This is a genomic window from Sphingopyxis microcysteis (genome assembly GCF_012274265.1).
Lineage (GTDB): Bacteria > Pseudomonadota > Alphaproteobacteria > Sphingomonadales > Sphingomonadaceae > Sphingopyxis > Sphingopyxis microcysteis.
Genome location: NZ_JAANYY010000003.1, coordinates 609,873 through 667,384, shown reverse-complemented (window position 1 = coordinate 667,384; position 57,512 = coordinate 609,873). Strand labels below are relative to the sequence as shown.

Here is a 57,512-nt window from a genome sequence, read left to right as displayed (position 1 = left end):
TTCGGCGGTCGGGGCAAAGCGATGCTCGTCATTCTCCACGGCTTTCGACGGGCGGAACACGGTCTGCGAAAACAGCGACCCGCTGCGCCCCTCGCCCATCAGATCGCCCATCAGTTCGGCGGTCGAAACCAGCCCGCCGCCGTTGTAGCGGAAATCGATGATGATGTCGGTCACCCCCTGATTGCGGAAGTTCAGGAAGGCGGTGCGCAGCTGCGGGTTCGCCGACGAGATGAAGCTGCGGAGGTTCAGATAACCGTAATTGCGCCCGCTCTCGCTGATGATCTTGGCGCCATAACGATCCGAAATCGGGTCGAGCGAATATTCGGCCTTGGCGACGGTGACGTCGCGGGTGCCGGCGCTGTCCTGAATGCGCAGGATGCGGGTGACGCCGGGGTCGCTGGGGCCGAGGGCGTTGGTGATCCCCTGCGTGCCTTCGGCCGCGACGATGTTCGCGATCGTGCGCATGTTGCTGGCCGTGGTGCCGATCGCCACGATGCGCGTGCCGCGGTCGATGCCCGCGGCGATCGCGGGCGCGCCTTCATAGGCTTCGGCGATGACGACGACATTGGCGCTCGGGTCATAGGTCAGGCGGACGCCGAACCCCGCGCTCGATCCGCTGGCAAAGAACGCATTCTCTTCGGCGATCGAGGTGATGTAGGTAAAGAAACGATCCTTGCCGAGCGCGCGCGCCGGCGCGACCAGCGCGTCGATATAGGCGTCGACATTGCCGAAGCTCGCGGGATTGACCCCGGTCGCGACGTCGCCGGGGAACAGATACCATTCGTCGATCACCGCCTTGGCAAAGCCCTGCCGCGCGGCAAGGCCGCAGCCTCCGGTCGGGGCCGGGGTCGGCGAGGGGGTCGGGGTAACGGTCACCGGCCCGCCATTGCTCCCCGTACTCGAACCGCCGCCGCCCCCGCACGATGCCAGTACAAAGGCGGAAAGGGTAAGCAGGGCAATGGATTTGCGCGACCGATGCGTCATGGATCGTCCTTGGGAATGGCTATGCGACCGGCGCCGGATCCCGAATGATCCGATCGCCATCATCGTATCTATGCGCGATTGAATGACCCGGCAATGAACTTGGCGCAAGGCGCGCTCAGTCGTCTTGCTCGCCCGGGTTTTCTGCCGTTTTCGGATCGCCGCGGCCTTTGAACCCCTGCGCGATCACATAAAGCTCGGGCGATCCCTTGCGGCTCGCCGGAGGCTTGGCGTGCTTGACCGTGGTGAAATGCTTCTTGAGCAAGCTCAGCAGCGTGTGATCGGCGCCCCCGGCAAACACCTTGGCCACGAACGCACCGCCGGGCAGCAGGTTCTGCACCGCGAAATCAGCGGCGGTTTCGGCCAGCGCGATCGTGCGCAGATGGTCGGTTTGCTGGTGGCCGACGGTGTTCGCCGCCATGTCCGAAATCACCAGGTCGGGCGCGCTGCCCAGCGCTTCGATCAGCGCGTCGGGGGCGGCATCGTCCATGAAGTCCATCTCGAGGATCGCGACGCCCTCGATCGGCTCGCACGCCAGCAGGTCGATGCCCGCAACGCGCGCCCGCGGGTTTGCCTTGCGCACGACCTGCGACCAGCCGCCCGGGGTAATGCCCAGATCGACGACGGCGCGGGCTTTCTTGATGAAGCCGAATTTGTCGTCGAGTTCGATCAGCTTGTAGGCGGCGCGCGACCGATAGCCCTCGGCCTGCGCGCGGCGGACATAGGGATCGTTAAGCTGGCGCTGCAGCCAGCGCGTCGACGACGTGCTGCGCCTTTTCGCGGTCTTGACGCGGACGTGCAGCCCGCCGCGACCGCTCGAACCCTTGGCGCCGCCGCCGCTCTTGCCGCTGCCGCCGCTCATTTGCGATACTCGCGGCGGGTCACCGGGACGTCGCGTCCCTGCATCGCCAGCGTCCGCAAAATTCCCTCGCGGATGCCGCGGTCGGCGACCCCGACGCGGGCTGCGGGCCACAGGTCGATGATGCTTTCCAGGATCGCGCAGCCGGCAACGACCAGGTCGGCGCGCTCGCGGCCGATGCAGGCAATCTCGGCGCGGTCGGCGATGCTGGCGTCGGCCAGGCGGCGGCTGATGCCGCGCATTGCATCGGCCGGCACGACCAACCCGTCGACCGCGCGGCGATCATATCGCGGCAGGTTCAGGAACACGCTGGCCAGCGTCGTCACCGTCCCGCTGGTGCCCAGCAAGCGCAGCTTTTGCCCCGCGAACTGTTCGGCGCGCCCGGCAAAGGCGGCAAAGGCGGTGCGCGTCACCTCGCGCATATGCGCATAGGCGGCCTGACGGCCCGCCAAGCTGTCATCGGGCAGCGGCGCATGTTCGGTCAGCGACACCACCCCCCATGGCACGCTGATCCAGTCGCGAATTTTGACGTCATTGTCGGATACGTCGACGCGCATCAGCTCGGTCGAGCCGCCGCCAATGTCGAATATCAGCGCCGGACCGTCGCCGGGTTCCATCAGGTTGTGACAGCCGAGCACTGCGAGTCGCGCTTCTTCCGCGGCGGAAATAATGTCGAGGACGATGCCCGTTTCGCGCCGCACCCGCTCTGCCAGTTCGGCGCCGTTCGCCGCGCGGCGGCACGCTTCGGTGGCGACCGCGCGCGACAGCGACACATGGCGGCGGCGGAGCTTGTCGGCGCAGATCGCCAGCGCCGCGACGGTGCGATCCATCGCCGCATCGCTGATCCGCCCGCTGCCGTGCAACCCTTCGCCCAGCCGGACGATGCGCGAAAAAGCGTCGATGACGACCAGCTCGCCGTCCTGCGGGCGGGCGATCAGCAACCGGCAATTGTTGGTGCCAAGGTCGATCGCGGCATAGCTGCGCGGTCGTACGAAATTCGCGGGACGCGTGGCGGCTTCCGCCTTGGTTCGCGTCTTTGCCGTCGGCCCCGTCCTCGAACTTGGCCGCGGCGGTCGCCCGGATGGCGCTGCCATTTGCCGCATGGCTAGTATTACCTGTCTCTACTCACGCATCCGTCACCTGCGGATGTGCACTTGGATGAGAACCTAGGCTTTGGCGGCGTTCAAGGCAACCCCGCCCCCTTTGCGCGCCGATCGGACAAAGAAAACCCCGCCCGGCGGTGGCCGGACGGGGTAAAGGAGGGAAGGAAATTTATTGGAGGTCGGGACTACCCTTAACGGCAGCCGTCATTCCCCTTGTCGATGGCGCGGCCAGCGATGGCGCCGACAGCGCCGCCGATGATCGTGCCGACGGTGCGGTCGCCGCGGCCGGCGATTTCATGGCCGGCGAGGCCACCGGCGATCGCGCCGATGATCGTGCCGCCGGTGCCATTGTCGCACTGGCGATAATTGCGGTTGTTGTACCGCTGGTTGTAATAGCGGCGGTCCTGGCGGTAGTCGCGGCGGTCGGCGCGGCGATCGTAACGACGGTCATAGCGGCGGTCGTCGCGGTCGTAGCCGCTGTAATAGCTCGAATAGCCGTCACGGTCATAATAACCGTTCTGTGCTGCGGCGGGAGCCGCCATCCCCAGCGTCGCGGTGGACATCAGGGCGGCGATCGAGAGGGTCACCATCTTTTTCATCGTCGTTCTCCTTCTTTCGTCGTTGGGCCCTTCTGGGCGTTGTCGATGGAGGGGTTATGCGCGATTCGCATTGAGCCGACCCTGAACGCGCCTGTTGGCTGGCGTTCAGCTTCGCCGCCCGTAATGCTTCCCTTTCGCGCGCCGCCCCCCTAACCCGCGCCGATGCGCCGCCTGATTTACGCCGCCCTGATCTTTGTTGCGCTCGGCCCGGTGCCGGGAACGGTGCAGCGCTTTCCCGTCGACAACCTCACCCAGCGCGCCGCTGCGCACCCGCTGGAACTGGCGGCAGAGACGCGCGGCACCATGCGCTTCGTGCGCGGCTGGCATCTCGTCAGCCCGCACAGCTATTTCGGCGGATTTTCAGGTCTCGCGCGGACCGGCCCCGGCACGTTCAGGCTGATCGGGGATAATGGCTATACGACGCGGCTCGTTATGGGCGCCCGTGGCGGCATCACCGCGGTCGACATCCGTCCGCTCCCGACCCCCGACGGTCGCCGCGCGAGCAAGGCGATGGCGGATACCGAGGCGCTGTTTGTCGATCCGGTGAACGGCAAGGCGTGGATCGCGCTCGAAGGGATCAACCAGATCTGGCGGCTGAACGCCGACCTGACCGCCATCGAATCGCGCCGCCGGTTGCCCGAACCGCGCTGGCCCGCGAATCGCGGTGCCGAGGCGATGGCGCGCCTCGGCGATGGGCGGACGGTGATTTTCTCCGAAGATGCCGACGACGACCCGCGCGGGACCGAGGCGCTATTGTACACGAGCGATCCTGCGGTGCCCGGGCCGCCACCGATTCGCTTCTTTTACGATTCGCGCGGCAAGGGGCTGGTCAGCGATGCCGTTGCCCTGCCCGACGGTCGCATCCTGCTTGTCCATCGTCGGCTTGGCTTCAATCCCGTGTTTACGACGGTCGTGGCGGTGCTTGATCCGGCGCCGATCGCCAAGGACGCCGTCCTGCGTTCGCGGACGATCGGAATCGTGCCGCGCCGTCTCGCCGAAAATTACGAAGGCGCCGCGGTGACGGTCGAAGGCGACCGCACCTGGCTCTGGCTCGTCTCCGACAATAATTTCAATCGCTGGCAGCGCAGCCTGCTGCTGCAATTCGAGCTGGTGGACCTGCCGTCCACCCCGACGCTGGACAGCAAAAAGGCGGCTCGGTAAACCCGGCCGCCTTTTGGCGTCAGCGATGGAAATGCGCTTAAGCGGCCTTTTCGGCCAGCTTCTTCGCGATTTCCTTCTTCACCTTGCGCGCGCCGACCGACAGCTGGTCGTCGCCGGCCTTCAGCAGCCAGTTGTCGAGACCGCCATTATGCTCGACGGTGCGCAGGCCGTGGGTCGACACGCGCAGCTTCACGCCCTTGCCCAGCGCATCCGACAGCAACGTCACATTCTGCAGGTTGGGCAGAAAGGTCCGCTTGGTCTTGTTGTTGGCGTGGCTGACATTGTTGCCAACCATACGACCCTTGCCGGTCAGTTCGCAGATGCGCGACATGCTGTTTGTCCTCGTACAAAATTTCGGTTCGGCGTCCGGATGCGTCCCGCAAAATCGGGGGCGGCAGGACCGGAGTGAGCCGGGAAAGGCGCGCGCTTATCGGCTTGCCGCAGATTCGTCAAGGGACTAGCGGGAAAAGCGATGCCACAATTTCCGCTCCCCGAACCTATGCGCGCCGCGCTGAATCTCGCGAAAAGCGCCGCCGCGGCGGGCGAAGTGCCGGTTGGGGCGGTCGTCGTCAAGGACGGGATGATCGTCGGCGAAGGTCATAATGCGCCGCGCACCGTGCATGATCCCACCGCGCACGCCGAAATCGTCGCGATTCGCGCCGCGGCGCGGGCGCTGGGCAATGAACGGCTCGACGGCTGCGATCTTTATGTCACGCTCGAACCCTGCGCGATGTGCGCTGGGGCGATCGCCCACGCCCGCATCGCGCGGCTTTATTACGGCGCCGACGATCCGAAAGGCGGCGCGGTCGTCCACGGCCCGCGCGTGTTTGCCCAGCCCACGGTGCATCACCGGCCCGAGGTTTATGACGGCATCGGGGCAGGGGAGGCGGCGGCGCTGCTTCGCGAATTTTTTGCGGCGCGGCGGTGAAGAGGGGGGGGGGCGCTTTGGGGTGGATTCCCGACCGTCCCTTATTCGTCATCCCGGCGAAGGCCGGGATCTCGCCGGTGCGGAAAACCGATAGGGTGAGATCCCGGCCTTCGCCGGGATGACGATGGAACAAAGGTCCGCTTCCGGTCGTTTCCCGCCGCAGCTAACCCCCCAAAACCTCCTCCACCCATTCAGGCACCAGCCGCGTCGCCGGGCCGTGCCGCGCCTCGGCGAACCAGTAACTCCCCTGGCTCGGTTCCATATTGAGTTCCAGCGTCCGCGCCCCCGACTGGCGCGCCTCGCGCACGAATCCGGCCGCCGGATAGACCGCCCCCGAGGTGCCGATCGACACGAACAGGTCGGCGCGGTTCAGCGCATGGTATATCTCGTCCATCCGGTACGGCATCTCGCCGAACCACACGATGTCGGGGCGCAGCGTGCCTCCTGCGCCGCATGCCGGACAGGCGGGCCGGTCGAGCAGTGTCCCGGTCCACGGCATCCGCGCGTCGCACGCGGTGCACCAGGCGTTCAGATGCTCGCCATGCATATGGATCAGTCGCTTCGCCCCGGCGCGTTCGTGCAGGTCGTCGACGTTTTGCGTCACGATCAGCAATTCGCCGGGCCATTCGGCGTCGAGCCGCGCGAGTGCTTCGTGCGCGGGGTTCGGCACCTTGGTCTGGATCGCCTCGCGGCGCATGTCGTAAAAGCGCAGCACCAGATCGGGATCACGCGCAAAAGCTTCGGGCGTCGCGACATCCTCGACGCGGTGCTGTTCCCATAATCCGCCCGCATCGCGAAAGGTGTCGATGCCGCTTTCCGCCGAAACGCCGGCGCCGGTCAGGATGACGATGTTGTTCAATTGGCTCATCCGGCCTCTCTATCCAGCTGCATCGACACCTTCACCCCTTTTCGTCACCCCGGCGCAGGCCGGGGTCTCGCCGGTGAGATCCCGGCCTCCGCCGGGATGACGGGAATAAGCGCATCTCGACTTCGCGGGCCGCAAAGGGCTAAGGGGAGGCGCGCATCAGGGGACGGCATATGACCAGCATCGGCATTATCGGCAGCGAAGGACGGATGGGCGTCGCGCTCGCCGCGGCGATTTCCGAAGCCGGACAGCGGCGCTGCGGCATCGACAAGGGCGGCGATGTGGTGAAACTCGCCGCCGACGCCGACGTCCTCGTCGATTTCTCCTCGCCCGCGGCGCTCGAAGCCACCCTCGACGCCTGCGTCGCGGCCAAAAAGCCGATCGTCATCGGCACCACCGGGCTCGAGGAACGCCATCATTATCTGATCGACGATGCCGCCGCCGATATCGCGGTGCTCCAGACCGGCAATACGTCGCTCGGTGTCACCTTGCTCGCGCATCTGGTGCGCGAGGCGGCGGCGCGGCTCGACCCCGAATATGACATCGAGATTGTCGAAATGCACCACCGGATGAAGCTCGACGCGCCCAGCGGCACCGCGCTCCTGCTCGGACAGGCCGCCGCCGCCGGGCGCGGCATCGACCTCGCCAAATGTTCCGAACGCGGCCGCGACGGGCTGACCGGCGCGCGCGGCCATGGCAAGATCGGCTTCGCGTCCTTGCGCGGCGGCACCGTCGCGGGTGACCATGATGTGATCTTTGCCGGACCGGAGGAGATGATCACTTTGTCGCACCGCGCCGAAAACCGCATGATCTTCGCCCGCGGCGCGGTCCGCGCGGCGCTGTGGCTGATCCATCAGAAACCGGGACGCTACACGATGCCGCAGGTGCTGGGGCTTTGACGTTCGGGGCAGGCTGCGGACGGCGGACCGGTCCGGTTCGCCACCCGCAGCACGCTTATCCGATCATTTGAACTTCAACTCGCGCAGCAAAAAGCTGCCCAATACGGTGCGAAATTTCGCGCGGTCGCCCGATTCGGCAATCATTTGCGTGTCGGTGCGCTTCATGAAATCGCGATAGGCCTGATCGCGTTTTTCATCTTCGGCGGCGTCGGGAAAGCTCGGGAAGGTGACCGACAGATACAGGTCGGGCTCGCCCGGTCGCGAATTGACATTATTGAACACCGCGTAACTGACGATCCAGCCTTTCGATTTGGCGAATTCCTGCGCCTTGCGCCATTCGTTCGCCAGATAGGTCGCATATTGCATGCCGCCGCCGTCGGCGACGTCGATCATCGCGACTTCGGTATAATTGCCCGGGGCCAGCGGATAATTTTGCGTCGACGCGGGTACGGGAATGGCGCACGACAGGGTGACGGCCAAAGCGGCCGTTTTCAACAATTTGGACATGGTCAGATCCTCCAACGCCGGAACGAGAACCCCCCTGGCTCTCTTGTCCGGTCCCCGCTGTCGATGCCCCCCCACGCCAGTCGCAGCGCGACTCGGCATCGGGTGCGCGAAGGCTGCGCCTGTCGCCGGTTCGAGTCAAATTTCCCGGGTTGGAGTTGCCCCCGTGGCCGCGCTAGGGCAGGCGCCGCGCCGCATCGTTCGGGCGCGCTTTGGGGTCTATCGGATGAAACGCGCCGACATCTTCGAATTCTACCGTCGGCTTGCCGAATTGAACCCCAGTCCGGAAACCGAGCTCGAATTTGGCAACATCTACCAGCTGCTCGTCGCGGTCGTGCTGTCGGCGCAGGCGACCGACGTCGGGGTGAACAAGGCGACGCGCAAGCTCTTTCAGGAGGTGACGACGCCGCAGGCGATGATCGACCTCGGCGAGGAGGGGCTGAAGGAGCATATCAAGACGATCGGGCTGTTCAACGGCAAGGCGAAAAACGTCATCGCGCTCTCCGAAATCCTGGTCCGCGACCATGGCGGCGAAGTCCCCGCCGACCGCGACGTCTTGACCAGCTTGCCGGGGGTCGGACGCAAGACTGCCAATGTCGTGATGAACTGCGCATTCGGCGCCGAAACCTTTGCCGTCGACACCCATATCTTCCGCGTCGGCAACCGCACCGGGCTGGCGCCCGGCAAGACGGTGCTGGCGGTGGAAAAGACGCTGGAAAAGGGCACGCCCGCCCCCTTCCGCGTCGGCGCCCACCACTGGCTGATCCTCCACGGCCGCTACATCTGCAAAGCGCGGACGCCCGAATGCTGGCGCTGTCCCGTCACTGACCTGTGCCGGTTCAAGCCCAAGACGGCGGCGCCGAAGGGGTGGCAGGCGGGCTGATCTGTCCATGTTGCGCAGACGTCCACTTTGGGGTGGATTCCAGACGTCTCCTATTTCCGTTCGTGTCGAGCGAAGTCGAGACACGCCGAAGGCTCAGGCCAAGCCACGCGTATCTCGACTTCGCTCGATACGAACGGGGACTGGATTGACGGCCGCTACCGGTCGTCTAAGGACATTCGTCATCCCGGACTTGATCCGGGATCCACTGCGGCGCTGAAGTCGTGGACCCCGGATCAAGTCCGGGGTGACGATGATGGATGGGGCGGTTTCCGGCCGTATCTTGCCGTACGGCATCCGGTCGCGGTGCGGCACTGGCGATTGCCACTTGCCGTCTGCCCATGACCCGCCATAACCCGTTGCCATGCGCAACTTTACCGCCCCGCTCGCCCTCGCCGCCGCCCTGCTCGCCGCCGCGCCCGTCCACGCCAAACCTGCCGATGCCGACGCGGCCAAGCAGATCTTGAAGGACAGCATCGCGATTCCGACGGTCGAGGGACGCGGCAAGGTGCCCGAACTGGCGGCGTACTATGCCGGGGTGCTGAAGGCCGCGGGCTTTGCCGACAGCGACATCGAAATCACCCCGATGGGCGAAACCGCAACCCTCGCCGCGACGCTGACTGGCACGACAAAGAAGAAACCGATCCTGCTGCTCGGCCATATGGATGTTGTCGCGGCCGACCCAAAGGACTGGACGCGCGATCCCTTCGTGCCGGTCGAGGAAAATGGCTATATTTTCGGCCGCGGGTCGGAGGACAACAAGTTCGACATCGCGATGATGGTCGCGACGATGGCGCAGCTGAAAAAGGACGGCTTCAAGCCGCAGCGCTCGATCATCCTGTTGCTGACGGGCGACGAAGAAACCCAGATGGTGACGACGCGCGCGCTCGCCGCCAAATATAAGGACGCCGAATTTGCCCTGAACGGCGACGGCGGTGGCGGGACGCTCGGCGAGGATGGCAAGCCGCAATATTACGGGCTGCAGGCGGGCGAAAAAACCTATGCCGACTTCACGCTCGAGGTCACCAACCCCGGTGGCCACAGTTCGCGCCCGTCGCCGGTCAATGCGATCGTCCAGCTCGCTGCGGCGCTCGAAAAGGTCGGCGCCTATAAATTCGCGGCGCAGCAGAACGAGCTAACCAAAATCGGCATGCCGATCGTCGCCGACCAGGTCGGCGGTAATATGGGCGCCGCGCTGAAAGCCTTCGCCGCCAACCCGGAGGATGCGGACGCGATCACCAAGATTCGCGCCGACCCCGAATATGTCGGCCAGATCGGCACCACCTGCGTCCCGACGCTGGTCAAGGGCGGCCACGCCGAAAACGCGCTGCCCCAGCGCGCGACCGCCAACATCAACTGCCGCATCTTCCCCGGCGTGCCGGTCGAAACGGTGCGCGCCGAGCTCGAACGCGTAATTGCCGATCCCGCGGTCAAGGTGAACACCGATCCCGACGCCAGCGCCAGCGACGCCTCGCCGCTGCGCCCCGACGTCATGGCGGCGGTCAAGAAAGCGGTCCACGCCCGCGCGCCCGGCCTGCCGATCATCCCGTCGATGAGCGCGGGCGCGACCGACAGCTATCATTTCCGGATGCAGGGCGTGCCGAGCTATGGCGTCGCCGGACTGTTCTCGAAAGCCAGCGACAGCTTCGCGCATGGCCTCAACGAACGGGTGCCGGTCGACGCGATCGCCCCTGCGCTGGCGCATTGGGACAGTTTGCTCAGGGATTTGTCGAAGTAGGCCAAGCGCTACCCCCAAATCCGTTCGTGCTGAGCTTGTCGAAGCACCGTTCTTCTCTTTGACGCCGCAGGAAGAAAGAACGGCCCTTCGACAAGCTCAGGGCGAACGGCGCTTGGGAAGTTTTACACCAACGCCGCCACCGCCCGCTCGATCATCGCCACCGCCGCCTCGGCGCCAAAGCTGCCCGCGTCGAGCGACAGCTCGAGCCATAGCCCGTCGACCATCGCGGTCAGCATGATCGCCAGCCGCTCGGCATCGCGCGCGCCGCAAGCGGTCAGCAGCTCGCCCAGCCGCGCGCGGTACCCGGCGTAACTTTCCGCGTGAATTTCCGCCATCCGGGCATCGCTGCGCGCCAGCGCCCAGAAGGCCGTCCATGCCCCCAGCAGTTCGGGATCGGTCACCGGCGGGCGAAAGCTGGCGGTGAGGTACGCGGTCAGCCGGGCGCGCGGATCGGCACCAGCGCCCGTGACCGCGGCGGCGAAAATCGCGTCCATCCGGTCGCTCGTCGCCTGATAGGTCGCCGCGACCAGATCGTCGATCCCGCCGAAATAATGGCGCAGCAGCCCCGGCGACACCCCCGCTTTCGCGCAGATCGCCCGCACATTGGTTCCCGCCAGCCCATGCTCCGCCAACACCGCCGCGGTCGCCTCGATCAGATCAGTCCGGCGGGCATCGGCGCTTTCGCGCGTAAAGGCTTGGCGAGCGGGCTGCATCTTGTTATACGTTTGTACAACAAGGATCGATTCATGGCAACGCTGCGCGACACTTTGGACAACATCGACGAACTCGACGGCTGGTCGCTCCCGGCGTGGACCTACAGCGACCCCGATTTCTACGCCGCCGAAATGGCGCGAATCTTCCGCCCCAGCTGGCAGGTCGTGTGCCACGACAGCGACATTCCGAACGCGGGCGACTGGCACAGCATCGATTATTGCGGCGAAAGCGTGATCGTCGTGCGCGGTGCCGACCGCATCGTTCGCGCCTTCACCAACGTCTGCCGCCACCGCGGCTCGCGGCTGGTCGATGGCAGCGCTGGCTGCGCCAAAAAACTCGTCTGCCCCTATCACGCCTGGACCTACGACCTCGACGGGCGACTAACCGGGGTGCCCGACAGCGCGAGTTATCCGACGCTCGACAAGGCAAAGGCGTCGCTGGTGCCGGTCGGCCTCGAGCAATGGCGCGGTTTCTGGTTCGTGCGCCTGACCGACGATGGCGGCCCTACGGTCGCCACGATGATGGCGCCCTATGAGGAGCAGGTCGCGCCCTATCGCTTCGAGGACCTCGGCGCGCTCGGCCGTGTCACGCTCCGCCCGCGCGACGTGAACTGGAAAAATGTCGGCGACAATTATTCCGACGGCCTCCACATCCCCGTCGCCCATCCCGGCCTCACCCGGCTGTTCGGCAAAAGCTATGGCGTCGAGGCGACAGATTATGTTGATCGCATGTGGGGCGATCTGATCGACCGGCCGTCGGTGAATTGGTCGGAGCGCATGTATCAGCGGCTGCTGCCGCCGGTGCCGCATCTGCCGCAAGCGAACCAGCGCCACTGGCTCTATTTCAAGCTCTGGCCCAATGTCGCGTTCGACATCTATCCCGATCAGGTCGATTTCATGCAATGGCTGCCGACCGGCCCGACCAGCTGCCTGATCCGCGAAATTTCATACGTGCTTCCCGATGCGCGCCGCGAGATGCGCGCCGCGCGCTACCTCAACTGGCGCATCAACCGCCAGGTCAATGCCGAGGACACGTTGCTGATCACCCGCGTCCAGCAGGGGATGGCGTCGCAAAGTTTCACCATGGGGCCGCTCAGCGACAAGGAAGTGTGCCTCAAGCATTTCTGCGCGCGAATGCGCGACCTGATCCCCGAATCCCGCCTCGAACAAGCCCCGCGCGCGGGATGGAGCAAAGCATGACCAAGCACTATGACGCCCTGATCATCGGCGCCGGCCACAATGGCCTCGTGTGCGCCTTCTACCTCGCGCGGGCGGGGCTGAAGGTGCGGATTGTCGAGGCGCGCGACGTAGTCGGCGGCGCCGCGGTGACCGAAGAATTCGCGCCGGGGTTCCGCAATTCGGTCGCGAGCTACACGGTCAGCCTGCTTCAGCCCAAGGTGATCGCCGACATGAAGCTCGCCGATCATGGCTACCGCGTCATCGAGCGGCCGATCAGCAATTTCCTGCCGCAGGAGGATGGCGGTTATTTGAAGCTCGGCGGCGGGCTGGAGCGCACGCAAAAGGAATTCGCGCGTTTCTCGGCGCACGACGCGGCGCGGCTTCCCGAATATTATGACATGTTGGAGGGGGTTGCCGATGTCCTCCGCGACCTCGCGCTCAAATCGCCTCCCAATGTCGGCGACGGCTTCAAGACCCTGATCGATGCAGCGCGGCAGGGGCGCGGCCTCGCCAAACTCAGCCTGTCGCAGCAGCGCGACGTGCTCGAACTCTTCACCAAATCGGCGCGCACCTTCCTCGACAGCTGGTTCGAAAGCGAGGCGGTCAAGGCGGCGTTCGGCTTCGATGCCGTCGTCGGCAACTACGCCAGCCCCGACACGCCCGGCAGCGCCTATGTCCTGCTCCACCACGTCTTTGGCGAGGTGAATGGCAAAAAGGGCGCGTGGGGCCACAGCGTCGGTGGGATGGGCGCGATCACCCAGATGATGGCGAAGGTCTGCACCCAGCTGGGCGTCGAGATCAGCCTTGAATCGCCCGTATCGCGGGTGCTGGTCGATGGTGGCAAAGCGGTCGGCGTCAAGCTGGTCGGCGGCGAGGAAATCGCGGCGGCGCGCGTCATCGCCAATGTTGGCCCGAAACTGCTCTACGAACGCCTGTTCGACGAAGCCGACATCGCCCCCGAATTCCGCCGCCGGATCAAGGCGTTCAAGGCGGGCAGCGGGACGTTCCGGATGAATGTCGCGCTCAGCGAGCTACCCAGATTCACCTGTCTCCCTGAACCCGGCGAGCATCATCAGTCGGGGATCATCATCGCCCCGACGCTCGACTATATGGACAAGGCGTTCCTTGACGCGAAGGAACATGGCTGGTCGAAGAAACCGATCGTCGAAATGCTTATTCCTTCGACCGTCGACGACAGCCTCGCGCCGCCGGGGAGCCATGTCGCCAGCCTGTTCTGCCAGCAATTTGCGCCCGAGCTGCCCGATGGTCGCGATTGGGACGCCGAAGAGGATGCCGCCGCCGACTGCATCATCGACACCGTCGAAGCGCACGCCCCCGGCTTCCGCGCCTCGATCCTCGGTCGCCAGATCCTCAGCCCCAAGGGGCTCGAACGCAAGTTCGGCCTCGTCGGCGGCGACATCATGCACGGCAATATGAGCCTCGACCAGCTATGGTCGGCGCGCCCGGTACTCGGCAACGGCGCCTATCGCGGGCCGGTGAAGAACCTCTACATGTGCGGTGCGGGCACCCACCCCGGCGGCGGCGTCACCGGCGCGCCGGGGCACAATGCGGCAGCGGTGATCCTACGCGACCGGGGTTTCTTCGCGCCCAAATGGCACGTGTGACCCGAATCCCATCGGCTGCGGCAGCGCTGGACGGGCCGCGCGTTCGCGCCGCAGCCGGTCGACCAGCGCCCGATCGTCGATCACGCCGGTAAAGCGCAGCTGGCGCGCCACGACGGCGAAGTCGCCGAGCGTCAGACCGACCAGCGCGTCGAGCGCCGCTGGCGCCTCGCTTCCAAAGAAATGCGCGAACGCCCGCCGCGCGCGGGCCACGTCGAGCGCGCGCATCTCGACCTTGAACACGAAGCGCCGCGCCGAGGCGGGGTCGAGCTTTGCCGCATGGTTGGTCGCCGCCGCAAAGGGCAGCGGATGATCCTCCATCCATGTCAGCAGCTCGTTGACCTGGCTGATTTCCCAGCTTTGCGACGCGGTATGCCGGTCAGCAAGCAGCGAATCGACCTCGTCGAAGAACAGCATCGCGCCTTGTCGCCGCGCCTCGGCAAAGGCGCGCGCGATCGCTTTCTCGGTCTCGCCGACCCATTTCGACATCAGGTCCGACGCCCTCTTGATATGCAGCGGTCGTCCGAGCTGCCGCGCCAGCGCCTGCACCGCTTCGGTCTTGCCCGTCCCGGGCTCGCCGGTCAGCAGCAGCGAGAAATCGGCAGGGCCGTCCTGGCTTGCCAGGCTGGCGAACAGCGCCCGAAGGTCGGTGTCTGCGGCCAGCAAAGTCGCATCGAAAGCGCGTGACGTCCGCGGCTCGACCGTCTCACCGCGCATCGCGCCGAGAATCGAGCCGGCGAAGCGATTCGCGCTTTCGGCGTCCCCCGCCAGCGCGGCAGCCCGCGTCGCGATACGGAACAGCGAGGCGGCTTCAGGCGCATGTGCGGCGAGCGCCGCCAGCGCCGGATCGACGGCCACCTGCTCCTCCCGGCTGACTCGGTCGAGCATCGCCGGGCTGTGCGCGATACCCGGAAAGTCCATCCGGATCGACAGGCTGAACCGCCGCAGGATCGCTGGATCGATGTCGGCGATGCAGTTTGAGGTCCAGATCACCGGGACGACATTGTCTTCGAGCAGCCGGTTGACGAACAGCTTCGATCCCTGCCGATTGCGAATTCGGCCATCCGGTTCGACTTGCGCGCTGCCGAGCAGATCCTCCATTTCGTCGAACAGCAACAGCGCTCGCCCGCGCCTTTCGAGCGTCCGCAGCGCCAGCCGAAGAGCGGCGACGCGGTCGAACCGGCTGGGCTCATCGCCGTCGCTATCGGCTTCACCGACGCCGTGCAGCGGCTCGCCGAGTGCCGCGGCGAGCGTTCGGGCGAGCTCGGTCTTTCCTGTCCCCGGCGGACCGTGGATCAGGATGTTGATCCCGCGCGCGCCGCTTGTCATCGCTCCGCGCAGCAGCGCCAGCGCCAGTTCGGCGTCGCCCTGGTGCGCGGGAAAGTCGGCGATCGCGTGGCGCGCGACCTGGCGGCGACCGACCAGGCCATCGATCAGGCTGTCATGCTGTCCTGCCTTGGCGTCGAGCAGTCGCTCGAACGACCAGCAGAGGCCGAACTCGACTTTGCCCTCCTTGCTTGTCCAGCGTCCGACGAGATCGAGCCGCACCACTTCTGCTGTGCGAATGGCGTGCGGGGCGAGCCCCGTCAGCGCTCCCACCAACGCCTCGATGTCGAGCACTTCGGCGTCGATCAGTTTGGCAAGGCTGCGCGTTAGCTGCGCGCGCTCCATCGCAGTGACGAGCAGCAGCAGGGCACGCTCTTCGGCGGCGAGGTCGAGCGCGTCCGCCAGCCGGTTTGCCTGCAGCAGGCTTTCGTCCTCGCGCGCGTCGGGTGCCGGAGTTATCGGCCCGAGCAGCGCGGCGCGCGCGATGATATTATTTTCGAACCCGAGCGCAGCGGCACGCGCGCGGGCCCATCCGAGCAGAGCCCGGCCGGTCTTTGTCTTGCCGGGATGATCCGCGGCGACGGCGCGCGCGAGCGCGCGCGCCCAGTGGCTGTCGTGCAACATAAATATCTGCCTACGGCCCGCGGACGCACGGCGCCCGGTGGCTGAGTTTGACGTTGGTAGGTTGGAAGTTGCGGCAGCGCCCGAGCGCACCGCGTCAGGAAAAACGCGCTACGACAGCGGGCGGATGCCGCAGGGGTTCAAACCCTGACAAATTCGGCGATCCGACACATTACGTCTCCAAAAAAGCCCACATTCGGGCCAGCGGGATGGCGCCCTTAGGCGATTATGCGATTCGGGGCAAGGATCAGACTGCGGCAGGGCTGACACGCCGCATTGCAAGATAGATCGGCAATCCCGCTGCGGTCAGCCCGACGCTCCACAGCCCGGCGTTCCACCCGGCGCCGTAAAAGGCCCAGCAGCTGTAGAGGAAGCCGAGGATCGTCAGTATCGCAAAGACCGGCGAAACCTTGATCGCGCCTTCATATTCCAGTTTGAGCGCGGCGAGCGCGCCGACGATGTAAAAGATGATCGCGGTCGAGGTGGTCACCAGCACCATGAATTTGAACAATTCGGCCAGACCGCGCGAATAATTGGCATAGACGACAATGCTGGCGAGTGTGCTCGACACGATCTGCGTTACCCAAGGCACCGCGAAACGATTGTCCTTGGCAAATGCGGCGGGCAATAGGCCGCGATGCGCGAGGTCGCGCGGGATTTCGCCTTGCAGCAGCACGAAGCCATTGAGCGCTCCGAGCGCCGCAACCGCGGCGAACAGCGCGACGGCTTGCCCCGCCGACGGGCTGACGAGCGCACTGAAAAAGGTCGCATAGGCGGCGTTCGACCCCTCGAGCGTCGCGAGCGGCAACAGCAAGGTCACCGTCGTACATGACAGCAGATAAAGCAGCCCGGTCGCCGCCGCGGCGATCAGCGTTGCGCGCGGCACCGTTCGTTCGGGGTCGCGCACCCGGTCGCCAACGATGCAGGCGCTCTCGAAACCGAGCAGGGCGAACAGGGTCAGCGTTGCGGCGGTGCCGATATTGCCGAGATTGACTGGCTTTGTCCCGGTCATCGTCGGCGTCGCGGCGTCGCCGGTTCCCCACAGCCATAGCGCGACGAGTACCGCGCCGACGACGGGAATCAGCTTGAGTCCGAGGGTGAGCAATTGCGCGCTGCCCGCGCGGCGTACCCCCAACAGGTTGACGAGGGTGAAGAGCCAGATGAACGCGATTGCGATCACCGCCGTCCCCGCTCCGGCGTTGCCCAGCGATGGCATCAGGATCGACAAGTTGCTGATCGCTGCCACGGCGAGCGTGGCGACGACGGTCCAGCAACTGATCCAGTAACTCCAGGCGACGATGAACCCTGTGCCGGGGCCAAAGGCGGCGGCGGCATAGGTGTAAGTGGCGCAGCCCCGCGGCAGCCTTTTCGCGAGCCGCGCGAACGCGACCGCCAAGCAGAGCGTACCCGCAATCGACACCCCCCAGCCGATGACCGCGTTCCAGCCGAGCGGCGCCAGATCGCGGGGCAGGAGGAACACCCCCGCCCCGATCATATTGCCCATGCCGAGCGCGACGCACATCAAAAGGCCGAGCTTTTGGCCCGGCCTTTCGTCGTTGGTCACGCTGCCCGTCACCCGGTCAGAAATCCTTGCTGACCTTGATTCCGATCAGGCGCGGACGCACGATATTGTCGTAAAAGACGCCGCCAGTGCTGCTGACCCCGCCGGGGTCGCCGCAGATCGACTCGCCGCACTGCACCGCGCTGTTGATCACGCCGTTGCTGTTGAACAAGTTGGTCGCGAACAGCTCGGCATCCCAGCCCTCGCCCTTGACGCCGAAGCTGATGTCGGCGGTGGTATAGGCCTTGAAATTGCCGACGATGTCATTTTCGAACGGACGCAGGTCGGACCGGCGTTTGCCGATATGATTGACCGCGAACTGGAAATGCCCGTCCATGCCGCCGATCGGGAATTCGTAGCGCGCGATGGCATTACCCTTGAATTTGGCGGTAACGGGCAGGCGCGAACCGGCCGGGGCGAGCAGGGCGTTGGTCTGACCCGGCGGGTTGATCGTGCAATCGAACGTCGCATTGGCGATGCGGCAGAAATCGCGGCGGATCGTCGCGTCGTTGTAACTGGCGCCGAGGTTCAGCGTAAAGCCGCCGGCGCGATAGTTGAGGTCCGCTTCGATACCGCGGATCCGGGCGATGCCGGCGTTGCGGATTTCGGTGAGGCCGTTGGCGCCCAGGAACGACAGCTGGATGTTGTTCCAATCCTCCTGATACACGGCGCCGTTGAAACGGACCGGGCCGAACGACGTTTTCCAGCCGAATTCATAATTGTCGAGCGTGTCAGGCCCATAGGGATCGAGCGTCCCGCGGCGATTGATCCCGCCCGGGCGGAAACCGCGCGACCAGGTGCCGTACAGCATCACATCGTCGTTGACCTTGTAGTTCAGGCTCAGCTTGTGGATGAAGTCGGTGTCGCTGGTGCTCTTGTCGAGGTTGGTGCACGGCGACCCCGCGATGATCGTCGGGGCAAAGCACGCCGCTTCGCCGGTGCGGCTGCTGTACCCTGCCGAATAGCCGAAAAAGCCGACGAGGCTGTTATCGAACTTATAGACACGGCCGCCGCCGGTCAGCGTCAACTGGTCGGTGATGTCAAAGCTGATTTCGCCGAACGCGGCATAGTCACGGTCGATGCGCAGCTGTTTGGTCAGCCAGATATTGCTGTCGGTGCCGGTGACCGTGATCGCGTCGCCGATGTTGTCGATGATGTAATTCTGCTCGATATTGTGCGACTGGCGCTGCCAGAACAGGCCGCCGATAAAGCGGATGCGTGCATCGGCGGGAGACGCGACGCGGATTTCGGCGAAGCTGCGCTTATAGCGGTCGATGCCCTGAATATATTGGTTCGGGTTGACCGGATCGCCGTTATTGTCGGTGAAATAGGCGCCGTAGCCATAGAGCGCGTCATAGAAATAGGCATAGTCCGAATAGTCGCTTTCGGTCTCGGTCTTGCGGCGCATATGCCCGCCGGTGACGGTGAGGTCCCAGCTGCCGATCTTGCCCTCGATCGTCATCGCGGCCTGGATCCATTTGTCGTCGCCGCGCTCGGGATTATATTGCACCGTCTGCAACTTGCCGGTGACCGCGCTCGACCGCTCCTGCGCAAAGCTGCCGTTCGCCTTCTGGATCTGGCCCATCAGGTTCGGGCGGATCGTCCAGTCGTCGTCGAGTTCGATGCCCAGCGCCAGACGCGCGCCATAGGTATCGACGTCGTTATAGTCCTTTTCGACCAGATTGGCATTCGACTGGGTGATCCCGCTGGTCGCATAGGTGCGGCTGCCCGCGATATTGTCGATATAGCCCGCGTCATGGCGGTACCAGCCGACAAGGCGCAGCGCCGCCTTTTCGCTGAGCGCGGCGTTGACGAAGCCTTCGGCGACCCCGCCGATACCGCCCTTCGCCACCGTGTTGAGCTCAAGGCCCATCGAGCCGTAGGTGCCGCTGGTATCGGGCTGGTTGGTGATCAGGCGGATCGTGCCCGCCATCGAACTGGCGCCATAGAGCGTGCCCTGCGGCCCGGCGAGCGCCTCGACACGCGCCAGGTCATAGGCGTGGATGTCGAGCGCGCCCTGAATCGTGGTGATCGGCATTTCGTCGAGATAGGTGCCGACCGTCGGCAGCGACGCCGAGTGGTTGGCGTTCTCGCCCGAGGCGACGCCGCGGAAATAGACCTGCGCAAAACCCGGGCCCGCGGTCTGGATGGTCACCGACGGCAGGAATTTGACGACATCCTGGAATTCCTTGACCTGCAGCTCGTCGAGCCGCTCGGTGCCGATCGCGGTGATCGCCAGCGGCACATCCTGCAGATTCTGCTCGCGTTTCGACGCGGTGACGACAATGTCGCGATCGTCGTCTATTGCCGCTTCCTGCGCCAGCGCCGCGCCCGACGTGCACAGGATGGTCCCGGCGAGCAGCAGCGCGCTGCTCCGTACCAGACCGGCTGAGAACTTGACCATGAGACCCCCCTCAAATGACAGCTGTATGACGCGAACATGACGCAGCGCAGCAAGAGCGCAAGCCTTGTTCGCTGACCCGGTGCGTCGTTGGTCGAAAATGTCGTCTGCTGTTGCCAAAAGGCAACGAATTTGCTTGCGCGCTCAGTCGAAGCCGAGCGGCGGAGCCGGATAGGCGCCGAGGACCGGCCCGAGGGCGGCCTTGAGCGGGGCGAGCCAGCCGTCATAGGGGCGCCACTGATCGACCCCGTCGCGATTGATCGGGCGGCGAACCTGCTCGCTCGATGCGGTGCGCACCGCGCGCGCATTGGCGTGGAACGCCATGCACGCCTCCTCGAACGGCAGGCCGAGATAGCCCAGCATCGCGCGGACTTCGGCCTCCGGGTCGTCGAGCAACGCTTCGTGGATGACGCGGTGGACACAGCCCGGCTGCACCGCGTCGATATGCGCCATCAGCCGGACATAATCGCGGTAATAGGCGCCCATGTCGGCGAGGTCGTAACTGAACGCCTGTCCCTTGGCATAATGCTGGCGGAAATTGGACCAGCAACAGTCGAGCGGATGCCGCCGCGCATCGATGATCTTTGCACGCGGCAGGATCAGGCGGATCAGCGGGACATAGCGCCAGTTGTTCGGCAATTTGTCGATATAGAAGGGCTTGCCGGTCTTGCGCTGCACCGCGGTGCGGCGAAGGAAGGCCGCGCCCATTTCGGCCAGCCGCTCGGGCGGCGCGTCGGCGAGCGCGGCAACCCAATGCCGTCCTTCGCCCTGCGTCTCGCGCCCCAGCCCCAGCGCCAGCGCGGGAATGTCGGGCAACTCCATCGTGCCCTCGATCGCCGAATGGCTGGCCAATATCTGTTCGATCAGCGTCGATCCGGCGCGCGGCATCCCGAGGATGAAGATCGGGTCGGGCGCGGGATCGCCCATATCGGCGCGGGCGGCGAAAAAATCGGCGGTGCAGGTCGCGATCGCGGCATCGACGATCGCGCTGGTGTCGGCGGCGTCATAGCCCAGCTGGGCGGCGCGGATCGCATTGCCCGCGGCATAGTGGCGAAATGCGGGTTCCGCCTCGCCCGCGTCGTCATAGGCTTTGCCGAGCGCGAAGTGCAGGTGCAGCCGGTCGTCGTCGCGCCCGGCGTCGCGCGTATCGATCGCGGCGAGCGCCGCCTCCATCGCGGTCCGATCATCGGCGCCGAAGCGGATCGTCTTGAGATTGGCGAGGCTCCACCAGAGCTCGCCCAGCCCCGGATCGATCGCCAGTGCGTGACGATAGGCGGCGATGCTGTCGTCCTGCCGCCCGACGGTCTTGAGCATATGGCCATAGCTCATCCACAGCTTGGCATGATCCGGAAAGCGCCGGGTCAGTTGTTCGTAAAGTGCGATCGCTTCGTCATAGCCGCCGATCCGGCCCAGCGCCGCGGCCTTCAGATTGACGTGTGCCGGATTGTCGGGATCCTCGCCCAGCACCGCATCGAGCGTTTCCGCCGCTTCGGCATAGCGGTTCTGCTTGTAATAGACGGTGGCGAGATTGGCGCGCGCGGCGCCGAAACCCGGTGCCAGCTCGAGCGCCCGGTTGAGCAATTTTTCGGCATCGCCATAGCGCCCGATCCGCCCCGCGACCTCGGCCAGCATCCGGATTGCGGCGACATCGGTCGCATCCTCGCGCAGCCGCTGGCGCAGCGCCGCCTCGGCATCGGGCAGGCGATTTTCGGCCAGCGCGAGCGCCGCATCGACCATCGCTTCATCGTGGATCGTGGCGCCGACCGCCGCAAGCGACGCGGCTTGGGCTTCGCTGACGCGGTTCAGCGCGCGCAGCGCCTGGGCGGCCAGCCGGTGCGCGGCCGCGGATGTCGGCACCGCCTCGATGATCGCCTGCGCCTGCGCCAGCGCGCTTGCGGGTTCGGCGACCAGCAGACGGCGCGCATTGGCGAGCGCGGCATCATGGGTGACCGTCGCCATGCCCGTCGTCGTCAGCTCTGGGCCGCGCGGGCCTTGGCGACCGCCTGCTTCAATGCGTCATAGCCGATCTGCCCCTGGAACAGCTGGTCGCCGACGATCCACGTCGGGGTGGCGTTCAGTTGCAGCTGGGTGGCGATCGCAAGGTTGCTGTCGATCTCGCGCTGGAACAAAGCCTCGTTTGCGGTCGCGTCGGCGGTGCCGTCGGTAACGACCCCGACCTTGGCGGCGGCGGCGGCAATCGCGGCCTTGTCGAGCGAGCTCGCCGCAAACATCGCGTGGTGGAAGGCGTCATATTTGCCCTGGCGCGCCGCGGCGAGCGCCATGATCGCGGCATCGCGGCTCTGCGGCGCGATGATCGGCAGTTCACGGAACACGACTTTCAGCCTTTTGTCTTCGCGGATCAGCCGGTCGACGTCGGGCACGCTCGCACGGCAGAAACCGCAGGCATAATCGGTGAACACGACCAGCGTCACATCGCCGTCGGCATTGCCCGCCCACGCCCCGGCATAGGGTTTTTCCAGCGCCGGACGGACGGCGTCGATCGCCTTGGCGATTTCGCTGTTGCGCTGTGCTTCCAACGCCTCGGGAATGATCTGCGGGTTCGCCTTGATATAATCGGCGACTACGCCCTCGACCTCGCTCTTGCTCATCCCGCCGCCAAAGCGGCCGCCGAGCCAGAATGTGGCGACAAGCAGTAACAGCCCGCCAAGCGCGATGCCCCAGATCCGTGTCGATCCGCCGTCCATCCCCATCCCCCCGATTTGTGGCAAGCGCGGCGCGGCCATCGGTCTGGTCGCCGTCGGCTTCCTTGCTGGCGGCGCGACCATTGGCGATCGATCGTCGCCTTCGGCCATCGCCGTCGCCACCGATACGGGCGCGCGTGCCGCTTCGCCCGCGAACAGCGGCAGGTCGGGTGCCGACTGGTCTTTGGCGCGCGCCGCGGCTTCCTCGCGGGCGAGCAATTGCTCCAGGCCCGAGGGCGGCGGCGTCATCTCTTCGCGCGGGCTCGGGCGCAGCTTTGTCGCGGCTTCGCCGATGCTGCCCCGGATGCTTTCGCTTCCCGCCTTGGCGATCTGGCCGACGCCGGCCTTCGTCCGGTCCGCGACCTCGCCGAGCCCGCGGCCCGCGTCGCTCGACAGCTTCCGGGCCTTGTCGCCGAGCGCCATCTTGTCCCACGCCGCGCCGCTGGCCCGCGCCGTGGCGCGGCCCGCCTGCGCCGACCCGCGCCCGATCGCGCGCGCCGCCCTGGCCGTCAGCGCGGCGGTCCTGGCGGTGAGGTCGCGCGTGCGCCGGGGAATCTCCATCGCCTCGACGCGCGCCGGAATGTCGGCGCGGTCGCCGACGCGGATCGTCCAGTCGGCAAAGGCGTCGGCTCCGTCGCGCAGCGCCTGCCAGACACCTGCGGCACCGGCCTTGACCTGGGCCGAGGTAACGACGGGTTTGCGCGGGGCGGGTGCGTCGGCGGCGTAGCGCGACAGGTCGATGCCGACCGGCGGGATGTCGCGCGGCTTCGCCAGCCCGTCGTCTGCGCCGACCGGCGGCCGCGGTGCGGCCGTCGGGGTCGGCTCCGCATCGCGCAGCCACGGCTGGTAATATTCGTCTTTATTGTCAGTCACTTGTTGCCCTTATGCATCGATTTTGGCGATGCGTCCCCGCAAATTGCTGGCGAATCTAGCGTCGTTTGCGCTCTTGTTCCACCTCGGCGCGCGCAACCAGCGCAATATCCTGTGCACGGATCCAGTCGGGCGTATTCTGCGCCAGACCCTGCATCGCCATTTCGGCATTACGCAGCGCCAGCGACGCCTGTCCACCCTGCAACGTATAGCGTTCCGCCGAGGCGAGCGCGGCGCGCGCCTGATCGCCCTTGTTCGCGTAAACAATCCCCAGCTGATACCAGGCAAAGGGGTTCTGGTTATCGAGCGCGACCGCGGTTTTCAGCACCTGTTCGGCCTCGGCGAAATTGGCCGGGTCTTCGGTCGCGATCAACGCATGCCCCAGCGTGGCGCTGATCAGCGGCTGCGACCGCGACAGTGTCACTGCCTTGCGCAGCGCGGGAATGGCCTCCTTCGGACGCCCGGATTCGAGCAGTACCTGCCCTTCGAGTTCGAGGAAATAGGGGTCGTTCGGATCGCTCTTGAGCAATGCGTCGACCTCCGACAGCGCCTTTTGCGGATAGGCGCTGCGGTGCCAGGCATAGGCGCGGGCATAACGCGCGGGGATGCTGCTGTTGGTTTCGGGGAATTTGCGCAGCGTCCGGTCGGGGTCGGTCATATAGCCCGACAGCTTGGCCTTGATGCGCTGGAACCGTTTTTCGATCACCGGGTCGGCGGGCTTCGCCCACGCCGGATCGATGACATAGACCTCGCGCAGCGTCTGGATGCGGTCGCCCGACATCGGGTGGGTGCGGCCATAGGCCTGATCGTCGTCCTGCTTGACCGCATAGCGGAATTCCAGATTCTGCAATTTCTTGAAGAATGCCAGACTGCCGCGCCCGCTGATCCCCGCCTTGGACAGATATTGCGCGCCGGCGGCGTCGGCGGTCGATTCCTGGACGCGGCTGAACGCCAGGAACTTGCCGAGCGCGGCCTGCTGCCCCGCCATCATCACCCCCATGCCGGCCTCGCCCGCGCCCGCCGCGATCGCCGCGGCGCCGAGCAGCAGGCTGAGCAGCGAAATCCCGGTTGCGGCCTTTGCGCCTTCGTTGACGCGAATCGCATGGCCGCCGATGACATGGCCAAGCTCGTGCGCGAGCACGCCCTGCACCTCTTCGGCGGTGTCGGCGGCCTCGATCAACCCGGCAAAGACATAAACGTCCTGGCTTCCCGCAACGAAGGCGTTGATGCTGCGATCACCGAGCAGGTGGACGCGCACCTGCCCCGGTTGCAGCCCTGCTGCGACGAGCAGCGGGTCCATCATGTCCTGAAACAGCGCCTCGGTTTCGGCGTCGCGCAGGATCGACTGCGCCATCGCCGGGCGCATCGCGACCGCCAGCATCGCGAGCAGGGTCAGGATGATGCGGAAAAGCGGGCGCGATCGATGCGCCCGCAGCGCGGTTCGCGGCGGGGAGACTGTCATCGCCGACTGTCTTGCGTTGTACGCCTGAACCGCAACTGAAGCCATGCGATGACTATTGGGGGGCAGCGCGCGAGATGCAAGCTGCATGGCGTTTAATCGTCATCCCGGCAGGTACCGGGATGACGATCTCATGAGATGCGTTGGCGCAATCAGTTGCCGAAGGTGCGCTGCCACCAGCCGCGGCGCGGTTCGCCGTCGGGGCCGACACCATTGTCTTCGGCATCGGCCGCGACCGGTTCAGCCTCGCGCGTTGCGGACGCCTCGGGCGCCGCTTCGGCGGCAACCGCCTTTTTCGCGCGGCTGGCGCGCTTTTTCGGCGCGGGCTTGGCGGGTTCGGCTTCGGTTTCAGTTTCGGCGACAGGCTCCGGTTCAACCGCTTCGGGCGCCGCTTCGGCAGCCTCGGCGGCCTCCGCGGCTGCGGCGGCCTTGGTCTTGCGCGGTGCGCGCTTGCGCTTCGGCTTTTCCTCGGCTGCCGGCGCTTCCTCGGCGACCGGTTCGGTTACCTCGGCTTCGACCGGCGCAGCGGGTTCGTCCGCAACTGCCGCTTCGTCGGCGGCATCGACCGCGTCGGCCTTTTTGCGTCCGCGTCCGCCCCGGCGGCGGCGCGGCTTGGCGTCGGCCGTGTCGGCGTCGGTTTCGGCGGTCGCCTCTGCGGGTGCCGCGTCGCTCTCGCTCTCGGCTTCACCATTGTCCTCGCCCTCGGCGTCGCCATCACGGGCTTCGCCGTCGTCGCTGCCGTCGGCAATTTCATTGCCTTCCTCGTCGCGGCGACCGCGGCGGCCACGGCGACGCCGACGGCGACGCTTGCGGCCTTCACCGTCGCCTTCGCCTTCCTCGCGATCGCGCGAGCGCGCGGGGCGTTCGTCGGCGGCCTCGTCCTCGATCTCGTCATCCTCGTCCTCCGGGATGTCGTCGTCGTCATCCTCGATTGGCGCGATCGGGGCAAAGCTGCGGCGGGCGACCGGCGGCGGGCCGCTGACCTCGACCGCCATCCGCGCACCCTCGGTCTCGCCGTCGGGCAGGATTTCGACGGTGACGCCGTAAAGTTCTTCGATGTCGCGCAGTTCGCGGCGCTTTTCGTTGAGCAGGTAGAAGGTCGCTTCCTGGCTGGCGCGCAGGGTGATGCGGCTGCCCTTGCCGCGCGCGGCCTCCTCTTCGATCAGGCGCAGCGCGCTGAGGCCCGCCGACGAGGCGGTGCGAACGAGGCCGGTGCCTTCGCAATGCGGGCAGGGGCGCGTCGATGCTTCGAGCACGCCGGTGCGCAGTCGCTGGCGGCTCATTTCCATCAGGCCGAAACCCGAAATACGTCCGACCTGGATGCGCGCGCGATCGTTTTTCAGCGCGTCCTTCATCGCGCGCTCGACCTTGCGGACGTTCGAGCCATGATCCATGTCGATGAAGTCGATCACGACGAGCCCGGCCATGTCGCGCAGGCGCAGCTGGCGGGCGATTTCATGCGCGGCTTCGAGGTTGGTGTTGAGCGCGGTCTGCTCGATATTATGCTCGCGCGTCGACCGGCCCGAGTTGATGTCGATCGACACCAGCGCCTCGGTCGGGTTGATCACCAGGTAACCGCCGGATTTCAGCTGCACGACGGGATTGAGCATCCCCGCGAGCTGATCCTCGACGCCGTAACGCTGATAGAGCGACACCGGGTCGGCATATTGTTTCACGCGCCGCGCGTGGCTCGGCATCAGCAGCTTCATGAACTGCTTGGCGGCCTTATAGCCCTCGTCGCCTTCGACGAGCACTTCCTCGATGTCCTTGTGATAGATGTCGCGGATCGCGCGCTTGACGAGGTCGCTGTCCGAATGGACGAGCGCCGGGGCGCTCGACGCCAGCGTCTTTTCGCGAATTTCGTCCCACAGGCGGGCGAGATAATCAAAGTCGCGCTTGATCTCGACCTTGGTGCGGCTCATCCCGGCGGTGCGGACGATGCAGCCCATCGTCGGCGGCAGGTTGAGCTCGTCGATCATCGCCTTCAGCTTGCGGCGATCGGCGCCGTTCGAAATCTTGCGGCTGATCCCACCGCCGTGCATCGTGTTCGGCATCAGCACGCAATAGCGGCCGGCGAGCGACAAATAGGTGGTGAGCGCGGCTCCCTTGTTGCCGCGTTCTTCCTTGACGACCTGCACCAGCATCACCTGACGGCGACGGATGACGTCCTGGATCTTGTAGCGGCGGCGCAGCGACATCCGGCTTTCGCCTTCCTCGTCGTCGTTGCGGCGGCTGCGCCCGCGGCCGCGGCCGCCCTTGCGCCCGTCGCGCCCACGGCGCTTGCGGTCGCCGCGGCCGTCCTTGCCCTCGGTGTCGTCTGCGGCATCGCCGCCTTCGTCGCCCTCTTCGCCGTCGCCATTTTCCGCGCCGTCGTCGCTATCGTCATCGGCCCCTTCGCCGATGGTTTCCGGCGCGGGGGCGTCGCCATTTTCGTCGTCATGATATTCGACGTCGGCAACATCGCCTTCCAGCTCATCGAGGTCGTCCTCGGCGCGCTGCGCGGCGGCGGCGGCATGCTCGGCCTCTTCGCGCAGCAGCGCGTCGCGGTCTTCCTTCGGAATCTGGTAATAGTCGGGGTGGATTTCGCTGAACGCCAGAAAGCCGTGGCGATTGCCGCCATATTCGACGAACGCCGCCTGCAGCGACGGTTCGACACGGGTTACCTTGGCCAGATAGATATTGCCCTTGAGCTGCTTGTGCTCGGCGGACTCGAAATCAAACTCCTCGATGCGGTTTCCCTTGGTGACGGCGACCCGGGTTTCTTCCCGGTGCCGCGCGTCGATCAACATGCGCGTGGTCATTAGTTACACTCCAAGCGCGCCTCGGCGCGCCATCAAAAATTCCCGCGGCCCTCCTCGAGGGACGGTCGCGGCGGAAAAGGGTGGAAAGACAAAAGACGTTATTGCTGCGCGTGGCCTGCGTCCGATCGTGGACGCGCATGCAGTCGTTCCATCCGGCGACGACCGGGGCGCAAAGGCCCGCGTCGGGATAGAAAGAGGGCATGGCAAGCCTCATGCGGCATCAACCTGTTTACGGTGTTGAGCGGGCGGGCAGGGCGTGCGTGTGGCGATCGCCCCGACTGTCCGGTCAACCGGGTGGACTGACGGCAGGTCGCCGATCCCCGCATATCCGGCGCCAAGGCGGCCATGTTCCGCAGTTTTTGCGGAGCAGGCCTTCCCCTCAAAAGGCCGGACGGCACCGGGAACGACACCGTCAGTGGCGCTGTGCTAGCATCGGCACGGGCCGACGGCAACAGCGGCCGGGCAGAAAGATGGGACGCCGGCGCGCGCGTGCAAGTCCCGCGCAGGCCCAACATATGCTGAATTGCCGGTTAACCCTGCCGGTTGACGGGGGTTTGACCCCCAATGGCTAATGCCGGGTTCACGACATTCCACGGCTGGGGGCCACATGTTTTCGAATAAGCACTGGACCAGCGCGCGCGGGCGGCGGCATAAAAGCGTCATGAGCCTGCTGTTCGTCCTGATCGCGGTGATGATGAACCCGGCAGCGGCGCTGGCGGGGTCGGTCGGTGCGGTTGAAATCGGCGATTCGGACGTGACGCTGCGCTTCGACGATCTGGTGGCGGGTGCCTCGACCTTTCTGCTGGCCGGTCCCGACCGCATCGCGCTCGACATCGCGGGCGCGCAGCCGGGTCGTTCGACGCAAGGCGCGGGGCTGGTCCGCGCGGTGCGACAGGGCCAGAAGGACGCCGGGACCGCCCGCATCGTGCTCGACCTTGCGCGTCCCGCGGTGGTGACGGGCGCGCGCTTCGCTGCCGACGGCCGCAGCCTGACCTTTCACCTCCGCCCGGTGTCCGCCGACGAATTTGCACGCGTATCGCGCGGCCCGCGCACCGAATTGCAACCGCCGGCCGGATTTCGCGCCAAGCCACCTGAAAAGCGCTACAGCGTCAGCGTCCCGATCGGCAAACCCAAACCCAGCGTGGCGTTGCCGCGGATCGAGGGGCCGAATAACAGCCGCCTACCACTGGTGGTGATTGACGCCGGTCATGGCGGACATGACCCCGGCGCGATCAGCCCGCACAGCGGCAAGCGCGAAAAGGACATCACGCTGGCGCTGGCGCGCGCGATCCGTGACGATCTGCTCGCTTCGGGCCGCGTTCGCGTGGCGCTGACGCGCGGCGACGACCGGTATCTGGTGCTCGAGGAACGCTTTGGTATTGCGCGGCGGTTGAAAGCCGATCTGTTCATCTCGATCCACGCCGATGCCGCCGAAAATCAGGCTGCCAATGGCGCGTCAATCTACACCTTGTCCGAAGTCGCGTCCGACCGCGAAGCCGCGCGGCTGGCGGCGCGCGAGAACAAGGCGAATGTCATCAACGGCGTCGATCTTGGCGCGCACAGCGGCGATGTGTCGTCGATCCTGATCGACCTGACCCAGCGCGAGACGATGAATGTCGCCTCCGATTTTGCCCGCCTGCTCCAGCGCGAAGCGGGCGAAGCGATCAAATTTCGCACCAACGCGCACCGCTTCGCCTCGTTCGTGGTGCTGAAGGCGCCCGACACGCCGTCGGTGCTGTTCGAAACCGGCTTCATCTCGAACAAGGAGGACGCCGAGTTTCTGGCGTCGGCGGCGGGACAGAAGAAGGTCGCGCGCGGGGTGCGCGATGCGGTCCAGATCCATTTCGCGCGGCAGATCGCGGCGCGCTGAGGGTCGGACGTCGGGTTTGGGTCGGCGCGCGGGCCCGCGCGATCGTCCAAAGTTCAGGAAAGCCTTTTGCGGGTGGGGTCGGCTGGGGGTGGATTCCAGACGTCTCCTATTTCCGTTCGTGTCGAGCGAAGTCGAGACACGCCGACCGCTTACGCCAAGCCACGCGTATCTCGACTTCGCTCGATACGAACGGGGACTGGATTGAGCGGCTGCTTCCGCTCGCAAGCCGCCGTCGGGCTGATAAATATAGTCTTGACTAACTTTTCTCCCGAATCCAGCTTCCATGCCGATGGCGGGAGAGAGTTATGGGCTGGAGCAACTGGTCGGGTAGCGTCACCGCGCCCGCGCAAATCGTCCGTCCGCAGAGCGAGGACGAACTGGCGGCGCTGGTCCGCAGCGCGCACAAGCTGCGCGTCACTGGGGCCGGGCACAGTTTCATGCCGCTTTGCGAATCGGGCGAACTGATTGTCAGTCTGGACGATATGGCGGGCGAGTTGCAGGTCGCAGCCGACCGCCAGACGGCGCGCATCCCGGCGGGCTGGAGCATCCGGCGCCTGACCGCGGCCTTGTGGGATGAAGGGCTGGCGCTCGCCAACCAGGGCGACGTCAATCCGCAGTCGCTCGCGGGGGCGATGGCGACCGGGACGCACGGGACCGGGGTCGAACTCGGCTCGCTCGCCACCTTTGCGCGCGGCTTCCGGCTGATCGGCGCCGATGGCGCGGCGCATTGGTGCGATGCGACCACCAATCCCGACCTCTTTCAGGCGCAGCGGCTGTCGCTCGGGCTGTTCGGGGTCGCGACCGAGATCGAGGTTGCGGTCGTCCCGGCCTTCCACCTTGCCGAACGGATCGAAAAGCGCCGTTGGGCCGAAATCCGCGAAAGCTACGACGATCTGGCGCAGCAACACCGCCACGTCGAATTCTGGTTCTTTCCGCACAGCGACGATGTGATCCTGAAAACGCTCGACCCGTGCGATCCATGCGAGCCGCCGCCGACAACGACCGATATGGAGGAGGCGAGTTTCCGCCGTATCCTGAACGTCGCGGCGCGGCTGCCCTTCCTGACCCCCTCGCTCCAGCGGTTGATGATGAAAAGCGGCATTTCGGGGCGCCGCCGCGGGCCCGCTCACCTTGTCTTTCCATCCGACCGCACCATCCGCTTCGAGGAAATGGAGTATGAAATGCCGCGCGCGGCGGGGCTCGACACCCTCTTTGAAGTCGTGGGGTGGATTCGCCGCAAGCGCCTGCCCGTCACCTTTCCGTTCGAATTTCGCACCGTCGCCGCCGATGACATCTGGATGAGCCCGATGAACGCGGGGCCGGTCGCGGCGATCTCGATGCATCAATATGCCAAAATGCCGTGGCGAAACCTGTTCGCCGAGGCCGAGACGATCTTTCGCGGCCATGGCGGGCGTCCTCATTGGGCCAAGCGCCACACGCTGGGCCGCGCCGATGTCGCGGCGCTCTATCCGATGGCGGGGCGCTATACCGCGGTCCGCCGCGCCGCCGACCCCGGCGGAAAATTCCTCAACCCGCATCTGGAAAGCCTGTTCGCATGACCACCGACCGCGATCTCCACGCGCATCTGATCGGCCAGCAAGGGTCGCGCGCCGACCTCAACACCCCGGTGCTGGTGCTCGATGCCGATGCGCTCGGCCGCAATATCGCGGCGATGGCGGCGCTGACCGCAGACAAGGGTGTCGCCTTGCGCCCCCATGCCAAGACCCACAAGAGCGTTGAAATCGCCAAGCGGCAGATCGGTGCGGGGGCGGTCGGCATCTGCTGCGCCAAGATCGGCGAGGCGGAGGCCTTGAGCGACGGCGGGGTGACGGGCATCCTCATCACCTCACCGGTTGCGGCGCCGCGCGCGATCGACCGGCTCGCGGCGCTCGCGTGCCGCGCCGAAGGGCTGATGGCGGTAGTCGACCATCCGGGTGTCGCGACGCGCATCGATGCCGCGCTCGCCGCGGCAGGCGCGCGGCTCGACGTGATCATCGACATCGACCCCGGCATCGCGCGCACCGGCGTCGCGTCGGCCGATGCCGCCGTCGCCCTGGCGCGGACCATCGCCGCCGCACCGAACCTCGCCTATCGCGGGGTACAATTTTACTGCGGGTCGCAGCAGCATATCGAAAGCTTTGCCGATCGCCGCGCCGCGATCGTCGAGCGCACCGCCTATCTGCAGACGGTGATCGCGGCCTTGACCGATGCGGGCTTTGCGCCAGCCATCGTCACCGGATCGGGGACGGGAACCCACCGCATCGACCTGGAACTCGGCGTCTTCACCGAACTTCAGGCGGGCAGCTATGTGTTTATGGACAAACAATATCTCGATTGTGACCTGACCGGTGCGGGCGGCGAATCGCCATTCGCGGTTTCGCTGTCGGTCGATGCCCGGGTGGTCAGCGCCAACCATGACGGGCTGGTGACCATCGATGCCGGGTATAAATCGCTTTCGACCGACGGCGGCGTTGCGGTGGTTCAGCGCGGCGCGCCCGAAACCGCCTTCTTTGCCTTCATGGGCGACGAGCATGCGGCGCTGATCGCGCCGGGCATCGGCGCTGAGCTCGCCCCCGGCGATCCGGTCAGCCTGACCGTGCCGCACTGCGATCCCACGGTGAATCTCTACGACAGCTATCATGTCGTCGCGGGCGATACACTGACCGACATCTGGCCGGTCAGCGCGCGCGGCCGGGCGCGATGATCGCTGCCCCGCCGCGACAGGATCGTGCGCATCTGACCCGCGCCCGCCTGCTCGACGTCGCGGGCGAATTGCTTGCCGAGGTCGGGATCGAACGGATTTCGACCAATATGATCGCCGCGCGCGCCGGGCTGACCCCGCCCGCGCTCTACCGCTATTTCAGCGATAAATATGCGGTGCTGGAGGCGCTCGGGCGACGCTTGATGGAGCGGCAGAACGCGGTGCTGGAGGCCTGGCTGGCGCGCCACGCGCCCGCCGGGATCGCGGCGATGGCTGACCATATCGGCGACCTGCTCGCGGAAAATGCCGCGGTGACGCGCGCCGAGCCGGGCGCGGTGTGGATCTTGCGCGCGCTCCACGCCTCGCCGCGGCTCGTCCATGTCCGGCTCGAATCGCACCGGCATGTGACCGACCGGCTGGCCGACGCCTGCGCCGCGCATCTGGCGGCGCCCGACCGACAGCTGCTGTGGTCGCGGCTCCGGCTGGCGGTCGAGCTCGGCTTTGCCGCCGACGAAATGCTCTATGAGGAAGACAAGGTTTCGGAGGACGCTGTAATGGCCGATGTCGCGGCGATGCTGCGCTTCGCCATGCTCGATTTGGCGAATTCCCCTCCCGCTTGCGGGAGGGGTTAGGGGTGGGCGCAAGTAACGCGAGCCCCCGGCATCGCCATCACCCACCCCGCTGCAACTAGCGAACAAGTTCGCAAGTTTAGCTGCCCCTCCCGCTTGCGGGAGGGGATCGTCGCACTCTACCGGCACCCGCTTTGCCACTCCGCCGCAAGCATGCTTCCCTTTCGGCGATCCACGCTTTAGAGGCTTGGCCCTATGGTCGCCGACAGCACGTCCCATTTCCGCTTGCGTCTTCGCCGCGATAGTAACGCGGTGATTGGCTGGTTTCGCGACATGTGGACGCGGCGCTGGTTCCGCTGGCTTGGCTATCTGGCGCTCGCCGGTTTGCTGGGGATCGCGCTGATCTGGGCGATCTTTGCGCGCGATCTGCCGTCGGTCGACCAGCTGCGCGACTATGAACCGGCGCTGCCGACGATGGTCCGCGACGGCGAAGGCAAGCCGGTGCATGCCTATGCCCGCGACCGGCGGGTCCAGCTGGAATATAGCGAATATCCGCAGCTTTTGGTGCGCTCCTTTCTGGCCGCCGAGGACAAGACCTTCTTCAGCCACGGCGGCATCGACTATCCGGGCATCGCCTCGGCGATCGTCACCAACCTCACCAACAGCGGTCGCCCGGTCGGCGCCTCGACGATCACCCAGCAGGTGGCGAAGAATCTGCTGCTCACCAACGAACTCAGCTATCGCCGCAAGGTGCGCGAAGCGATCCTCGCGATGCGGATCGAGGATGCGCTGACCAAGGAACAGATCCTCGAACTGTACCTCAACGAAATCCCGCTCGGTCGCCGCAGCTTCGGGGTGCAGGCGGCAAGCCGCGCCTATTTCGACAAGGATGTCGACCAGCTCCAGCTCCACGAGATGGCGTTCCTTGCCATCCTGCCCAAGGCGCCCGAAAAATATGGGCGCACCCGCTTCGAGCGCGAGGCGCTGGCGCGGCGCAATTTCGTGCTGGGGTCGATGGAGGACAATGGCTGGATCACCGCGGCGCAGCGCGACGCCGCGCGCGCGATGCCGCTGGGCCTGACCAACAGCGGCAACACCGCGATCGCGCAGGTCGGCGGCTATTATATGGAAGAGGTGCGGCGCCAGCTGATCGCTCAGTTCGGCGAAACCGCCGACGACGGCCCGCTCAGCGTCTATGCCGGCGGCCTCTGGGTCCGCACGCCTTATGACGGCAAGATGCAGGCAGGCGCCACGATGGCGCTGCGCAAGGGGCTTCAACGCTACGACGCGGGCAAGGGCTGGTCGGGGCCGATCGCCCGCATCGAGGCCGACGACCAGTGGCAGAGCCGCCTCGCGTCGAGCTTTATCGGGATCGATTACGACAATTGGCGCGTCGCGGCCGTGCTGTCGAAATCGGCGGCGGCGGCACAGATCGGCTTTGCCAATGGCGACACCGGCACGCTGCCCGCCAGCGCCGCGACCATGGGCTATCGCAAGACGGGCGGCAGCGCTTTTTCGGCGATGCGCCCCGGCGACCTGATCGTCGTCAAATCGACCGGCGGGTCGAGCTACGCGCTGCGCAACATTCCCGAAGTGTCGGGCGGCATGATCGTCGAAAGCCCGCATTCGGGCCGCATCTATGCGATGCAGGGCGGTTTCGACGTCAAGCTGTCGCCGTTCAACCGGGCGACGCAGGCCGAACGCCAGCCGGGTTCGACGATCAAGCCGTTCGTCTATGCCGCCGCGCTCGACAATGGCATGACCCCCGCGACGATGATCGTCGACGGGCCCTTTTGCGTCTATCAGGGCGCGCGTTTCGGCAATAAATGCTTCCGCAACTTCGGCGGCTCGGGCGGCAGCGGCGAACATACGATGCGCTGGGGTCTGGAACAGTCGCGCAACCTGATGACGGTCAAGGCCGCGAGCCAGATCGGCATGGAGCCGATCGTCGAGACGATCCAGACGATGGGAATCGGCAAGCACGAACCCTATCTGTCGACCGCGCTCGGCGCCGGATCGACGACGGTGGAAAAAATCACCAACGCCTATGCGATGCTCGCCAACCATGGCCGCGAACTCAAGCCGCGCGTGATCGACTATGCGCAGGACCGCCGCGGCAAGGTGATTTTCCCGGCCAACTGGAAGCCGTGCGAAGGCTGTAACAAGAAGGATTGGGACGGGCGTCCGATGCCGCGCTTCGCCAAGTCGGGCAAGCAGCTGATGGACCCGATGACCGCCTATCAGGTCGTCCACATGCTCGAGGGCGTCGTCCAGCGCGGTACCGCGGTGCGGCTGCGCGACCTCAACGTGCCCTTGTTCGGCAAGACGGGCACGACGACGGGGCCGAACGACGTGTGGTTCGTCGGCGGCACCCCCGATGTGATCGCGGGCATGTATATCGGCTTTGACCAGCCGCGCAGCATGGGCGGCTATGCGCAGGGCGGCAGCTATGCGGCGCCGATCTTCAAGGATTTTGCACTCGCCGCTCTCGCCGACCGCCAGCCGATTCCGTTCGCCGCGCCCAAGGGCGTGCGGATGGTGCGCATCGATCGCCAGTCGGGTCGCCGCGTCTATGGCAGCTGGCCGGGCACCGACCCCAAGGCGTCGATCATCTGGGAAGCGTTCAAACCCGAAAGCGAACCGCGTCGGACGATCCGCGAAGAAGAAATCAAGCCGGCACGGACCCCGCGGCGTCAGGACGCGCCCGTCCAGCAGGGTAACGGCCGACGTAGCGACAGCGATTTTCTGGAGGATCGTGGCGGCATTATCTGACGCTGCGGGCCCGCTTCCCCTTCGACCTTTCAGGCCGTAAGGGCGAAACCAACATATTTCAGGAGCAAGGACATGCGCGCCGAAGCGCAGGATCATATCGACAAGATTGGCGCCGCATTGGCGCTGCTACGCCGTTTTCTCGACTGGGACCGCGCGGTGCGGCGGCTCGACGAACTCAATGCCAAGGTCGAGGACCCGACGCTGTGGAACGATGCCAAGGCCGCGCAGGATGTGATGCGCGAACGCCGCCGGCTCGACGAGGCGATCACCGCGACGCGGGCGATCGAGACCGAGTGCGCCGACACCGCCGAGCTGATCGAGCTTGCCGAGATGGAAGGCGACGAGGCGATGGTCGACGAGGCCGTCGCGTCGCTCGCCGCGCTCGCCGAACGGGCCGAGGAAGACAAGATCAAGGCGCTGCTCGCGGGCGAGGCCGACGGCAACGACTGCTATATCGAAGTCCATGCCGGCGCGGGCGGGACCGAAAGCCAGGACTGGGCCGAAATGCTCCAGCGCATGTACAGCCGCTGGGCCGAAAAGCGCCGGATGAAGGTCGAGCTCGTCGAATATCAGGCGGGCGAACAGGCGGGCATCAAATCGGCGACGATGCTGGTCAAGGGCGAGAATGCCTATGGCTATGCCAAGACCGAAAGCGGCGTCCACCGCCTCGTCCGCATTTCGCCCTACGACAGTTCGGCGCGGCGCCACACCAGCTTTTCGAGCGTGTGGGTCTATCCGGTGATCGACGACAATATCGACATCGAAATCGCCGAGAGCGACCTCAAGATCGACACCTACCGCGCCTCGGGCGCGGGCGGGCAGCACGTCAACACGACCGATTCGGCGGTGCGCATCACGCACATCCCGACGGGTATCGTCGTTGCGAGCCAGAACGACCGTTCGCAGCACAAGAACCGCGCGACCGCGATGGGGATGCTGAAAGCGCGGATGTATGAGGCCGAGCTGCAAAAGCGCGAGGCGGCGGCATCGGGCGAATATCAGGCGAAGACCGAAATCGGCTGGGGCCACCAGATCCGCTCCTACGTCCTCCAGCCGTATCAGCTGGTCAAGGATCTGCGCACCGGGGTCACCTCGACCGCGCCCGGCGACGTGCTCGACGGCGCGCTCGACCCGTTCATGGCCGCGGCGCTGTCGCAAAAAGTCACGGGCGAAAAGGTCGAGGTGGAGGACATCGATTGATCCGCCGCGCTGTCGTCCTGCTCGCATTCTTGCCGCTGCTCGGCGGCTGCGATGCGCCATGGGACGATAGCGGCGACCGCGCCATGACGGCGCGCGAATTTCCACCCGCCGACCGCCCGGTGGCACCGACCGTATCGACCAAATGGTCGACCGAGGAAGCGCGCGACCGCGTCAACGAAGCCGAGGACGTCATGGACTCGGCCGATGTCCGTCCCGGGATGACCGTCGCCGACATCGGCGCGGGCGACGGCTATTATACCGTGCGCCTCGCGCAGCGCGTCGGCGCGGGCGGTCGCGTGCTGGCGCAGGACATCATTCCCGACGTGATCGAACGGCTCGCCGACCGCGTCGCGCGCGAACGGCTCGACAATGTGTCGCTGAAACTCGGTGCGGTCGACGATCCGCGGCTGCCCGCGGCCAGTTTCGACCGCGTGTTCATGGTCCATATGTATCACGAGATCGGCGAGCCTTACGCCTTTCTGTGGCGGCTGCGTCCGGCGCTGCGCGCGGGCGGGCAGGTGATCGTCGTCGACGGCGACCGCCCGATCGCCGACCATGGCACGCCCTTCCGCCTGCTCGTCTGCGAGTTCGAGGCGGTCGGGTACAAGCTGGTGTCCTATGACGACAAGCAGCATGCGGGGGGCTATCTGGCGCGCTTTGTGCCCGAAGGGAAACGGCCCGAGCCCGATGCGATTACGGTGTGCGATAATCCGTGACCGCTTGATCCTCCCTGCGCCGAAGGCGTGGGGAGGTGGCAGCGCGAAGCGCTGACGGAGGGGCATTTGCGCTGTCGTTGCTGCCCCTCCACCACTTGCTTCGCAAGCGGTCCCCCTCCCCATGGCTTCGCCACAGGGAGGATCAAATATTCAATACACCACCAACCGGTCGCCATCGCCGACCTCGGCCATGAAGCTCACCAGCCCGCCGGCGCGCACCTGCGGCACCAGTTCACTCGCGGTCATGCCGGTCAGCGCCATGCCCGACTGACAGACGACCAGCCGCACGTCCATCGCCATCGCCTCGGCGATCAGCGACACCAGATCGGGCTGCCCCGCCGCGCGGCGCGGCGCATCGCCGGCAAAGGCGACGGGCGTGCGCAGCAGCGCCGCGGCTGGTCCTTGCAGGAAAATGCGCGCCGACCGTCCGAGCGCGGCCGCTGCCGTCGCTGCCTCGAGCGCGGCGTAAAAGCGCTCGCCATCGGCCGATGCGACGATGATGTTCAGCCCCGGCATATCGGACACTCCGGATCCTTGGGCACCGCCACCTCGCGCCAGCGCCGGTCGAGCATATCGATGATCGCCAGCCGCCCCGTCAAGGTCGAGCCCCAGCCGGTCAGCGCGCGCACTGCCTCCAGCGCCGCCATCGTCCCGATCATGCCCGCCAGCGCGCCCATAACCCCGGTTTCGGCGCAGTTGATCCCGGGCCGGTCGGGATCGTCGCCGACCAGGCAGGCGTAGCACGGGCTGTCCGCGCGCCAGCCCTGGTACAGCGCGACCTGCCCCTCGAACGCCCCGATCGCGGCGCTGAGCAGCGGAACCCGCAAGGCGACGGCGGCACGGTTGACCGCCAGCCGGGTCGCAAAATTGTCGCACCCGTCGAGGATCAGGTCGGCGTTCGTCAGCAGCGTGGAGGCGTTCGCCTCGTCCAACCGATTGGACACTGCGGCCGCCTCGACATGCGGGTTGATCCGCCGCGCCGCGTCCGCCGCCACATCGGCCTTGCCCGCGCCGATATCGTTATCGGTGAACAGCGGCTGGCGCTGGAGGTTCGACAATTCGACCACATCATCGTCGATGATCGTCAGCCTGCCGACCCCCGCCGCCGCGAGATAGGTGATCGCCGGACAGCCGATGCCGCCCGCGCCGATCACCGCGACATGCGCGGCCTTCAGCTTCGCCTGCCCCGCGCCGCCGAACGTGGGCAGGATGATCTGGCGCGCATAGCGGTCAAGTTCGGCGTCGGTCAGCAATTACTCGCTCGATCGGCGGGTCTTGATCCCCGACAGCGAGGCCAGCCCTGCAGCGTCGGCGGTTTCGTCGACGGGCTCGCTCTCGACCCCGGTCGATCCGAAACCGCCCGCGCCGCGCGCCGTTTCGTCGAGCGTCGTCACTTCGGCAAAGTTCGCGCGCTGGACGGGCGCCGGAACCAGCTGCGCGATGCGGTCGCCGCGCTTCACTTCGAAATTATCCTCACCCAAATTGGCGAGGATCACCTTGACCTCGCCGCGATAATCGCTGTCGATCGTGCCGGGCGTGTTGAGGCAGGTGATGCCATGTTTGAGCGCCAGGCCCGAGCGTGGGCGCACCTGCACTTCATAGCCGGGCGGGATCGCCATTGCGAACCCGGTCGCCACCGCATGGCGGGTGCCGGGGCGGATCGTCAGGCTTTCCGCCGCAACGACATCCATCCCCGCCGCGCCGCCCGAGGCATAGGCGGGCAGCGGCAGGCCGCCGCCATTGGGCAGCCGCTGGATGCGGATTTCAATCGGAGTGGCGGGGGCTACGCGCATCGAGCTCATCGGCGATCTTTTCCATCAATTTGCGGGCGACGGCGGCTTTCGGCAGTCGGTCCCAGCTGTCTATCCCGTTTTTGCTAACGATATGCACGCGGTTGCTTTCGCCGCCCATCGGGTCGGCGGCAACGTCGTTGGCGACGATCCAGTCGCACCCCTTTTTGGCCAGCTTCGCTTCGGCGTGCGCGATGACGTCGTTGGTCTCGGCGGCGAAGCCGATCAGCAGCGGCGGGCGGTCGGGCGATCGGGCGACCCCGGCAAGGATGTCGGGATTTTCGGCCAGCGCCAGCGGCGGCACCGCGCCGCTGCCGTCCTTCTTGATCTTTTGCGCCGATGTGTCGGCCGCCCGCCAGTCGGCGACGGCGGCGACCATGATCGCGGCATCGACCGGCAGTCCCTGCCGAACCTCTTCGGCCATTTCGACCGCGGTCTCGACATCGACGCGGATCACCCCCGGCGGGGTCGGTAGCGGCACCGGCCCCGCGATCAGCAGCACCTCGGCGCCCGCCTCGGCGGCGGCGGCGGCGATCGCAAAACCCTGTTTGCCGCTCGACCGGTTGGCGATGTAGCGCACCGGGTCGATCGGCTCGTGCGTCGGGCCTGCGGTAATCAGGATGCGGCGGCCAAAGAGCGGGCGGTGATTTTCAGGCGCGAAATCGGGTTGATGGTCCAAGCTTCCGTTCGTGTCGAGCGAAGTCGAGACACGTGAGGGCAGGGGCGGCGCCTCGACTGCGCTCGACGCGAGCGGATTCGAGAGGCGGCTCTCGATCGCCGCAAAAATCGCCGCCGGTTCGGGCAAGCGCCCCGGCCCATATTCGCCGCACGCCATCTCGCCCTCGTCCGGGTCCAGCACCGTCACCCCGTCGCCGCGCAAGGTCGCGACATTGCGCTGCGTCGCGGGATGCAACCACATCCGCACATTCATCGCGGGCGCCGCGAGCACCGGCTTGTCGGTGGCGAGCAGCAGCGTGGTGGCGAGGTCGTCGGCGATGCCCGCCGCCATCTTCGCCAGCAAATCAGCGGTCGCGGGCGCGACGACGACCAGATCGGCCTCACGGCTCAGCTGGATATGCCCCATCTCGACCTCGTCCTTGAGGTCGAACAAATTTGTGTAAACCTTGTTCTCGCTCAGCGCCGCGAGCGTCAGCGGCGTCACGAACTGCTCGCCCGCGCGGGTGATGACGCAGCGCACGGTCATGCCCGATTTGCGAAGCAGGCGGACAAGCTCGATGCTCTTGTAAGCAGCGATGCCGCCGCCGACGATGAGCAGGATGCGGGGTTTGGTCATAATCTCAATAGCCCGTGATCAGCATGTCGATCGCCGACATCACGAGATAATGCTGATCCGACAGAGATGTCACAAAATTCTTCAACTCGCTCACTGGCACCGTCAACGCAAATTGCGTGTAGAGCGCCATGGGTTCCCCATTGATGGAAAAGATCGGATTGAGCCGTTCGGCAAGCTTGGGGCCGTCGTCCGGACGGACGAGCGGGATCACGAATCGCGTGTTCAAATGGTCGAGCGTGTTCGACTGGAAGTCGAGCAGATATTCACCCTGATCGGTTTGGAACACATCTAGCTGCGCCACAAGCGATCCCGGTATCGCGCCAGCGGCAGGCCATGTTTGCGCACATATTCATTGGACGATTCCATGGCTTCCCGATTTTCGCGCTTCCATTCCTCGCCCAGCATTTTTCGAACTTGATCGACCAGTCCGGCTTCGCACGCCTGCGAAACATTGATGCCAAGCCGCTTTGCTTCGGACACGAGGTCGGCGGGCAGCGTGACGTTGGTCGGCTTTCGACTGGCAGTGAAACGATGGACCTTATTCATGCGCAAAAAATATGCGCATAGTGTCTGCGTGTCAACCGAGCCACTGGAGCACGCCCGCACCCGCCGCCGCTCCGACCACCGCGGTCAGCGCATAACGCCACCACACCCGCCGCTCACCTCGTTCCCACATCAGCGGAATGTCGGGCAGCGGCGGCGCGGGCGGCGCGGCGCCCTTGCGCGGCAATTGTTCGTCGAGGCGGCGGATGATGTCGGGGATCAGCGCCAGCGTCTTGCCCTGTTCGCGGAGGCCATCGGCGAGCGCCGCCTCGGGGCCGAGTTCGTCCCGGATCCATTCCTTCACAAACGGTCCCGACACGTCCCACATGTTGATCTGCGGGTTCAGCATCGTCGCGACGCCTTCGACCATCACCATCGTCTTTTGCAGCAGCAGCAGGTGCGGCTGCGTCTGCATGTCGAAATCGCGGGTGATCGCGAACAGGCCGTCGAGCATTTGCCCGACCGAAAGCTCGCTCACCGGCTTGCCGCGCATCGGTTCGCCGACCGCGCGCAGCGCCGTCGCGAATTCGTCGACATTGTGATAATCGGGGACGTACTGCGCCTCGAAATGGATCTCGGCGACGCGGCGGTAATTGCCCGTGGTCAGGCCGTAGAGGATCTCGGCGAGCCAGTAGCGTGCCTGCCGGTTGATCCGCCCCATGATGCCGAAATCGACCGCGGCGATCGTGCCGTCGGCCTTCACGAACAAATTGCCCTGATGCATGTCGGCGTGGAAAAAGCCCTCGGCGATCGCCTGGCGCAGGAAGGCGTGAACCAGGTTGCGCGCCAGCGCCTCCATGTCGTGACCCGCCGCGATCAGCGCATCGCGGCGCGAAATCTTGATGCCGTCGATCCAGCTCAGCGTCATCACGCGGCTGGTCGTGCGGTCCCAGTCGATCGCGGGGACTTCATAGGTCGGCACCCCGACCATCGCGTCGGCGAGCTCGGATGCCGAGGCGGCTTCGCGGCGCAGGTCGAGTTCGCGCAAGGTCCAGCGGCGGAAATTGGCGATCACCTGCCGCGGGCGCAGCCGCGATGCTTCGCCGCCCAGCGCCTCCAGATGCGCAGCCGCCCATTCATAGGTTTCGATGTCGCGCGCGAACTGCTTGTCGATGCCGGGGCGGCGCACCTTCACCGCGACCTGGCGACCGTCGGTGGTCACCGCGCGGTGCACCTGTGCGATCGACGCCGATCCCACCGGGTCGGGATCGAATTCGCGGTACAGGCTCTCCAGCGGCGCTTCGAACACGAACTCGATTTCTTGCCGGATGCGGTCGAACGGCACCGGCGCCAGCGCGTCCTGCAGGCTCAGCAGGTTGCGCGCGGCCTCCTCGCCGACCAGATCGGGGCGCGTCGCGAGCGTCTGGCCCAGCTTGACCGCGGCGGGGCCGATTGCCTGAAACGCGGCGGCATAGTCGGGGATTTTGGGCTGGCCGGTGCCGAAGCGCGCGATCCGGCACAGGCGCTTGACCCCCGGCGGCGTCTGCGGCGCGGTCTCGATCCCGCGCAGCGCCCCGTGGCGCGCGAGGATACGGCCCCATTTCAGCAGGCGCAGGATATGGGTGACGGGACGGGTCAAGCCTTCCACCCGCTGTGGATCGCCACCAGCCCGCCGAGGATCGGTTCGACCTTCACCGCGGTGAAGCCTGCTTCGCGGATCATCTTCGCGAACTCGGGCATCGGCGGGAAGCGGCGGATCGATTCGATCAGATAGCGATAGCTGTCCTCGTCGTCAGCGATCAGCTTGCCGAGCTTCGGCACCAGATGGTGCGAATAGGCGTCATAGGCCTGCGCGAAGCCCGGCCATTCGTTGGTCGAAAATTCCAGGCAGAAGAAGCGCCCGCCGTAGCGCAGCACGCGGTGCGCTTCCTTCAGCGCCGCCGGGATGTCGGTGACGTTGCGGATGCCGAAAGCGATCGTATAGGCGTCGAAAAACTGGTCGGGGAACGACAGCGTCTCGGCATTCTGCTCGGACCAGACCAGCGTGTCGATCCCGCGCCCCGCCGCGCGCTCCATCCCGACGCCCAGCATGTCGGGATTGATGTCGGCAACGGTGATGCTGGCGCCGAAGCGCTCCATGCGAAAGGCGATGTCGCCGGTGCCGCCCGCCATGTCGAGGATCGCCTCGCCTTCGCGCGGCTTCACCCGGCGCACGAAGCGGTCCTTCCACAGCCGGTGCATCCCGCCCGACATCGCGTCGTTCATAATGTCATATTTGCGCGCGACGCGGCTGAACACCTCACCGACCTTGGCGGTCTTTTCGGTCGCGGGAACCTGTTCATAGCCAAAGCTGACGGTATCGGGGGTGGTCATCGTGGCGGCGCCTTTGCGGGGGAGAAGCGAAGTCTGATCGGCCTTTAGCCAAGGGTTGAAGCGCAAGCAAATGGCGCGTAGCCCGATGCGCGATATGCCCGAACTTCCCGAGGTTGAAACCACCGTCCGCGGCCTCGCGCCGCACCTCAGCGGCCAGCAGCTGGTGCGCGTGTCGACGCTGCGTCCCGACCTGCGCCGTCCGTTCCCCGTCGATCTGGCGCAGCGGCTGACCGGATCGATCGTCACCGGCCTGTCGCGCCGCGCCAAATATGGCATCATCGCGACCGACCGCGGCGACCATATGATCTTTCACCTTGGCATGTCGGGGAGCTGGCGGATCGGCGCGGGGGAACCCGGCAAGCACGACCATCTGCTGATCGATACCGCCGCGGGGCAGCGGCTGATGCTCCACGATCCGCGGCGGTTCGGGTCGGTCGATCTGGTCGCCGGCGATCCGCTCACCGCTTTTCCCGCCTTCGTCACCCTCGGCCCCGAGCCGCTATCGGACAGTTTCGACGCCGCATATCTCGCGAAGGCGCTTGCGGGGCGGCGCGCGCCGATCAAGGCGATGCTGCTCGACCAGACGATCGTTGCGGGGCTCGGCAACATCTATGTGTGCGAGGCGCTCAACATGGCGCGCATCCACCCGGCAAAGCCTGCCGCCGACGTTTCGCGCGCCAAACTCGCGGTGCTGGTCCCCGCGATCAAGGCGGTGCTGGAGGCGTCGATCGCGGCGGGCGGGTCGACCCTGCGCGACTATAAACAGCCCGATGGCGAGCTTGGCTATTTCGCCAAGGACTGGCGCGTCTATGGCCGCGAGGGCGAAGGCTGCGAATGCGGCGGCACGATCGCGCGCTTCGTCCAGGGCGGGCGATCGACCTTCTACTGCCCCAAATGCCAGCGTTGATGCGGGAAATCCGTGCAATATGCATTGACCAAAGCGGCCTTGCTGGCTATGGGCGCACCCTTCGAGCAGGGTCCGGTGTTCCGGAACCGGCCGTATCCGGACATTGATTCGCACGTTACGCGCGATTCGGCTGCTCCGGTGACGCTGTGCTCCGACCGACTTAGACCGTTTGAAAACCGAGGAATTTATGGCCAATACGCCCCAGGCAAAAAAGCGCATCCGCCGCAACACCGCGCGCACCATCGTGAACAAGAATCGCGTTTCGCGCATTCGCACGCTGGTGAAGAAGGTCGAGAACGCGATCATCGCCGGTGACAAGGACGCCGCGGCGACCGCGCTGAAGGCGGCGCAGCCCGAAATGGCGCGCGGCGTTGCCAAGGGTGTGCTGCACAAGAACACCGTGGCGCGCAAATTCTCGCGCCTGACCAAGAGCGTCAACGCGATCGCCTGATTTCGCTGTCCCGAAAGGGAACAAAAAAGACCCGCCGGCATCGCGCCCGCGGGTCTTTTTTTGTGCCCGATATTGTGACCGGACGATGGCAAATGTGTTGCAGCGCGGTAAGTGACGGATTTACGGCGATTCGTTGATCTGCAACGCGAATGTCACATTTAAGTATCTGATAAATATATTAAAAATGCGACTTTGACGTGATTCTGGCGCCCCTGCCGAGTCAAGATTTTTATTTCAGTATTTTTACACCACCGCCCCTTGCTCGACTCGCTTTGCCCTGACTAGACAGGTGCGTCGTCGGCCTTCGCCGGTGGCCGCCACATCGACATGATTCGCACTTCTTCGGGCCTTCGGTCCCGGGCAGGATGCCTGCGTCATCGCGCGGGCGACGAATCGGCGTGTGAAGCGGCTCCGTGAAGCGCTGGGCGGCAGGGGGTTCAGCGGGGGCGGTGCGGGCGTGACAGACAGCGGGAATCGGGATGGCTATGATGCGAAGGACAGGGCGATGAGCGGCGATGCCGCAGCGCTGTGGCCGCGCGTTGCCGAAGGCTTGCGCCGCGACCTCGGCGTGCGCACCTTCGACCATTGGCTGAAACCCGTCCGCTTTGGCGATTATTGCGCGATGTCGGGGGTGGTGACGCTCGAAACCGTCAGCCGTTTTTCGGCCAATTGGATCAACGAACGCTTCGGCGACCGGCTCGAGCTTGCATGGCGTCAGCAACTGCCTGCGGTGCGCGGTGTCACCGTGCGGGGTGGTGCTGGGGCCAGCGAACGTGCTGCCATCCTCGCCAGCCCGCCGCTCCCGGCGTTCGACCCGCCGCCGCCCGCCGCCAATCCGGCGCTGCTCGGTTTCGACCCGCGGCTGTCGTTCGACCGTTTCGTCATTGCACGCAGCAACATTCTCGCCGCCAATGCCGCACGGCGCATGGCGATGGTCGAAGCACCGCAGTTCAACCCGCTCTACCTTTGCTCGGGTACCGGCCAGGGCAAGACCCACCTGCTCCAGGCGATCGCGCAGGATTATGCCGCGGCGCATCCGACCGCGGACATCATCCTGATGTCGGCGGAAAAATTCATGCTCGAATTTGTCGGCGCGATGCGCGGCGGCGACATGATGGCGTTCAAGGCGCGGCTCCGCGCCGCCGACCTGCTGCTGCTCGACGACCTCCAGTTCGTCATCGGCAAGAATTCGACGCAGGAAGAATTGCTCCACACGATCGACGATCTGATGACCGCGGGCAAGCGGCTGGTGGTCACCGCCGATCGCCCGCCGTCGATGCTCGAGGGGGTCGAGGCGCGGCTGCTGTCGCGCCTGTCGGGCGGGCTGGTCGCCGACATCGAGGCGCCCGAGGATGACCTGCGCGAACGCATCATCCGCCAGCGGCTCGCCGCGATGCCGATGGTCGAGGTGCCCGACGCGGTCGTCGCCTATCTGGTCAAGCATTTCACGCGCAATATCCGCGAGCTCGAAGGCGCGCTGAACAAGCTGCTCGCCTATGCCGCGCTCACCGGCATGACGATCGACCTCGCGCTTGCCGAGGATCGGCTCGCCGAAAATGTCCGCAGCGCGCGCCCGCGGATCACGATCGACGAGATCCAGCGCGCGGTGTGCGCGCATTACCGGCTCGACAAGAGTGAGATGGCGTCGAAACGCCGCGTCCGCGCGGTCGCGCGCCCGCGGCAGGTCGCGATGTATCTGGCCAAGGAGCTCACCCCGCGCTCCTATCCCGAGATCGGCCGCCGTTTCGGCGGACGCGATCATTCGACGGTGATCCACGCGGTGCGCACGGTCGAGGCGCTGCGCGTCGCCGACAGCGAACTCGACGCCGAAATCGCCGCGATCCGGCGCAGTTTGAACAGCTGATCCACAGGGTGATGCCGGGGTTATCCCCGGGATTGTCCACAGCGCTGGAGGCGGCGCGGGGTATCGACGGCTTTTTTTTGGGGGGGAGGGAGCGGACGTACCCATACCGTCGCCCCCGCGAAGGCGGGGGCGACGTCTTTCTTCCGTCGGTCGTTTCCACACCATCGTCATCCCGGACTTGATCCGGGATCCATTCTTCCGACGGTGCGTGAATGGATCCCGGATCAAGTCCGGGATGACGATGATTGCGCGGCAACTTCCGGTCGCAACCCGACATTGCTCCACACGCCAAAACAAAAAAGGCCCGCCTTTCATCCGAAAGGCGGGCCGTTTTTTTCAGCCGTGCAGCAATCTCACCCCTTTTCGGGCGGCGCCACGGTGATCCGCACCCGCTCGCCCGAATTGCCGGGGAAGCCGGTGAACATCGCCTCGACCAGATTGGGGACGATGGTTTGCAAATTGTTGTCGCGCGACTGCGCCTCGGCATGGCCTTCGAACAGGCGCGATCCGTCGGCGGCGCGGTTGATCTGCAGGTTCAGCCCGCTGGTATAGACCGTATAGCTGCTGACATCATTATAGCCGCCGAAGCCGGGTCCGAACCCGCCCCACAGGAAGGGGTCGCGATAGCCATAGACGTAGCGGCGCCCGCCGCGCCCGGTGACGATCACCGGGCGATAGAAGCCGCCGCCATAATAGCCGCGATAGCCGCCATACCAGGGGTCGCCGAAACCGGGGCTCGACACGACGCGTTCGCGCCCCTTGTCGACGCCATAGTCCATCCGCACGACCAGATCGGCGCGCTCGCCGGGTGCGGCGGGGCGATAACCGTATCGCGTCAGCTCGCCCGCGACCAGATTGGCATATTGGCCAAATTCGATGCCGCCGGCGAGCGCCGGGTTGTTCGCCTCGACGACAAAGCTCTGGCCCTGCGGCGCGGGCAATTGGGTCTGGAAACGCGCGACATCGGCCTTGAACGGCGTCGCGCAGCCGGCGAGCGCCAGCGCGGCGCCGGTCATCGCGGCGAGTCCCAAGCGGCGAAGGCCGAGGTGGCGAAGGGTCGAATTGCTCATCGTCTTGGCTCCGTGATTCGGGGGCGCACATCTCTGGCGCTTTATACCATGACTGCGCCGATGCGACTTAACCTTGGTTGAACCCGGCTCGTCGCATCATGGTTCCCTATCCGATATCGGGTGCCGCTGCCAATAAGCAAGCCCGGTCAGACGATTAGCGGCACAGCCCCAACGCCGCATAGGCGGCGTCGATCGTCGGCCGCGCGAGCGCCGCCGCGCGCGCCGCGCCATCCTCCAGCGCCGCATCGATCGCCGCCGGGTCGGCCTTGAGTTCGGTCAGCCGCGTGGCGATCGGGCGCAGGCTTTCGACGAGCAGTTCGCCCAAAGCAGGTTTGAACGCGCCGAACCCCTGTCCGGCGAAGCGCGCCAGCACGTCGTCGACGCTTTCATCGGCCATCGCGGCATAGATCGACACGAGGTTGCGTGCCTCGGCGCGCCCTTCCAGCCCCGCGACCTCCGACGGCAGCGGTTCGGCGTCGGTCTTGGCCTTGCGGATCTTGGCCATGATCGTGTCGGCATCATCGACCAGGTTGATGCGGCTCGCATCGCTCGGGTCCGATTTCGACATTTTGGCATTGCCGTCGCGCAGGCTCATAATCCGTGCCGCGGCCTTCGGAATCGTCGGTTCGGGGAGCGTGAACGTCTCGGTTCCCGTATCGAGGTTGAATTTTGTCGCGATGTCGCGCGCAAGCTCCAGATGCTGTTTCTGGTCGTCGCCGACGGGAACATGCGTCGTCTGATAGAGCAGGACGTCGGCGGCCTGCAGCACCGGATAGGCGTAAAGCCCGACGCTGGCGCCCTCGCGGTTCTTGCCCGATTTTTCCTTGAATTGCGTCATCCGGTTCAGCCAGCCGATCCGGGCGGTGCAGAACAGCAGCCAGCCGAGCTCGGCATGGGCGGGGACGCGCGCCTGGTTGAACAGGATCGCCTTGGCGGGGTCGATCCCTGCGGCCATCAGCGCCGCCGCCATCTCGCGCGTGTTCGCGGTCAGCTCGGCGGGGTCGTTGTGGACGGTGATCGCGTGCAGGTCGGCGAGGAAATAGAGCTTGTCGCCCGGCATCTCGTCCTGCATCCGCACCCAGTTGCGGATCGCGCCCAGATAATTGCCGAGGTGCAAGTTTCCGGTGGGCTGAATGCCCGATAACGTCCGCATCATATCTGTCCCATTAGAGTTTGCGTCGGCGCAGCTGGCCGATGGTGTCGCGATTGACCACGCCGAACAGCATGGCGCAACCAAAGAATATGAGCCCGCCCAGGGCCACGATCGCGCTCAGCGCAACGATCCGCTCGAACACCCCGCCGACAAAGGCGTCGCCCGCCAGCGGGATTGCCACCATCAGCGCCGCCGCCATCGCCGCCGCGGCAAGGATGATGCGCGCGATCCGCCCGGCGACCCGCCCGGTCAGCCGGAACAGGCCTTTGCGGTGCAGGATGGCATAGAGCATCGCGACATTGCACCACGCTGCGATCGATCCGGCGAGCGCCAGCCCGACGATGCCGAGCGATGGGATCAGCGCCAGGTTGAGGCCGATATTGATGAGCAAGGAGATCGCGGCGGTCCACACCGGGGTGCGGGTGTCCTTGCGCGCGAAGAAATTGGGAACCAGCACCTTGACCAGCACATAGGCGGGCAGGCCGACGACGAGCCCGCCGACCACCGCGCCGGTCGCGAGGCCGTCGGCGACGCTATACTGGCCGCCGACGTAAAAGGCGCTGGTGATCGAAGGACCGGCGACGAACAGCGCGACTGCCGCGGGCACGGTCAGCAGCATCGCCAGTTCGACCGCATTGCTTTGCAGGCGCGCCGCCCCGTCGCGGTCGTCGAGCGCCACGAAGCGCGACAGCGCGGGCAGGATCGCGGTCCCGAGCGCGATGCCGATGATGCCGAGCGGCAGCTGGTTGAGCCGATCGGCCATCGCCAGATAGGTGATGCTCTTGTCGGGCAGCGAGGCGATGAAGAACAGATCGACGAAGCGGCTGATCTGATAGACCCCGGCGCCGAACACCGCGGGCAGGATCAGCACCCCCATTTCGCGCACGCCGGGGGTCAGCTGCGGGCGGCGGAGCGCCGGCCGAAAGCCCGAGCGCCGCACCCAGAACAGGAGCCAGACGAGCTGGAACAGCCCGGCCAGCGACACCGAAATCGCCAGATACAGGCCGGTGGCCGCCTTGGCCGCTTCGCCGCCATCGCCGGTGACCATGCCGAGGAGCAAGGCTGCGACTAGGCAGATGTTGAGCAGAATCGGCGCCGCCGCCGCCGCGGCAAAGCGCGACAGGCTGTTGAGGATCGCCGCGAACAAGGTCGCGACGCTCATGAACGCCAGATACGGAAAGGCGATGCGCGCCATCATGACCGTCAGGTCGAATTTTTCGCTGTCGGCGCGCAGCGCCTCGCTGGCGAACAGGTGCATGATCCACGGCATGACGATCAGCAGCAGCGCCGAAAAGACGATCAGGATCGGGATCAGCACCGCCAGCACCGCATCGGCAAAGGCGCGCGCCTCGCTATGGTCGCCTTCCTTGGTCATCCGCTGGTTGAACAGCGGGACAAAGGCGGCGGCAAAAGCACCCTCGGCGAACAGGCGGCGAAAGATATTGGGCAGCTGGAACGCCAGCTGCCACGCATCGGCCACGCCGCCGGCGCCGAGGATGCGGCTGAGCAGCATGTCGCGCGCAAAGCCGAAGATGCGGCTGACCATCGTCAGCCCGCCGATCGTCCCGACGCTTTTGAGCAGGCCGCTCACCGGTAAAGCCCCTTCCCTTCAGGGGAGGGGTTGGGGTGGGGTTTCGCGGCGTAGAGCAAGGCCGAAAGACCCCACCCCGCTGCGACGAGGCCCGGCTTTGCCGAGCCAAGTCTCGCTGCCCCTCCCCTGAAGGGGAGGGGTTTAGTCAGGAGGGCCAAGGCCGTCAGATCAGGCCTGGCCGACCGGAACGGCGTCGCCCAGTTCCCCGGCTTCGGTCTGCGCCTGGACCTGCTGCATGAACAGGCCGTGGAAATCGATCGGTTCCAGCAGCAGCGGCGCAAAACCGCCGTCGCGGACGGCATCGGCGACGACGCGGCGCGCGAAGGGGAACAGGATGCGCGGCGCTTCGGCGAGGAAAAACGGCTGCAACTGGTCTTCGGGGACGTTGCGGACGCCGAACAGTCCGGCATATTTCAGCTCGATCACGAACATCGTGCCCTGATCGGCCTTCGACGTGACGTCGATCTTCAAGGTTACTTCGAACAGGTTCTCGCCGACCCCTTCGGCGGCGATGTTGAACTGGACGTCGATCTGCGGCGCATCCTGCCACTGGTAAACCGCGGGCGCGTTCGGATTTTCGAACGACAGGTCTTTGACATATTGCGAGATCAGGCCGATCGCCGGGCTGGTATCTTCGCCATTGGGCTGCAGGGCGGGGTTGTTGATGTCGGCGCTGGTCTCGTCAGCCATGGTGCATTGCTTTCGCTCGAAAAGATGAAACAGGATCCGCGCTGCAGGCCGTGTCGGGACTGCGGCAGACGGTTGCGGCGGCGCTTAGCAGCGCGCGCCAGCCAGCACAATGGGATCGCGGCGGCGCTTTGCTGGGGGTGAATCGTTGACCTGCCGCATCGGCGGGGCCATGGCGTTTGAAACTTGGCCGTGCATCGCCTATGTATCGGCCTTGATGTTTCCATTGCCCGCATTGGACTTTTGCCCGTGACTGCTTTTTCGATCGTCCTGCTCGCCATGATTGCCGCCTTCCTCGGCATGCGGCTGTACTCTGTACTCGGCAAGCGCACCGGGCACGAGCAGGAGCCGGTGTTGCCGCGCCGCGACGAGCGTGCGCCGCCCGCGCCGGTGCGGCTGGACGATGGCGACGCGCCGTCGGCGCCGATCGGTGCACCCGACACCTCGGGCCTAGTCTATGAACCTGCCGCCGAAATCGGCCTGCGCCAATTGCTCGCGACCGACCGCAATTTCGATGCCGGCCGCTTCATGGAGGGCGCCGAGGCGGCGTACCGCATGATCCTCGAAGCCTATTGGAAGGGCGATCGCGATACGCTGCGCGACCTGTGCGACGACGACAGTTACGAAGCCTTTGTCGAGGCGATCGAGGCGCGCGATGCGCGCGGCGAAAAGCTGGAGAATCGCCTGATTGGCATCGAGTCGGCGAAGATTGTCGCGGTCGAGATGGACCGCAAGGAAGCGCGCGTCACCGTGCGCTATCAGGCCGACATCAGCGCGGTCACGCGCGACGCCGATGGCAAGATGATCGCCGGGTCGATGAGCGATGCGTCGCGCACCGACGACCTGTGGACGTTCCGCCGCGCTATCGGCAGCGACGATCCCAACTGGCTGCTCGACGAAATCGAAGCAGCCTGACCGCGATGCCCGCGCTTGGTTCGTCCGGGAAGCGCCGGATGCGGGTTTTCGGATTGTCCTTGGTCGCGGTATTACCGCTTCTCGCGGGATGCGCGTCGGTGATCCCCGATGCAGGCAGCCGCCCCGCCGCCTCCACACCGGCACCCGCAGCGAGGCCGTCGGGCGCCACGCCGCGCCCCTATCAGCCGCGGCCATCGGAAAGTGGCGGCGTTGCGGCGAGGCCGATCCCGGCCACGCCGCGCCCGGCGCTGCCCGCCCCCGCGGTCCCGGCCGACGCGACGACGGCGGCGGCAAGCGGCGTCATTGCCGGCCCCGATTTTGCGTCACTTGGCATCGCTCCCGAACAGGCAAGCGCCGCGCTTGCCGCCTTTCGCATCAGCTGTCCTTCGGTCCAGCGCCGCGCCGATGTCAGCGGGCTGACGCAGGGCGCCGACTGGGCCGAAAGCTGCAACGCCGCGAAAAACTGGGCTGACAGCGATGCCGCTTCCTTTTTTTCGCGTTATTTCGGGACGGTGCAGATCGGCGCCGGAACCGCCTTTGTCACTGGCTATTACGAACCCGAAATCGCCGGATCGCGCACGAAGCGCCCGGGCTATGACGTCCCCATCTATCGCCGCCCCGCCGATCTGGTCGACGTCGACCTCGGGCAATTTTCCGACGAGCTGAAGGGCCGGACGATCCGCGGCCGCGTCGAGGGCAGCAAGCTGGTGCAATATTACGACCGCGCCGCGATCGAAAGCGGCGCGCTCGAAGGGCGCGGGCTCGAAATCGCTTATGCCGCCGACGCCGCCGAATTCTTCTTCCTGCAAGTGCAGGGCTCGGGCCGCCTGCGCCTGCCCGACGGCGGCGTCATGCGGATCGGTTACGACAGCCAGAATGGCCGCGGCTATGTCGGCATCGGCAAGCTATTGCTCGACCGCGGCGAATTGCAGCGCGGACAGGCGTCGATGCAGGGCATCCTCGATTATCTGCGCGCCGATCCGAAACGCGGCGCCGCGGTGATGAACGAGAATCCCAGCTGGGTGTTCTTCCGCGAACTCACCGGCCCCGGCCCGCTCGGCGCCATGGGCCTGCCGGTGACCGGTCGCGCCAGCGTCGCTGCGGATCCCAAATATGTGCCGCTCGGCGCCCCCGTCTTCCTCTCGCTCGACCGTGCCGAACCGAACGGGCTGTGGGTGGCGCAGGACACCGGCGGCGCGATCAAGGGCGCCAACCGCTTCGACAGCTTCTGGGGCGCGGGTGAGGATGCGCGCGCGATCGCTGGCGGCATGGCGGCGCGCGGTTCGGCGTTGCTGCTGCTCCCGCGCGCCAGCGTCGCGCGGCTGATCCCGGCGCGCTGACGCCGCGATGGCGCGGCGGCTCGATCCCGACGAAAGCGCGCTGTGGAAAAAGGTCGCGGCGACGGTGAAGCCGCTGGTGAAGGCGAAAGTGCCGCTCGCGCCCGCAGCCCCGCCGACGATCCGCCCGCCTGCGCCGACCCCGCGCCGCCCCGCCGCCCCGGCGGCGCCCGTCCGTCCCGCCACGAAACTGCCGCCGCCGCGCCGCACCCACAGCGCCGCGACGCTCGACGGCCATTGGGACCGCCGCCTGCGCAAGGGGCTGGTCCGCCCCGACCTCAGCATCGACCTCCATGGGCATAGCCTCGCCTCGGCGCAGACGCTGCTCGACGATGCGATCGGCCGTGCGCTGCTGCGCGGCGCGCGCGTGCTGCTCGTCGTGGCGGGTCGCCTCCGCCCCGGCGCCGACCGCCTGCCGACAATGCACGGCGACCCGCGCCCGCGCGGCGCGATCCGCGCCTCGCTGCCCGATTGGCTCGCTTGTTCGCCCCACGCCGACCAGATCGTCGCGCTGCGCCCCGCGCATATCAGTCATGGCGGCGCGGGCGCGGTCTATGTGATCCTGCGGCGCGCAAGGGACGATTGATCTCACGCAAAGGCGCAAAGGCGCGAAGAAGAAAAATCTCACACAAAGACACAAAGACACGAAGCGGGATGAAAGTCCGTGAGGTAAGACCATCGTCGCAGGCAATCACAAATGACGCGACGCGTGATCCGTCGCAGCGGCCTAGGTATAACCCGTTGTCTTTGCGCCTTTGTGTCTTTGTGTGAGAAATCTCTTTCTGATCTTCTTCGCGCCTTCGCGTGAGATCAATTTAATCCAGCAAAGCCCGCATCAATATCCCGCGGTAAATCGCGGTCAGCTTGTGCAGATCGGCGACCGCCACCGCCTCGTCCAGCTTGTGCATTGTCGCGTTGGTCAGCCCGAATTCGACCACCGGGCACAGCGCATGCAGGAAGCGCGCGTCCGACGTTCCGCCGGTCGTCGACATTTCCGCCACCACATCGGTCTCGGCACGGATCGCCTCGGCGACCAGCTCCGACAGCTCGCCCGGCGGGGTCAGGAATGCTTCGCCCGAAATCTTGCCGAGCACCTTGGCGGCGGGTTCGACGTCGTGCGCGATGCGTTCGACCATCGCGACCAGATCGGCGCCCTTGTGCTGGTCGTTGAAGCGGATCGACAGTCGCGCGCGCGCCGACGCCGGGATGACATTGGTCGCGCCATTGCCGACCTCGATGTCGGTGAATTCGATATTCGACGGCTGGAACCAGTCGTTGCCGCTGTCGAGCGTCACCGCGTCGATCGCCGCCATGATCCGCACCAGCTTGGGGATCGGATTGTCGGCGAGGTGGGGGTAGGCGACATGCCCTTGCGTTCCCGGCACGTCGATCCAGATATTGACCGACCCGCGCCGTCCGATCTTTACCATGTCGCCGAGCCTGTTCACCGACGTCGGTTCGCCGACGACGATCATGTCGGGCGCGATGCCGCGCCCCGCCATATGCTCCATCAGCGCGCGGGTGCCGAAAATCGCCGGGCCTTCCTCGTCGCCGGTGATGATCAGGCTGATCGTTCCGGCATCGACCGGGGTCGCGGCGGCGGCGGCGACAAAGGCCGCGATCGACCCCTTCATGTCGACCGCGCCGCGCCCGTAGAGCAGGTCGCCGCGAATTTCGGGGGCAAAGGCGTCGCCGGTCCAACCAACCCCCGGCGGCACGACGTCGAGATGCCCGGCAAAGCCGAAATGGACGGGGCCGCTACCCCGCCGCACCGCGAGCAGATTTTCGACCGGCCCGTCGGGTTCGATCCCGTCGATAAAGCGCTCGACGGTGAAGCCCAGCGGGGTGAGCGCTGCCTCGAGCACATCGAACACCGCGCCGGTCGCGGGTGTGACGGAGGGCGCGGCGATCAGCGCCTGGGCGAGGGTGACGGGGTCGATGTGCGTGGGCATGCCCGCCCCTTACCCGCTGACGCCGCGCCAAGTCGAGCCGATAGAAATGGGGGGTCGCACAAAGACACGAAGACACGAAGAAGCCGAGCGGAAACGCGGCTGTCGCTTTTCTCTTTGGTGCGCAGCGCCTTTCTGTATGTCGTCTGCGACGGCAAACCGCGATCAGCGATCATTGACCGCCCTCTTCGTGTCTTTGTGTCTTTGTGCGAAACAAAGGAGCTTGGTTCGCGCCCATGCGCGCCGCAACAGGAACAGACGCCATGCCCAAACTCGACCTTGACGCCATCCCGCAAACCAACGCCACCGGCTACCCCGCGCCCTATGATGCGGCGGTGCAGGGCCGCTGGTACCGCCGCCTCGCGCCCGCCACCGGCCTCAGCGATTTTGCCGCCAGCCATGTCGTGCTGAAACCCGGCGCCTGGTCGTCGCAGCGCCACTGGCACGACGGCGAGGACGAGATGCTGGTGATGATTTCGGGTGAAGCGACCCTGATCGAGGACGACGGCCGCTGGCCGATGCGCCCCGGCGATATCGCTGTGTGGCCGAAAGGCAGCACCAACGGCCACCATCTGGTCAATGAATCGGACGCCGACTGCGTGTTCGTCGCGCTCGGCGGCGGCAAGAAATATGACACCGGCGGCGGCTATTCCGACATTGACATGCTGTTTACGCCCGACGGCTATTTCCACAAGGATGGCACGCCCTATCCGACGAAGCGGATTCCGTGAGCGCCGCCGACTGGGTTGGTTTCGCGCTGGCGGTGCTGTTGATCGAATTGACGCCGGGCCCGAACATGGCGTGGCTTGCGGCGCTATCGATGGGCGACGGTCGGCGCGCCGGGCTGGCGGCGACCGCGGGGATCGCGATCGGCTTGTTCATTAATGCGCTGGCGGCGGCTTTGGGGATTGCGTTTGTCGTAGCGGCCAGCCCGACGCTTTGGCAGGCTTTGCGCTGGGGCGGTGCAGCATTTTTGTTGTGGCTGGCGTGGGAAAGCTGGCGCGATGGCGGTGAGAATTCGCCTGCGCGCGCCATCGATGCCGGACGGGCAAGGCATCATTTCCTCTCGGGATTGGTGGTCAACCTGCTCAATCCAAAGGCCATGCTCTTCTATGTCGTCGTCATTCCCAGGTTCAACGGCGGCCAGATTCCGGGCTTCGGACTTGCCTTCACGCTGGCTTTGGCCAGCATCGCTATCGCGACGGCGGTTCACGTGGGCCTTGTGCTGGCGGGCAGCCGGATCGGCGAATGGCTCGCTGATCCCGCGCGGACCCGCCTGATTCGCCGTATATTGGCCCTGATGATCGTCGCTGTGGCGGTCTGGTTCGCAATGACCGCGGCGCCGCAATCCTAGGGTCTTTACCCTAGCTCTCGACCGGCCCCTCGAACTTCTCGATCACCCAATCCTCGGCCTGCGCGCCGCCGATCCAGTCCTGCATGCACTTATGGCTGATCACCGCCTGCATATAGGCGAGCGCGAAGGGCGGTAGCGGGATCGAGTAGGTGATGAAGCGGGTGACCACCGGCGCGAACATCATGTCGGCGGCGGACCAGTCGCCGAACAGATAATCGCCCGCGCCGCCGAACCGCGCCCGCGCTTCGGCCCAGATTTGCAGGATGCGGACGACATCGGCCTGCACTTCCGGGGTCAGTTGGGCGGCGGGAAAGATGCGGCGGATGTTCATGCTGTGCTCGCGGCGCAGCGCCGCGAAGCTCGAATGCATTTCGGCCGCCATCGACCGCGCCATCGCGCGCGCCGCCATATCGTCGGGCCAATAGCCCTTGGTGCCGCCGGTCTTTTCGTTGAGATAATCGATGATCGCCAGGCTATCCCACACGACGATGTCGTCGCCGTCCCACAGGATCGGCACCTTGCCGCCCGACGGCGCAAACTCGTCGCCCTCGCGGCGCTGGTTCCATTCCTCATTGTAGAGCGGGACGGCGATTTCCTCGAACGGCAGGCCGCTATGCTTGGCGGCGAGCCAGCCGCGCAGGCTCCAGCTGGAGTAGGCCTTGTTGCCGATGAACAGTTTCATGGGGTCTCCAAG

51 protein-coding genes (1 of these 51 only partly in view) are annotated in these 57,512 nt (G+C 66.0%); 22 read left to right on the top strand and 29 right to left on the bottom strand.

Translation table 11 applies throughout. The features are described from left to right. The 4 genes from G9408_RS10930 to G9408_RS10915 form a co-directional block, all read right to left on the bottom strand. Positions 1-984, bottom strand: the 5' portion of a protein-coding gene (locus G9408_RS10930) for a S41 family peptidase (RefSeq protein ID WP_168453999.1). 486 nt of this gene lie to the left of the window's left edge; 984 of the gene's 1,470 nt are visible here — the first part of the coding sequence; its start codon is at positions 982-984; its stop codon lies off the left edge, out of view. 115 nt (positions 985-1,099) lie between these two features. After that, complete coding sequence (locus G9408_RS10925; protein WP_235957685.1) at positions 1,100-1,843, bottom strand: RlmE family RNA methyltransferase; 744 nt, start codon at positions 1,841-1,843, stop codon at positions 1,100-1,102. After that, positions 1,840-2,943, bottom strand: coding sequence for a Ppx/GppA phosphatase family protein (locus G9408_RS10920; RefSeq protein ID WP_168453998.1), 1,104 nt, complete (start codon positions 2,941-2,943; stop codon positions 1,840-1,842). The genes G9408_RS10925 and G9408_RS10920 overlap by 4 nt, the downstream gene beginning before the upstream one ends. Positions 2,944-3,134: 191 nt before the next feature. Further along, positions 3,135-3,542 (bottom strand): glycine zipper 2TM domain-containing protein, encoded by a 408-nt coding sequence (locus tag G9408_RS10915; protein ID WP_120217967.1) that lies wholly within the window; start codon positions 3,540-3,542, stop codon positions 3,135-3,137. 162 nt (positions 3,543-3,704) lie between these two features. Here G9408_RS10915 and G9408_RS10910 point away from each other — a divergent pair, with 162 nt between their 5' ends. After that, entirely contained in the window at positions 3,705-4,703 is a 999-nt protein-coding gene (locus tag G9408_RS10910) for an esterase-like activity of phytase family protein (RefSeq protein WP_168453997.1), read from the top strand. Positions 4,704-4,740: 37 nt separating this feature from the next. Here G9408_RS10910 and rpmB read toward each other — a convergent pair whose 3' ends face one another. Further along, a complete protein-coding gene (rpmB, locus tag G9408_RS10905) occupies positions 4,741-5,034 on the bottom strand; it encodes a 50S ribosomal protein L28 (protein ID WP_168453996.1) in 294 nt (97 codons plus the stop codon). A gap of 141 nt (positions 5,035-5,175) precedes the next feature. On the opposite strand from rpmB, the gene tadA reads away from it, so the two are divergent. Continuing rightward, positions 5,176-5,631, top strand: a complete 456-nt coding sequence (gene tadA / locus G9408_RS10900; protein WP_168453995.1) for a tRNA adenosine(34) deaminase TadA — start codon at positions 5,176-5,178, stop codon at positions 5,629-5,631. Positions 5,632-5,794: 163 nt separating this feature from the next. Here tadA and G9408_RS10895 read toward each other — a convergent pair whose 3' ends face one another. Beyond that, the gene (locus G9408_RS10895; RefSeq protein ID WP_168453994.1) at positions 5,795-6,499 is read right to left on the bottom strand and encodes an NAD-dependent deacylase; all 705 of its coding nucleotides are present in this window, start codon (positions 6,497-6,499) and stop codon (positions 5,795-5,797) included. Positions 6,500-6,669: 170 nt separating this feature from the next. On the opposite strand from G9408_RS10895, the gene dapB reads away from it, so the two are divergent. Then, positions 6,670-7,395, top strand: a complete 726-nt coding sequence (dapB, locus tag G9408_RS10890; protein ID WP_168453993.1) for a 4-hydroxy-tetrahydrodipicolinate reductase — start codon at positions 6,670-6,672, stop codon at positions 7,393-7,395. A 63-nt stretch (positions 7,396-7,458) separates the two neighbouring features. Here the strand turns inward: dapB and G9408_RS10885 are convergent, their stop codons facing one another. Further along, positions 7,459-7,902, bottom strand: coding sequence for a hypothetical protein (locus G9408_RS10885; RefSeq protein ID WP_168453992.1), 444 nt, complete (start codon positions 7,900-7,902; stop codon positions 7,459-7,461). A gap of 223 nt (positions 7,903-8,125) precedes the next feature. Between G9408_RS10885 and nth the strand changes: the two genes are divergently transcribed. Further along, positions 8,126-8,782, top strand: coding sequence for an endonuclease III (gene nth / locus G9408_RS10880; protein WP_168454126.1), 657 nt, complete (start codon positions 8,126-8,128; stop codon positions 8,780-8,782). A gap of 361 nt (positions 8,783-9,143) precedes the next feature. Further along, complete coding sequence (locus G9408_RS10875) at positions 9,144-10,517, top strand: M20/M25/M40 family metallo-hydrolase (protein ID WP_168453991.1); 1,374 nt, start codon at positions 9,144-9,146, stop codon at positions 10,515-10,517. Between the two features lie 122 nt (positions 10,518-10,639). Here the strand turns inward: G9408_RS10875 and G9408_RS10870 are convergent, their stop codons facing one another. Beyond that, a complete protein-coding gene (locus G9408_RS10870; protein WP_168453990.1) occupies positions 10,640-11,230 on the bottom strand; it encodes a TetR/AcrR family transcriptional regulator in 591 nt (196 codons plus the stop codon). A 33-nt stretch (positions 11,231-11,263) separates the two neighbouring features. Here G9408_RS10870 and G9408_RS10865 point away from each other — a divergent pair, with 33 nt between their 5' ends. Both G9408_RS10865 and G9408_RS10860 read left to right on the top strand, forming a co-directional pair. Then, on the top strand, positions 11,264-12,430 hold the full coding sequence (locus G9408_RS10865) for an aromatic ring-hydroxylating oxygenase subunit alpha (protein WP_168453989.1): 1,167 nt from the start codon (positions 11,264-11,266) through the stop codon (positions 12,428-12,430). Continuing rightward, positions 12,427-14,034: a phytoene desaturase family protein gene (locus G9408_RS10860; protein WP_168453988.1), complete on the top strand. Its 1,608-nt coding sequence runs from the start codon at positions 12,427-12,429 to the stop codon at positions 14,032-14,034. The genes G9408_RS10865 and G9408_RS10860 overlap by 4 nt, the downstream gene beginning before the upstream one ends. Here G9408_RS10860 and G9408_RS10855 read toward each other — a convergent pair. The 7 genes from G9408_RS10855 to G9408_RS10825 form a co-directional block, all read right to left on the bottom strand. Then, on the bottom strand, positions 13,993-15,981 hold the full coding sequence (locus tag G9408_RS10855) for an AAA family ATPase (RefSeq protein WP_168453987.1): 1,989 nt from the start codon (positions 15,979-15,981) through the stop codon (positions 13,993-13,995). The two genes, G9408_RS10860 and G9408_RS10855, sit on opposite strands and share 42 nt — an antisense overlap. Before the next feature lie 244 nt (positions 15,982-16,225). Beyond that, a complete protein-coding gene (locus tag G9408_RS10850; RefSeq protein ID WP_168453986.1) occupies positions 16,226-17,554 on the bottom strand; it encodes an APC family permease in 1,329 nt (442 codons plus the stop codon). 4 nt (positions 17,555-17,558) lie between these two features. After that, positions 17,559-19,943 carry a TonB-dependent receptor gene (locus tag G9408_RS10845; RefSeq protein WP_168453985.1) on the bottom strand — a complete coding sequence of 795 codons (2,385 nt, stop codon included), beginning with the start codon at positions 19,941-19,943 and terminating at the stop codon, positions 17,559-17,561. A 141-nt stretch (positions 19,944-20,084) separates the two neighbouring features. After that, the gene (locus tag G9408_RS10840) at positions 20,085-21,899 is read right to left on the bottom strand and encodes a tetratricopeptide repeat-containing sulfotransferase family protein (protein ID WP_168453984.1); all 1,815 of its coding nucleotides are present in this window, start codon (positions 21,897-21,899) and stop codon (positions 20,085-20,087) included. Between the two features lie 11 nt (positions 21,900-21,910). Continuing rightward, on the bottom strand, positions 21,911-23,515 hold the full coding sequence (locus G9408_RS10835; protein WP_168453983.1) for a DsbA family protein: 1,605 nt from the start codon (positions 23,513-23,515) through the stop codon (positions 21,911-21,913). A 55-nt stretch (positions 23,516-23,570) separates the two neighbouring features. Then, positions 23,571-24,974 carry a M48 family metalloprotease gene (locus G9408_RS10830; RefSeq protein WP_168453982.1) on the bottom strand — a complete coding sequence of 468 codons (1,404 nt, stop codon included), beginning with the start codon at positions 24,972-24,974 and terminating at the stop codon, positions 23,571-23,573. Between the two features lie 149 nt (positions 24,975-25,123). Further along, positions 25,124-27,772 (bottom strand): Rne/Rng family ribonuclease, encoded by a 2,649-nt coding sequence (locus tag G9408_RS10825; RefSeq protein WP_210423315.1) that lies wholly within the window; start codon positions 27,770-27,772, stop codon positions 25,124-25,126. A 661-nt stretch (positions 27,773-28,433) separates the two neighbouring features. Between G9408_RS10825 and G9408_RS10820 the strand changes: the two genes are divergently transcribed. From G9408_RS10820 to G9408_RS10790, 7 genes are all read left to right on the top strand, one after another. Further along, entirely contained in the window at positions 28,434-29,642 is a 1,209-nt protein-coding gene (locus G9408_RS10820; RefSeq protein WP_168453981.1) for an N-acetylmuramoyl-L-alanine amidase, read from the top strand. A gap of 305 nt (positions 29,643-29,947) precedes the next feature. Then, a complete protein-coding gene (locus G9408_RS10815; RefSeq protein WP_168453980.1) occupies positions 29,948-31,201 on the top strand; it encodes a D-arabinono-1,4-lactone oxidase in 1,254 nt (417 codons plus the stop codon). After that, positions 31,198-32,346, top strand: a complete 1,149-nt coding sequence (locus tag G9408_RS10810; protein WP_168453979.1) for a DSD1 family PLP-dependent enzyme — start codon at positions 31,198-31,200, stop codon at positions 32,344-32,346. Before G9408_RS10815 ends, G9408_RS10810 begins: the two co-directional genes overlap by 4 nt. Next, on the top strand, positions 32,343-32,975 hold the full coding sequence (locus G9408_RS10805; RefSeq protein WP_168453978.1) for a TetR/AcrR family transcriptional regulator: 633 nt from the start codon (positions 32,343-32,345) through the stop codon (positions 32,973-32,975). Before G9408_RS10810 ends, G9408_RS10805 begins: the two co-directional genes overlap by 4 nt. 192 nt (positions 32,976-33,167) lie before the next feature. Then, on the top strand, positions 33,168-35,684 hold the full coding sequence (locus G9408_RS10800) for a penicillin-binding protein 1A (RefSeq protein WP_168453977.1): 2,517 nt from the start codon (positions 33,168-33,170) through the stop codon (positions 35,682-35,684). 72 nt (positions 35,685-35,756) lie between these two features. After that, positions 35,757-36,884, top strand: coding sequence for a peptide chain release factor 2 (gene prfB / locus G9408_RS10795; RefSeq protein ID WP_168453976.1), 1,128 nt, complete (start codon positions 35,757-35,759; stop codon positions 36,882-36,884). Further along, positions 36,881-37,600, top strand: a complete 720-nt coding sequence (locus tag G9408_RS10790) for a class I SAM-dependent methyltransferase (RefSeq protein ID WP_168453975.1) — start codon at positions 36,881-36,883, stop codon at positions 37,598-37,600. Before prfB ends, G9408_RS10790 begins: the two co-directional genes overlap by 4 nt. Before the next feature lie 150 nt (positions 37,601-37,750). On the opposite strand, the gene G9408_RS10785 is transcribed toward G9408_RS10790, so the two are convergent. From G9408_RS10785 to G9408_RS10750, 8 genes are read right to left on the bottom strand one after another with little or no spacing between them, the layout of a single operon-like run. Beyond that, positions 37,751-38,116 carry a DsrE family protein gene (locus tag G9408_RS10785; RefSeq protein ID WP_168454124.1) on the bottom strand — a complete coding sequence of 122 codons (366 nt, stop codon included), beginning with the start codon at positions 38,114-38,116 and terminating at the stop codon, positions 37,751-37,753. Continuing rightward, a complete protein-coding gene (locus tag G9408_RS10780; RefSeq protein ID WP_168453974.1) occupies positions 38,104-38,853 on the bottom strand; it encodes a HesA/MoeB/ThiF family protein in 750 nt (249 codons plus the stop codon). Before G9408_RS10780 ends, G9408_RS10785 begins: the two co-directional genes overlap by 13 nt. Next, positions 38,854-39,393, bottom strand: coding sequence for a dUTP diphosphatase (gene dut, locus G9408_RS10775; RefSeq protein ID WP_168454123.1), 540 nt, complete (start codon positions 39,391-39,393; stop codon positions 38,854-38,856). Beyond that, positions 39,365-40,684, bottom strand: a complete 1,320-nt coding sequence (locus G9408_RS10770) for a bifunctional phosphopantothenoylcysteine decarboxylase/phosphopantothenate synthase (RefSeq protein WP_168453973.1) — start codon at positions 40,682-40,684, stop codon at positions 39,365-39,367. Before G9408_RS10770 ends, dut begins: the two co-directional genes overlap by 29 nt. A gap of 4 nt (positions 40,685-40,688) precedes the next feature. After that, a complete protein-coding gene (locus tag G9408_RS10765; RefSeq protein ID WP_137870449.1) occupies positions 40,689-40,985 on the bottom strand; it encodes a CcdB family protein in 297 nt (98 codons plus the stop codon). Beyond that, positions 40,973-41,230, bottom strand: a complete 258-nt coding sequence (locus G9408_RS10760; protein ID WP_168453972.1) for a type II toxin-antitoxin system CcdA family antitoxin — start codon at positions 41,228-41,230, stop codon at positions 40,973-40,975. Before G9408_RS10760 ends, G9408_RS10765 begins: the two co-directional genes overlap by 13 nt. A gap of 31 nt (positions 41,231-41,261) precedes the next feature. After that, complete coding sequence (gene ubiB, locus G9408_RS10755) at positions 41,262-42,806, bottom strand: 2-polyprenylphenol 6-hydroxylase (RefSeq protein ID WP_168453971.1); 1,545 nt, start codon at positions 42,804-42,806, stop codon at positions 41,262-41,264. Beyond that, a complete protein-coding gene (locus tag G9408_RS10750) occupies positions 42,803-43,540 on the bottom strand; it encodes a class I SAM-dependent methyltransferase (protein WP_168453970.1) in 738 nt (245 codons plus the stop codon). Before G9408_RS10750 ends, ubiB begins: the two co-directional genes overlap by 4 nt. Before the next feature lie 94 nt (positions 43,541-43,634). Between G9408_RS10750 and mutM the strand changes: the two genes are divergently transcribed. The 3 genes from mutM to dnaA all read left to right on the top strand — a co-directional run bounded on the left by mutM (position 43,635) and on the right by dnaA (position 46,762). Then, on the top strand, positions 43,635-44,447 hold the full coding sequence (gene mutM / locus G9408_RS10745; protein ID WP_168454122.1) for a bifunctional DNA-formamidopyrimidine glycosylase/DNA-(apurinic or apyrimidinic site) lyase: 813 nt from the start codon (positions 43,635-43,637) through the stop codon (positions 44,445-44,447). Positions 44,448-44,634: 187 nt separating this feature from the next. Beyond that, positions 44,635-44,898 (top strand): 30S ribosomal protein S20, encoded by a 264-nt coding sequence (gene rpsT / locus G9408_RS10740; RefSeq protein WP_120218405.1) that lies wholly within the window; start codon positions 44,635-44,637, stop codon positions 44,896-44,898. Positions 44,899-45,403: 505 nt separating this feature from the next. Further along, a complete protein-coding gene (gene dnaA / locus G9408_RS10735; RefSeq protein ID WP_210423313.1) occupies positions 45,404-46,762 on the top strand; it encodes a chromosomal replication initiator protein DnaA in 1,359 nt (452 codons plus the stop codon). A gap of 353 nt (positions 46,763-47,115) precedes the next feature. Here the strand turns inward: dnaA and G9408_RS10730 are convergent, their stop codons facing one another. The 4 genes from G9408_RS10730 to secB form a co-directional block, all read right to left on the bottom strand. Further along, on the bottom strand, positions 47,116-47,832 hold the full coding sequence (locus G9408_RS10730) for a DUF4136 domain-containing protein (protein ID WP_168453968.1): 717 nt from the start codon (positions 47,830-47,832) through the stop codon (positions 47,116-47,118). Between the two features lie 154 nt (positions 47,833-47,986). Further along, entirely contained in the window at positions 47,987-48,985 is a 999-nt protein-coding gene (gene trpS / locus G9408_RS10725; protein ID WP_168454121.1) for a tryptophan--tRNA ligase, read from the bottom strand. A 13-nt stretch (positions 48,986-48,998) separates the two neighbouring features. Next, complete coding sequence (gene murJ / locus G9408_RS10720; RefSeq protein WP_168453967.1) at positions 48,999-50,576, bottom strand: murein biosynthesis integral membrane protein MurJ; 1,578 nt, start codon at positions 50,574-50,576, stop codon at positions 48,999-49,001. Positions 50,577-50,744: 168 nt separating this feature from the next. After that, positions 50,745-51,266, bottom strand: coding sequence for a protein-export chaperone SecB (gene secB, locus G9408_RS10715; protein ID WP_168453966.1), 522 nt, complete (start codon positions 51,264-51,266; stop codon positions 50,745-50,747). 246 nt (positions 51,267-51,512) lie between these two features. Between secB and G9408_RS10710 the strand changes: the two genes are divergently transcribed. The 3 genes from G9408_RS10710 to G9408_RS10700 are packed head-to-tail and all read left to right on the top strand — an operon-like array spanning position 51,513 to position 54,101. Next, positions 51,513-52,178 carry a Tim44/TimA family putative adaptor protein gene (locus G9408_RS10710; protein WP_168453965.1) on the top strand — a complete coding sequence of 222 codons (666 nt, stop codon included), beginning with the start codon at positions 51,513-51,515 and terminating at the stop codon, positions 52,176-52,178. 38 nt (positions 52,179-52,216) lie between these two features. Beyond that, positions 52,217-53,518: a murein transglycosylase A gene (gene mltA / locus G9408_RS10705; RefSeq protein ID WP_168453964.1), complete on the top strand. Its 1,302-nt coding sequence runs from the start codon at positions 52,217-52,219 to the stop codon at positions 53,516-53,518. Between the two features lie 7 nt (positions 53,519-53,525). Further along, positions 53,526-54,101 (top strand): Smr/MutS family protein, encoded by a 576-nt coding sequence (locus G9408_RS10700; protein ID WP_168453963.1) that lies wholly within the window; start codon positions 53,526-53,528, stop codon positions 54,099-54,101. A gap of 229 nt (positions 54,102-54,330) precedes the next feature. Here G9408_RS10700 and dapE read toward each other — a convergent pair whose 3' ends face one another. Next, on the bottom strand, positions 54,331-55,467 hold the full coding sequence (gene dapE, locus G9408_RS10695; RefSeq protein ID WP_168453962.1) for a succinyl-diaminopimelate desuccinylase: 1,137 nt from the start codon (positions 55,465-55,467) through the stop codon (positions 54,331-54,333). Between the two features lie 260 nt (positions 55,468-55,727). Here dapE and G9408_RS10690 point away from each other — a divergent pair, with 260 nt between their 5' ends. Both G9408_RS10690 and G9408_RS10685 read left to right on the top strand, forming a co-directional pair. Continuing rightward, complete coding sequence (locus G9408_RS10690; protein ID WP_168453961.1) at positions 55,728-56,195, top strand: cupin domain-containing protein; 468 nt, start codon at positions 55,728-55,730, stop codon at positions 56,193-56,195. Further along, a complete protein-coding gene (locus G9408_RS10685; RefSeq protein WP_168453960.1) occupies positions 56,192-56,818 on the top strand; it encodes a LysE family translocator in 627 nt (208 codons plus the stop codon). Before G9408_RS10690 ends, G9408_RS10685 begins: the two co-directional genes overlap by 4 nt. A gap of 10 nt (positions 56,819-56,828) precedes the next feature. On the opposite strand, the gene G9408_RS10680 is transcribed toward G9408_RS10685, so the two are convergent. After that, positions 56,829-57,500, bottom strand: a complete 672-nt coding sequence (locus G9408_RS10680; protein WP_168453959.1) for a glutathione S-transferase family protein — start codon at positions 57,498-57,500, stop codon at positions 56,829-56,831. Between the last annotated feature and the right edge of the window lie 12 nt (positions 57,501-57,512).

Bases quoted from the DNA above. Each gene is read 5' to 3' on its own strand.
- G9408_RS10925 (WP_235957685.1), bottom strand. From the start codon at position 1,843: ATGAGCGGCGGCAGCGGCAAGAGCGGCGGCGGCGCCAAGGGTTCGAGC.
- G9408_RS10920 (WP_168453998.1), bottom strand. From the start codon at position 2,943: ATGCGGCAAATGGCAGCGCCATCCGGGCGACCGCCGCGGCCAAGTTCG.
- G9408_RS10915 (WP_120217967.1), bottom strand. From the start codon at position 3,542: ATGAAAAAGATGGTGACCCTCTCGATCGCCGCCCTGATGTCCACCGCG.
- G9408_RS10910 (WP_168453997.1), top strand. From the start codon at position 3,705: ATGCGCCGCCTGATTTACGCCGCCCTGATCTTTGTTGCGCTCGGCCCG.
- rpmB (WP_168453996.1), bottom strand. From the start codon at position 5,034: ATGTCGCGCATCTGCGAACTGACCGGCAAGGGTCGTATGGTTGGCAAC.
- tadA (WP_168453995.1), top strand. From the start codon at position 5,176: ATGCCACAATTTCCGCTCCCCGAACCTATGCGCGCCGCGCTGAATCTC.
- G9408_RS10895 (WP_168453994.1), bottom strand. From the start codon at position 6,499: ATGAGCCAATTGAACAACATCGTCATCCTGACCGGCGCCGGCGTTTCG.
- dapB (WP_168453993.1), top strand. From the start codon at position 6,670: ATGACCAGCATCGGCATTATCGGCAGCGAAGGACGGATGGGCGTCGCG.
- G9408_RS10885 (WP_168453992.1), bottom strand. From the start codon at position 7,902: ATGTCCAAATTGTTGAAAACGGCCGCTTTGGCCGTCACCCTGTCGTGC.
- nth (WP_168454126.1), top strand. From the start codon at position 8,126: ATGAAACGCGCCGACATCTTCGAATTCTACCGTCGGCTTGCCGAATTG.
- G9408_RS10875 (WP_168453991.1), top strand. From the start codon at position 9,144: ATGCGCAACTTTACCGCCCCGCTCGCCCTCGCCGCCGCCCTGCTCGCC.
- G9408_RS10870 (WP_168453990.1), bottom strand. From the start codon at position 11,230: ATGCAGCCCGCTCGCCAAGCCTTTACGCGCGAAAGCGCCGATGCCCGC.
- G9408_RS10865 (WP_168453989.1), top strand. From the start codon at position 11,264: ATGGCAACGCTGCGCGACACTTTGGACAACATCGACGAACTCGACGGC.
- G9408_RS10860 (WP_168453988.1), top strand. From the start codon at position 12,427: ATGACCAAGCACTATGACGCCCTGATCATCGGCGCCGGCCACAATGGC.
- G9408_RS10855 (WP_168453987.1), bottom strand. From the start codon at position 15,981: ATGTTGCACGACAGCCACTGGGCGCGCGCGCTCGCGCGCGCCGTCGCC.
- G9408_RS10845 (WP_168453985.1), bottom strand. From the start codon at position 19,943: ATGGTCAAGTTCTCAGCCGGTCTGGTACGGAGCAGCGCGCTGCTGCTC.
- G9408_RS10840 (WP_168453984.1), bottom strand. From the start codon at position 21,899: ATGGCGACGGTCACCCATGATGCCGCGCTCGCCAATGCGCGCCGTCTG.
- G9408_RS10830 (WP_168453982.1), bottom strand. From the start codon at position 24,974: ATGACAGTCTCCCCGCCGCGAACCGCGCTGCGGGCGCATCGATCGCGC.
- G9408_RS10825 (WP_210423315.1), bottom strand. From the start codon at position 27,772: ATGACCACGCGCATGTTGATCGACGCGCGGCACCGGGAAGAAACCCGG.
- G9408_RS10820 (WP_168453981.1), top strand. From the start codon at position 28,434: ATGAGCCTGCTGTTCGTCCTGATCGCGGTGATGATGAACCCGGCAGCG.
- G9408_RS10815 (WP_168453980.1), top strand. From the start codon at position 29,948: ATGGGCTGGAGCAACTGGTCGGGTAGCGTCACCGCGCCCGCGCAAATC.
- G9408_RS10810 (WP_168453979.1), top strand. From the start codon at position 31,198: ATGACCACCGACCGCGATCTCCACGCGCATCTGATCGGCCAGCAAGGG.
- G9408_RS10805 (WP_168453978.1), top strand. From the start codon at position 32,343: ATGATCGCTGCCCCGCCGCGACAGGATCGTGCGCATCTGACCCGCGCC.
- G9408_RS10800 (WP_168453977.1), top strand. From the start codon at position 33,168: ATGGTCGCCGACAGCACGTCCCATTTCCGCTTGCGTCTTCGCCGCGAT.
- prfB (WP_168453976.1), top strand. From the start codon at position 35,757: ATGCGCGCCGAAGCGCAGGATCATATCGACAAGATTGGCGCCGCATTG.
- G9408_RS10785 (WP_168454124.1), bottom strand. From the start codon at position 38,116: ATGCCGGGGCTGAACATCATCGTCGCATCGGCCGATGGCGAGCGCTTT.
- dut (WP_168454123.1), bottom strand. From the start codon at position 39,393: ATGCGCGTAGCCCCCGCCACTCCGATTGAAATCCGCATCCAGCGGCTG.
- G9408_RS10770 (WP_168453973.1), bottom strand. From the start codon at position 40,684: ATGACCAAACCCCGCATCCTGCTCATCGTCGGCGGCGGCATCGCTGCT.
- G9408_RS10760 (WP_168453972.1), bottom strand. From the start codon at position 41,230: ATGAATAAGGTCCATCGTTTCACTGCCAGTCGAAAGCCGACCAACGTC.
- G9408_RS10750 (WP_168453970.1), bottom strand. From the start codon at position 43,540: ATGACCACCCCCGATACCGTCAGCTTTGGCTATGAACAGGTTCCCGCG.
- mutM (WP_168454122.1), top strand. From the start codon at position 43,635: ATGCCCGAACTTCCCGAGGTTGAAACCACCGTCCGCGGCCTCGCGCCG.
- rpsT (WP_120218405.1), top strand. From the start codon at position 44,635: ATGGCCAATACGCCCCAGGCAAAAAAGCGCATCCGCCGCAACACCGCG.
- dnaA (WP_210423313.1), top strand. From the start codon at position 45,404: ATGAGCGGCGATGCCGCAGCGCTGTGGCCGCGCGTTGCCGAAGGCTTG.
- G9408_RS10730 (WP_168453968.1), bottom strand. From the start codon at position 47,832: ATGAGCAATTCGACCCTTCGCCACCTCGGCCTTCGCCGCTTGGGACTC.
- trpS (WP_168454121.1), bottom strand. From the start codon at position 48,985: ATGCGGACGTTATCGGGCATTCAGCCCACCGGAAACTTGCACCTCGGC.
- secB (WP_168453966.1), bottom strand. From the start codon at position 51,266: ATGGCTGACGAGACCAGCGCCGACATCAACAACCCCGCCCTGCAGCCC.
- mltA (WP_168453964.1), top strand. From the start codon at position 52,217: ATGCGGGTTTTCGGATTGTCCTTGGTCGCGGTATTACCGCTTCTCGCG.
- G9408_RS10700 (WP_168453963.1), top strand. From the start codon at position 53,526: ATGGCGCGGCGGCTCGATCCCGACGAAAGCGCGCTGTGGAAAAAGGTC.
- dapE (WP_168453962.1), bottom strand. From the start codon at position 55,467: ATGCCCACGCACATCGACCCCGTCACCCTCGCCCAGGCGCTGATCGCC.
- G9408_RS10690 (WP_168453961.1), top strand. From the start codon at position 55,728: ATGCCCAAACTCGACCTTGACGCCATCCCGCAAACCAACGCCACCGGC.
- G9408_RS10680 (WP_168453959.1), bottom strand. From the start codon at position 57,500: ATGAAACTGTTCATCGGCAACAAGGCCTACTCCAGCTGGAGCCTGCGC.